Source organism: Burkholderia theae, assembly GCF_048565265.1.
Taxonomy (GTDB): Bacteria; Pseudomonadota; Gammaproteobacteria; order Burkholderiales; family Burkholderiaceae; genus Burkholderia; species Burkholderia theae.
This window is the reverse complement of record NZ_CP183462.1, coordinates 626,289-683,959: the sequence shown is the minus strand read 5'-3', so window position 1 is coordinate 683,959 and position 57,671 is coordinate 626,289. Positions and strand designations below refer to the sequence as shown.

Here is a 57,671-nt window from a genome sequence, read left to right as displayed (position 1 = left end):
ACCAGCGTGAGTTGCAGTCTCGTGATCGCGCCGTGGCGGAACCGGAAGCCGTCGTCGCCGACGCGGAACCCCGACCACGCACCGTCGTTCGACACGAACACGGTCAGCGTGTCGTCCGCCGCCGCAAGCTCGGCCGCCGAAACCATCGCCGCGCTCGAACCGTCGCGGCCTGCGTCGACCTCCACGAACGATTCGATTCCCCGCTTCAACTCGTCGTAGAAACGGCGCGTGACGTCGAGCCGCGTGTCGTCGGCCACCAGCACCAGTTGCTTGAATCGCGCATGCTCGCCGTATCGCAGCCGCACGTCAGGCTCGTCATCCGGCTCGGCCTCAGGGATGCCGGCCGGCACGATCGCCGCAGGCGGCGCGGCGGCCGCGCGCCGCCGTTTCACCCAGGCCGCACCCCACGTCAGCAGCGCGGTCTGCGTCGCCAGCACGGCGGCCAGCGTCGCGAACCCGGCGAGAAACCCGTAATGCGGCCCGACCTTCGATGCCGCGTACGCGGCCGGAAGCACGTAAAGCAGAAAGAAAAACCACACGCGGCAACCCCGTTGTTCCTGTTTGCGACGTCCGGCCCGGCGTAGCGCGGCGCGCCACCCTGCCTCCGGACCTCCCCTGCATCCCGCCGATGACGCGCATCGCGCGGGCTGACGCCTACGCGCCTTCCGCCTTCGTGCGGCGCACCGGATGACGATGCGCGGCGATGCGCAGCAGCTTCTGGAACGACGGGCATTCGAGATGGTTCGACGCCGGGCACACGGCCGCATGGCGCAGCGCATCGCGCACGGCGCCGAGACGGCGGATCGTACGGTCGAGTTCGTCGGCCTTGCCGTCGAGCTTCGCGCGATCGATCGCGGGCCGGCCGTCGGTGCCGACCATCGCAAGGATGTCGTCGAGCGAAAAACCGGCCTCGCGGCCGAGCGCGATCAGCGCCAGACGCTCCAGCACCGACTCGTCGTATTGCCGCCGCAGCCCGTGCCGACCGATCGGGACAATCAGCCCCTTTTCCTCGTAGTAGCGCAGCGTCGATGCGGGCAATCCCGTGCGACGCGCGACCACCGCAATGTCCAGACGGCTCATGCTTGACCTCAAGTGAACTTGAGGTAGCAAGATAGTCGCTCGACTCTGTAAAAACAAGCCTGGACCATCATGAAACCGCTGAACCCAACCCGCCTTCCGCTGTGCCGTGTCGCCGTCACCGTCCACCGCGGAGGTGCGCGATGAGCCCGGCCGATATCCTGTTCGACCTGCTGCTGATCGGCGCGGGCGCCACGCTCGTGATGGATCTGTGGGCGCTGTTCCGGCGGCGTGCGTTCGGCATTCCGTCGCTCGACTACGCGCTGGTCGGCCGCTGGATCGGCCACATGATGCGCGGCCGGTTCCGGCACGTGTCGATCGTCGCCGCGCCGCCCGTGCCGGGCGAGCATGCACTCGGCTGGATCGCGCATTACGCGATCGGCATCGCGTTCGCGGCGCTGCCCGTCGCGATCGCGGGCACGGCGTGGATCGGCACGCCGACGCCGTTGCCCGCGCTCGTCGCCGGCCTCGCCAGCGTGGTCGCGCCGTTCTTCGTGATGCAGCCCGCGTTCGGTTTCGGCATCGCGGCATCGCGCACGCCGCATCCGGGCGTCGCGCGCCGGCGCAGCATCGTCACGCACCTGTCGTACGGTGTGGGTCTCTATCTGGCGGCGTTCACGCTCGCGGCGCTGGGCCGTTGAACATGCGGCTTTGCGGGCGCCATGCCGACATCGCCGAAGCCTGCGATGCGTCGTGCCGGTGCCCTGTCTCCCGCCGTCCTCGTCATTTTCGATCCCGCCACCCGGCGCGCCCGGATGGACATGTGCGTCACTCCCCGCCGCAGTCGATCAGGTTGTGGCGCACGCGCCCGAGCAGCCGTACCAGCGTATCGCGCTCGTCGGGCGTGAAGCCGCGCAGCCCGTCGTCGGTGACGGTATCGCCGACTTCGAGCATCTGCGGAAATATCTCGCGCGCCTTGTCGGTCAGCCGGATCACGAACGCGCGACGGTCGTCGTCGTTCGAGATGCGTTCGATCCAGCCATAGCCTTCCATCCGGTCGAGCAGCCGCGTGAGCGAGATCGGCGTGATCTCGAGCCATTCGGCGAGCCGCGCCTGATTCATCTCGCCCTTCCACGTCAGGTAGGCGAGCACACGGCTTTGCGCGCGCGTCAGCCCGATGCGCTTCGCGCGCCGGTCGAACAGGCGTCCTTGCAGGCGGGCCACGTCTGAAATCAGGTAGCCGATCCGGCTCTCGTAGGTCTTGTCCATCCGCCGATTATAGGGTCAAGCCGTCATCGGCCCGCGGCTCGCGATCCAGCGATAAGCGCATATATGATAAGCATGCTTATAATTTGCGCCATGCCGGATCGCCGCCCACGGCGACCGCCCCACGGAGACACCCGCTTGAACCCCGCCACCGACGCCCCCGCCTCGCCCGCCCTGAACCGGCCGATGCTGACCCTGTCGATCATGCTCGCCACGCTGATCCAGACCCTCGACAGCACGATCGCGAACGTCGCGCTGCCGCACATGCAGGGCACCCTGTCCGCGTCGCAGGACGAGATCACGTGGGTGCTGACCTCCTATATCGTCGCCGCGGCGATCGCGACGCCGCTCACCGGCTGGCTGTCCGACCGGCTCAGCGTCAAGCGGCTGCTGATCGTCTCGATCGCGGGCTTCACGGTCGCATCGGCGCTGTGCGGGCTGGCCGAGTCGCTCGTGCAGATCGTCGGCGCGCGCCTGCTGCAGGGTGTGTTCGGCGCCGCGCTGGTGCCGCTGTCGCAGTCGATCCTGCTCGACATCAACCCGCGCGAGAAACAAGGCCAGGCGATGGCGATCTGGGGAATGGGCGTGATGGTCGGCCCGATCCTCGGCCCGACGCTCGGCGGCTGGCTCACCGACAGCTACAACTGGCGCTGGGTGTTCTTCATCAACGTGCCGATCGGCGCGTTCGCGCTGGCCGGCGTGATGACCTTCCTGCCCGCGCGCGCGCCGCGTCCGCACGTGAAATTCGACGCGTTCGGCTTCGCGACGCTGGCGCTCGCGATCGGCGCATTCCAGGCGATGCTCGACCGTGGCGAACAACTCGACTGGTTCGGTTCGTACGAGATCCGCATCGAGGCGCTCGTCGCGGCACTCAGCTTCGCGTTCTTCCTCGTGCATACGGCGACCGTCGGCAAGGCATCGTTCTTCAAGTCGGAATTGCTGCGCGACCCGAATTTCGCCACGGGCACGCTGTTCATTTTCGTGGTCGGCGCGGTGCTGTATGCGACGCGCGCGCTGCTGCCGCCGATGCTGCAGAACCTGATGGGCTACCCGGTCGCGACGACGGGCCTCGTCACCGCGCCGAGCGGCGCCGGCACGATGATCGCGATGCTGTTCGTCGGGAGACTGCTGAAATACATGGATGCGCGGCTGCTGCTGCTCGCGGGACTGTCGATTTCCGCGCTCGCGCTCTGGCAGATGATGCAGTACACGGTCGTGCTGTCCGAATCGGACATCGTGTGGCCGGGCGTGGTCCAGGGCTTCGGGCTGGGGCTCGTATTCGTGCCGCTGAGCGCGCTGTCGTTCTCGACGCTGGCGCCCGACCTGCGCGCGGACGGCACGGCCACCTACAGCCTGATGCGCAACATCGGCAGCAGCATCGGCATCTCGATCGTGCAGACGCTGATGACGCGCAACACGCAGGTCTCGCATGCCGATCTCGCCGCCCACATCACGCCGTTCAATCCGGCCGTGCAGGCAATGTCCGGCAGCCGCCTCGACCTCGCACTGCTCGACAGCACGATCAACCAGCAGGCGACGATGATCGCGTACCTGAACGACTTCAAGCTGATGTTCGTCGCGACGCTGCTGATGATTCCGCTGTTGCTGCTGATCCGCCCGCCGCAGAAAACGGCGAGCGTCGATGTCGCGCACGCGGCGATGGATTGACGATCACGGCGGGCGCACGTTCGACGCGCGCTCGCCGCGGGGCCGCGTCAGGCCTTCATCGTCCCCGTGCGCACGTAGCGCTCGTGCCACGACAGCGCCTCGGCGAGCAGGTGCGGCGTGTGCTTGCCGAAGCTGTCGTGCGACGCACGCTCGAAGTAGTCCTCGAGCATCGGCCGGTAATCCGGATGCGCGCAGGTCGCGATGACCTTGCGCGCGCGCTGCTTCGGCGACAGGCCGCGCAGGTCCGCGAGGCCCTGCTCGGTGACGACCACCGCGACGTCGTGCTCGGTATGGTCGACGTGGCTCGCCATCGGCACGATCCGCGAGATCGCGCCGCCCTTCGCGGTACTCGCCGACATGAAGCACGACAGGTAGCCGTTGCGCGCGAAGTCGCCCGAGCCGCCGATACCGTTCTGGATCTTCGTGCCCATCACGTGCGTCGAGTTCACGTTGCCGTAGATGTCGGCCTCGATCATCCCGTTCATCGCGATGCAGCCGAGGCGGCGCACGAGTTCCGGATGATTGCTGATCTCCTGCGGGCGCAGCACGATCTTCTCGCGGAACGTCGCGATCTCTTCGGCGAAGCGCTGCACGGCGGCCGGGCTCAGCGACAGCGCAGTGGCCGACGCAAAGCTCAGCGTGCCGTCGTCGAGCAGGTCGAGCATCGCGTCCTGGATCACTTCGGTGTACGCGGTCAGGTTCGAGAAACCGGCCGAGCTGAGTTCCGCGAGCACCGCGTTCGTGATGTTGCCGACGCCCGACTGCAGCGGCAGCAGGTTTTCCGGCAGGCGGCCGCGCTTCACTTCGTGGCGCAGGAAGTCGATCAGTTGCAGCGCGATCTGCTTCGACGTCTCGTCCGGCGCGGAGAACGCGTTGCTGCGATCCGGCGCGTCGGTCTCGACGATCGCGACGATCTTGTCGGCCGGGCAGCGCAGGTACGGCTCGCCGATCCGGTCGTCGCTCTTCGTCAGCGGAATCGGCTTGCGATGCGGCGGCAGCGCGGTGCCGTAATAGACGTCGTGCATCCCGTCGAGGCCGAGCGGCTGGCGCGCGTTGACCTCGAGGATCACGTGCTTCGCGCGTTCGAGCCAGGTCTTGTTGTTGCCGATCGACGCGGACGGAATCAGCAGCCCGTCCTCGCGGATACCCGCGACTTCGACGATCGCGACGTCGAGATCGCCGTACAGTCCGAACCACGCATATTGCGCGACGTGGCTCAGGTGGACGTCCTGGTAGTCGACTTCGCCGCTGTTGATCTTGTCGCGCAGCGTCGGGTCGGACTGGTACGGCAACCGCATCGAGATGCCGTTGGTGCGGGCGAGCGCGCCGTCGAGTTCCGGCGCGGTCGACGCGCCCGTCAGCACGTTGATCCGGAAATCCTCGCCGCGCGTGTGCGCCGCGTCGATGTGGGCGGCAAGCGCGGCCGGCACGGCCTTCGGATAACCGGAACCCGTGAAGCCGCTCATGGCGACGGTCATGCCGGGACGGATCAGCGCGGCGGCTTCGTCGGCGGTGCGGACGAGCGAACGCAGGGCGGGAGCGAGGATGCGTGATGAAGACATGGCTGGTTTCTGACGATTTGGTCTGTCGTTGACGTCGCGGGGGTGTCTCCGGAGCGACATGAAGCCCTTGGGGCCGCTCGGGGCGGCCGGCACCACAGGCACGGTCGGAGTATCGCAGAGGCAATCGCCGCGAAATGTCCGCTGAATGCAAAAGATCCTTACCGAATTTGCCGGGTATCGAACGACCGTTCTGTGACAGGCGATCCGCATGCGCCGAATGCACACGAAAGGTGCACGAAAGCCGCGATCGAATGACCGGCCGACGATCGCCAACCCGTGCGCATTAATCGGCGGATTTCCATTGAAATTTATCGCCTGTCCATCAACAATCGACGACCCGCTGGCGGCGCGGCCAATTGTCGCCCGATGCGGCGTTTCCGGGCCTGACGCGGGTCAAGGTCGCACGCGCTGCGCGCCGCCTGTCGGCATGCGCGAAAATAACGGCCGCGCCGGCCTCGGAGGCCCGTCCGCCCTTGACACCCGCACGATGCGAACCACACTGGAATACGGGTGCGGCCGCCCCGTTTGCCTGCCCTTTCGCATGCGCGGTTTTCGACCGGCCGACACCCGCAGGACGCGGTAACACTCTTGTATGTCAGGACATTGATTGAATAAAAAGCAACAAATTACAATTCCGTATATATTTCGCCGATGGACCAAAGAAAAACCGCCACACGCTCCGAGCCCCCCCTGCCACGCACCTGGGATGCGCGGCTCGCGCGCTCGCTTGTCCGACCGCTCGTCGATACGCCGGTCACCCCGAATCACCTCACTACACTGCGTCTGCTGATCGGCCTCGCCGGCGCCTGGTGCCTCGCGCACGGCGGTTTCGGCTGGAGCAACGCGGGCGCGTTCCTGATCGTGCTGTCGAACTTCGTCGACCACACCGATGGCGAGCTCGCACGTATCAGCGGCAAAACCAGCAAGATCGGCCATTTTTACGACCTCGCGGCGGACGCGCTCGTCACGATCGCGCTGTTCGTCAGCATGGGCCTCGGCATCGTCGCCCAGGGCGGCCAGATGGCCGCGTCGCCGGTGCTGCTCGGCGCGGTGGCCGGTGCGGCCGTCGCACTGATCTTCTTCCTGCGCATGCGGATCGAATCGATCGCCGGCAAGGCCGGCACCAAGCAGGCATTCGCCGGCGGCTTCGAGACCGAAGACGTGCTGTACCTGCTGCCGCTCGTGACGCTCGTCGACGGCGTCGAGCCGTTCCTGCTCGCGGCGTCGATCGGCGCGCCGCTGTTCGCAGCCTGGGTCGTGATCGACTGGTGGCGCATCGTCCGGCGCGGCAACCTCCCGCAGAACCCTACTGAAATCCAGGCTTCCAAATGACTCCTAGCACGCGCGACGACTCCGTGCTGAGCCCGGCACGCCCCGCGCCTGCACGCGCGGCCGCGTCCGACCCCGATCGCACCGTGGCCGACCGCGTCGGCCATCTCGACCTCGACCGCCTGCGCGGCGACTACACGCGCCAGGGGTCGTTCCTGTATCTCGACACGTTCCTGCCGGCCGACGCGCACGCGAAGCTGGCGGCGGCCGCCCGCGCGATGCAGGCCGGCCTGAACCGCAATTACCTGCCCGGCCACAAGCAGGGCGGCAGCGTGAGCCGCCATACGATCGACGAGCAGGCGCCGTACATCGCCGAACTGTATCGATCGAAGGCGCTGATCAGCTTCCTCGAGAAGGTCACGGGCGACAAGCTGATGCTGTCGCCGGACGACGATCCGCACGCGTACGCGCTGTATTACTACACGAAGCCCGGCGACCACATCGGCTGGCACTACGACACGTCGTACTACGACGGCCGCCGCTACACGCTGCTGATCGGCGTGATCGACGAATCGTCATGCCGGCTCGACTACGAGCTGCACACGCGCAATCCGGACGTGGCCGACGAACCGGGTTCGGTGCAGATCGCCGACGGCGGCATCGTGCTGTTCGACGGCGACAAGCTGCGCCACCGCATCACGCCGCTCGGCCAGAACGAGATGCGCGTGTCGCTCACGTTCGAATACGTGACGAACCCCGGCATGCGGCCGTGGAAGCGCTTCATCTCGAACATGAAGGACGCGATCGCGTATTTCGGTTTCCGCCAGGTGTTCAAGCAACTGGCCACGCGACGCACGACCGGGTCATGACACGCGCCGGCCTGATCCTGCTGTCCCTCGGGACGGCACTCTTCATCGCACTCCTCGCATGGCAAGGCGTCGGCGCGGTCGCGTCCACGTTTCTCGCGGCCGGCTGGGGCCTCGCGCTCGTCGCGGCGTTCCACGTCGTGCCGCTCGTAATCGACGCGATCGCGATCTCCGTGATGTTCCGTCGCGGCCAGCCGGGCGCCGAGCTCGGCAACGCGCTGCGCGCGCGCTGGGTCGGCGAATCGGTCAACAGCCTGCTGCCTGCCGGGCAGATCGGCGGCCCCGTGCTGATGGTGCGCCACCTCGCGCAGCGCGGCACGCGGATGGCCGATGCGGCGGCGGCGGTCACCGTCAGCACGACGATGCAAGCACTCGCGCAAATGGCGTTCGCGCTGATCGGCATCTGCGCGTTCAGCCTGTATGCCACGCACGAGTCGGTCGCGCACCTGCGCACGCCCGCGCTGATCGCCACCGGCGTGCTCGGCACCCTCGCCGCGCTGTTCTATGTCGCGCAGCGGCGCGGGCTGTTCGGCCGCGGCATGCGTCTCGCGTCGAAGCTGCTCGGCCCGCGCGACTGGTCGTCGCTCGCGACCCGGGCCGATGCGATCGACGATGCGGTCGGCGCGCTGTACCGCGATCGTGCGAAGGTCGCGAAGACGTTCGCACTGAGCCTCGTCGGCTGGATCGTCGGCACCGCGGAAGTGTGGCTCGCGCTGCACTTCCTCGGGCACCCGGTCAGCTGGCTCGACGCGCTGCTGCTCGAGAGTGTCGGCCAGGCGATCCGCGGTGCGGCCTTCGCGATCCCGGGCTCGCTCGGCGCGCAGGAAGGCGGCTACCTGCTGCTCGCGCCGCTGGTCGGCCTGCCGCCCGACGCGGCGCTCGCGCTGTCGCTCGCGAAGCGCGCGCGCGAACTCGCGCTCGGCCTGCCCGGCCTGCTCTATCTGCATTTCAGTGAAAGAAACTGGCAGCGGCGCCGTGCGCCGCAGCCGCTCGCCGACTGATCGTTCAGATCCGCCGGCTTTTTGGTTGGAGAACCCATGCGAGCCATCATTCTTGCGGCAGGCCTCGGCTTGCGCCTGCAACAACCGCCCGAAGCGCAGTTCCCGAAGTGCCTGCTGCGCTTTGACGACGTTTCGCTGCTCGAGCGCCATTTGCGCGTGCTCGACGCCGCGGGCGTCGACGAGATCGTGCTCGGGCTCGGCTTTCAGTCCGAGAAGGTCGAGCAGGAATTGAAGCGCCTCGGCCGCCAGGCCGAAATCGTGCTGAACGAGCGCTACGACCTCGGCAGCGTGCTGACCGTGCATACCGTCGCCGATGCGATGACGCGCGGCGGCGACGTGCTGCTGATGGACGCGGACGTGCTGTACGACGAAAACATCCTGCATGCGCTGATGGCCGATCCCGACAAGGCGGTCGACCGCCTGCTGATCGACCGCGACTTCGAGGCCGGCGACGAGCCCGTCAAGCTGTGCGTGAAGAACGGCGTGCCGGTCGAGCTGCGCAAGCAGCTCGCGGTCGACCTCGACTACGACACGATCGGCGAATCGGTCGGCTTCTTCCGCTTCACCGAAGGCACCGCGCGCCGCCTCGCGACGATCGTCGCGGGCTACGTCGACAGCGGCCGCGCGAACATGCCGCACGAAGAAGCCGTGCGCGACCTGCTGCTCGAAGGCGGCCATTCGTTCGACATCGCTGACGTGACGGGCTCGCCGTGGATCGAGATCGACTTCCCGAACGACGTCGCACGCGCCACGCAAGAAATCCTCCCCCTGATTCAACGCACTACCGCTGGAGCCGCACGATGAACGCACGCGAACCCAATTTCACCGAATCGCGCAGCGCACGCCTGCGCCGCATGCTCGTCAGCAGCGACCTCGAATTCCTGATGGAAGCGCACAACGGCCTGTCCGCGCGGATCGTCCGCGAAGCCGGCTTCAAGGGGATCTGGGCGTCGGGCCTCGCGATCTCCGCGCAGTTCGGCGTGCGCGACAACAACGAGGCCAGCTGGACGCAGGTCGTCGACGTGCTCGAATTCATGGCCGACGCGAGCGACCTGCCGATCCTGCTCGACGGCGACACCGGCTATGGCAACTTCAACAACGTGCGCCGCCTCGTGAAGAAGCTCGAACAGCGCGGCATTGCCGGCGTCTGTATCGAGGACAAGCAGTTCCCGAAGACCAACAGCTTCATCGGCGGCGAGCGCCAGCCGCTCGCGGAAATCGACGAGTTCTGCGGCAAGATCAAGGCCGGCAAGGATTCGCAGACCGATCCCGACTTCTCGATCGTCGCGCGTGTCGAAGCGCTGATCGCAGGCTGGGGGATGGACGAGGCACTGCGCCGCGCGAACGCGTATGCGGAAGCCGGCGCCGACGCGATCCTGATCCACAGCAAGCTGTCGCGCCCGGACGAGATCCTGCAGTTCGCGCGCGAATGGAGCGGCAAGGCGCCGCTCGTGATCGTGCCGACCAAGTACTACAGCACGCCGACCGACGTGTTCCGCCAGGCCGGCATCAGCACCGTGATCTGGGCGAACCACCTGATCCGCGCGTCGGCATCCGCGATGCAGGCGACCGCGCGCGAGATCCACGAAAGCGAAACGCTGATCAACGTCGAGGACCGCGTGGCATCGGTCAACGAGATCTTCCGCCTGCAGGACGCCGACGAGTACTCGGCCGCCGAGCGCATCTACCTGTCGTCGTCGTCACGCGCGTCGAACGCCGCGATCGTGCTCGCCGCGAGCCGCGGCAAGGGCCTCGAAGCCGTGACCGAGGACAAGCCCAAGGTCATGCTGCCGGTCGCCGGCAAGCCGCTGCTGCGCTGGCTCGTCGACGGCTTCAAGACGCACGGCGTGAACGACATCACCGTGGTCGGCGGCTATCGCGCCGACGCGATCGATACGTCGGGCATCAAGCTCGTGGTCAACGAACGCCATGCGCAGACGGGCGAACTCGCGTCGCTCGCATGTGCGGCCGAACGCCTGACCGGCGACACCGTGATCTCGTACGGCGACCTGCTGTTCCGCAGCTACATCGTGCGCGACCTCGCGGAGAGCGAGGCCGAGTTCAGCGTGGTGGTCGATTCGTCGTTGACCGAGCCGACCAACCAGAGCGTGCGCGATTTCGCGCTGTGCTCGGCGGCGGACGATCGCGGCCTGTTCGGCCAGAAGACCTATCTGCAACGCGTATCGAGCGACGTCGCCGCAGGCACGCCGCACGGCCGCTGGATCGGCCTGTTGAACGTACGCGGCGCGGGCGTCGATCGCCTGAAGGTGATGCTCGCGACGCTGCAGGCGCGCGACGATTTCGACACGCTCGACATCCCGTCGCTGCTCAACGAACTGATCGCCGCCGGCGAGAAGATCGAGGTGCAGTACGTGCACGGCCACTGGCGCGGCGTCAACGATCTGGAAGACTTCCGCCGCGCGGGCGACTTCGCGCACGGCCAGACGCCGCTGTCCGAACCGGGTGCCGGCAACGGGGGCGCGCAATGATCGAAGCGGCCCAGTTCGTCGAGGCCGCACGCGAACGCGGCTTCGACTGGTACGCGGGCGTGCCCTGCTCGTACCTGACGCCGTTCATCAACTATGTGCTGCAGGACCCGACGCTGCACTACCTGTCGGCCGCGAACGAAGGCGACGCGGTCGCGCTGATCGCCGGCGCGACGCTCGGCGGCAAGCGCGGGATCGCGATGATGCAGAACTCGGGGCTCGGCAACGCGGTGAGCCCGCTGACGTCGCTGACCTGGACGTTCCGCCTGCCGCAACTGCTGATCGTCACGTGGCGCGGCCAGCCGGGCGTCGCCGACGAGCCGCAGCACGCGCTGATGGGCCCGATCACGCCCGCGATGCTCGACACGATGGAGATCCCGTGGGAGACGTTCCCGACCGACCCCGAACAGGTCGGCCCGGCACTCGACCGCGCGATCGCGCACATGGACGCGACGGGCCGCCCGTACGCGCTCGTGATGCAGAAAGGCAGCGTCGCGCCGTATGAACTGAACGCGAACCCGGCGGCACAGCCGCGCGCGCATGTCGCCGCGCAATCGTCGTCGCGCGCCGCGTCGGCCGATGCGTGGCCGACCCGCCAGGACGCGCTGCAGCGCGTGATCGCGCACACGCCGGTCGACTCGACCGTCGTGCTCGCATCGACCGGCTTCTGCGGCCGCGAACTCTACGCGATCGACGATCGCCCGAACCAGCTGTACATGGTCGGCTCGATGGGCTGCGTGACGCCGCTCGCGCTCGGCCTCGCGCTCGCGCGCCCCGACCTGCGCGTGGTCGCGGTCGACGGCGACGGCGCCGCGCTGATGCGGATGGGCGTGTTCGCCACGCTCGGCACCTACGGCCCGGCCAACCTCACGCACGTGCTGCTCGACAACGGCGCGCACGAATCGACGGGCGGCCAGGCAACGGTGTCGCGGCACGTATCGTTCGCGGGCGTCGCGGCCGCATGCGGCTATGCGTCGGCGGTCGAAGGCGACACACTCGACGTGCTCGATACGGCGCTGGCCGCGTCGCACGACGGTGCCCAGTTCGTGCGTCTCGCGATCCGCACGGGCGTGCCTGACGGCCTGCCCCGCCCGACCGTCACGCCGGTCGAGGTCAAGACCCGTCTGATGCGGCACATCGGCGCCGCGCAGACCGAAGCCCACGCTGAAGGAGCCCTTTGATGCTGCTGCTGAACCCCGGCCCGGTAACGCTGACCGAACGCGTGCGCCGCAGCCTGCTGCAACCCGACCTGTGCCATCGCGAAAGCGAATTCTTCGACCTGCAGGATGAAGCGCGCGCTCGCCTCGTCGCCGCGTACGAACTCGATCCGGCCGAATGGGCCGCCGTGCTGATGACGGGCTCGGGCACCGCCGCCGTCGAGAGCATGATCGCGGCGCTCGTGCCGCAGGACGGCAAGCTGCTCGTGATCGAGAACGGCGTGTATGGTGAGCGGATCACGCAGATCGCGACGCAGTACGGGATCGCGCATGATGTGCTGAAGCATGAATGGATGCAGGCACCCGATCTCGCGCAGATCGCGGCGCGCCTCGATGCGGGCGGGTACTCGCATGTCGCCGTGATTCATCATGAAACGACGACGGGCCGGTTGAACGATCTCGGTGCGATTGCCGAGGTGTGTCGTTCGCGCGGCGTGAAAATGCTGGTCGATGGCGTCAGCAGTTTCGGCGCGGAAGCGATCGGCTTCGCCGGCGGCGACATCGACGCCGTTGCCGCGACCGCGAACAAGTGCCTGCACGGCGTGCCGGGCGCGGCGTTCGTGATCGTGCGCCGCAGCGCGCTCGCGAAGGCCGCAAGCCGCACGTACTACCTCGATCTTGGCCGTCTCGCAAAACTGCAGGACCAGCGGAATACGCCGTTTACGCCGTCGGTGCACGCGTACTACGCGCTCGTCGAGGCGCTGCGCGAGTTTGATGAGGCTGGTGGATGGCGCGCGCGTCATGCGCATTACAAGGCGCTCGCCGATCAGGCGCAAGCCGGGCTTGCCGCGCGCGGGATGCCGCTGGTGCTGCCGGAAGGTGCGTCGTCGGTCGTGCTGCGCGCATACCGGTTGCCGCAGGGCGTTACGTACGAGACGCTGCACGACGGGTTGAAGGCGCGTGGCTTCGTGATCTATGCAGGGCAAGGCGGGTTGTCGAAGGAACTGTTCCGGATTTCGACGATGGGGGCGATCGAAGCGGCTGATGTCGATCGGTTGCTGGAGGGTTTCACGGCGCTGACGCGGTAAGCGTTGCTCGTACCTTCGTCCATGAATGGCCCGCAAGGGCCATTTTTATTTTTTGCAGATTTCTCGGAAACGCTGGGCGAGGTGTCGGCATTCGGCCAGGAGCTGACGTCCGAGCCTTAAGTTCCTGCTCCTGCCGGAGACAGCAGATGCTGGAGGACAGTTCCAATAGACCTCCTGTCTCAGACCTTCCTCTTATAATTCGGTAATTTTCTTTGCATTGGAATTTTGCAAAAAATCATACTCTTTCCTTGATGGAGCGTTTGGGCAGCCGTAAGAACGGTTTGGCGAACATGACCCAAAAGGACGCCACTGATTTTCCCTTTCCTTCTTTCCATTTCCTCTCCCAGCTCACGCGCCACTTGTATCAGCCAGCGGTATTCCATCCGCAGCTTCGTCTGCGCATGTCGGGAGGAGTATCGTTCCTTTAATGTCCCGGGAATGTATTGGAGCTGTCTTGGATGCAGTGCCGCCACATGCCTTACAAACAAATCCGGGGCAATATATGAAAGGATTGGTACGTCGTAGTACCGGCTCGGTCCGTTGTGAATCGTCAAGTCCTGCGAGAAGCTCCATGTGTCTTTGTCCATGACATTAAGAAGTTCTAGCGCATCGTCAGGATATTTATTTTCAGCTGCCGTCGTAATCCTGTCTTTCGCATATGAAAGCAGCTGCCCGAATTGTGTGTTGTCCGGCGCCCTCCACCCCAGACCACTCCAACCCGTCAAAGTCCGAAGCGTAAGAAAACTCCGAGACTCTAAAATTTCACTCGATTTATCAAGGGAGTCAATATTTTTCTTGGCAATATCAATGACAGTGTCGAATGACTCCGCAATCACACCGATACTTGATAGTTCTAGGAGAATTCCGCAGACATGCAGCAATATCCCAACATTCTTATACCGCCCATTGATGAATTTATCTTGGACAATTTTCGCGAGACTGGCAACCTCTTCGTCCGTCAGCGAATAAGGATCCCATAGCAGGCGCCACTCTTCCGCATTATCACGTGCGAAATATTTGCTATGCAGTATGGCTTCCGAGAATTGATCTTCACCCACGAGACCAGTATCTAACAACTCCTGCCAAAGCTCTGTGGAAAGCACCGCATCACTAGGTGAAAAGTGTGGATACTTTGACAAGACTTTCCTAAATATGTCGTCTTCGCTGGAAGTTTTGCCTATTGCTTGCTGAAATTGAAACCCCGCAAGTTTACCAATGTCTGAAACAGTAATAGATCCACTTTTTATTTCGATTGAAAAGACGACAAACGCCTTCAGAAGGTCCGTGCATAGATCGTCATGCCCCCTTGCCTTCTCAGGCAACATCTGGCCAATTCGAGTGAAGTCATGAAAAATCTGTCGAAGGTGTCGCAAATTGGAGTACCCAGAAGCCGAATGAAGATTCGCCACAAGCTCCTTCTTGCTTTGCAAGAAGCTGGCGAAGAAACTTGGTTCAAGCTCACCTAGGAATGCATCAATTGCGTCGTTGACATTTGATTCAATTTCAAATGTTTTTCCGATAAGCTTTTCTTTTATTCTTCTATATTCGGCACCCTGCCGGCTTTCCTCTGTATCGCGACGCAGCAGCTCCTCCTCATTTGCCACAAGAATGGCTTTGTAACCATCATGCTCTACATAGTAGTTTATGTATCCCATTAGATCACCGATGGGAATCGAGCATCTTTCAATATCATCGAAAACCAGCACAAGGCCTTCTGTATTCCGCAAGTATTTAGGCAGTTCGATGTCCGGCACATTGGCGCTAATACTGCCATCCGCCTTACCGTCTCCGTCCAAATCGATCTTCAGCGTCCCTTTGAGCATGCCCTTCGCTACTTTTCCGGCAATGGCCATCCCTTTGGAGCCCAGGATTGGGTGCAACTGACGAAAAAATTCACTCTCTATATCTTTCGTCGAGCTCATTCCATACAAGCTAACATACAGTGCGCGACGCCCTTTTTTCTCCGTCTCACCAAATCCTGCGGAGTGTTCTAATTTCTGTATAGAATCCTTCATAAACCAAGTTTTACCCGCACCCCAATTTGCCCGAATTAATACCGCATAACCCGGGGGCGACGAGAGATTGTAGTAATATGAGAGGAATTCGCCAATCTGCTTGTTTTTGTTTTTCATGACTACGATTAGGTAGGTTTATGGTTGGCCGAAGGTCAAGCAAGAATTTTACTCTATTAGAGTATTTATCAGCCATAGAATAATGGCTGGGTGAGAATGCTGCGGCTTCCGCTGCGGGAGGGGCGGGCGGAACACAGTTGGCAACCATTTTTAGACGACGATCAAGAAGGGGGCTGAGCTAGCCGATCGACAAAGCGGCCCGGCTACTGGAAAGTGTAATAGAAGTCAGCCGCGGCCACCCTACTGGAGTAGCCACGCGAGGCGACGCAACCGTGTTCTTACAGGACACACTGGCATATGTGAAATTAGTTGCGCGCCAACCCAGCAAGGGAGACTGGCTGCTATGGGCCGGTAAGCGACATCCACAGCATCAATGAAGAACCTTTTGACTATGAGAATTTTTTGTTTCGTCCCGCTGCTGGCGCTCGTCGCACCCCCCGCCGTTCAGGCTGCAGACAACCAGCCTTGCGGCGACGATATCGTGACTGCCGTCGCCCGCTGGGCCGGCATCGTGAGCGCACGGATCGCCACGCGCGACGCGGACCGGCTCGTCGTCGCGTCGGCGTGCAAGGTCATGCCGAACGCGCCGGACACGACGATCGCGGCCGTCGCGTTCGATTCGCTTCCGAAAAGCAAGAACCCGGACGACAGCAACAAGTTGCAGATCGTCGCGCTCGTCGAGGGCGGCAAGGTCGTTGCGGCCGAGCGATCGGTGGTCGAAGAGGATGCGGCGACAGAGATCGGCCCGAACAGCTACCGCATCGATACCGCGCCGTACCGGCTGTCGCCCGAGGTACGCGCATTCGGCATCGTGTTCTCAAGCAGCGCGCGCGGGCCGAGTTGCCCCGATGCCAACGCCAGCGATGAACTGACGCTGTGGGTACGCGAAGGGAATCGTCTGCGTCCGGTGTTCGGCACCAACCTCGCCGGCTGGGTCAACACCGACGTCAGCCATCCGGTCTGCAGCCCCGGCGGAAGCGACGACGCGATCGTCTCGGCAAACATGACGATCGGCGTCGAAAAGACGTCGACCCACGGGTTCGCCGACCTGTCGATCACCGCGCGTGTCGATCCGCCGCAGCGCAAGGACAAGCGCCCGATCCGCACGATCGTCAGGTATGACGGCAAGACGTACGGAATCGATATGTTCCGGAACTTCTGGTATCCGCCATCGGCGATGAAGTGAGGCGGCCTACTCTTGCAGTTGCTTCCTGAAGTACACGCGGTTGTAACCGTCAACGGTTCTGCGGGCCGTTTCCACGAATCCGATCTTCGTATAAAGCGCGATGTTCTCGTGCATCATCTCGTTGGTATACAACGTCAGCGCCGGCAACGTCAGTGAGCGAGCCATGTCCTCCGCAAAGCCGATGAGCAATCGACCGAGGCCATGCCCTTGCCACTCAGGGGCCACGACAAGATTGCCGATCGAGAGCGAATCGTCCGCCCGGGCAACATGGATAGCGCCCACGGTGGTTCCGTCGACGCGAAGCACATAAAGATCGCCGGACTTTACGAACGCTTCGTAGTCGGCGTTCATCGGCGCGGGTCGCTTGCCGATACGTTCAATATATTTTGTGTACGCGGCAACGACCATCGCCTTGATCGCCTCGACATCCGACACAGCGGCTTGCTCGATTGCGGTACTTTCCCGGCCTGCAAATGTCATGTGTCGCCACTCCCCGGCGGTCGGTTCGAAAACGCCCTGCTGTCCGTCCGGCTTTGCCCGATCTTCGGCAACAACTTCCGCCAGCTCTCAAGCATGAAACGGGTTTTCCGAATCGAATCGATCCGCTCGATCGCCGGCGTCACGATGCGTCCAGGGTCATCCGGTGGTATCAAAAAAGCGGAATCCGGATGATAGCCGATGCGCACGGCGATGTTGATCCGCTCGACCGGGTCGCAGGTTCGCCCTACTTGACGGCCGCGTTCGTCTCGACACACTCCGATGCCACCGATCCGAGCAACACGTCATCCCGCACGCGTCGCGCCTCGCGCGCCGTATAACGATCCTTCAACCGCAGGAACGGCTTTTCAACGAGGAGGTAACTGGCCGTCGCCGCCATCAGCGCCCACACGATCCCGAGCGGAAACGCGTGCGCAACCGGCAGGTCCGGATTCGCGAACGGCTGCTGCCACAGATAGAGACTGAACGAGATCGTGCCGATGAACACGACCGGCCCGGCGCGCAACCAGCGCGCGCACCAGAACTCGTTACGGAAATTCAGCACGACGATCACGATCGCGATCAGCGCGGCTTCGAGCGTCACGCCGTACGTCGCATTCCAGAAGCCGCCGAGCCGGTGTTCGGCGAGCGGCATCCCGAGCAGCACGACAAAGATGATCGCCGTCACGATGTGCGTCTCGCCGCGCCACGAACGGATCCACGCTTCGAGCCGTTCGCGGTTGAGCGACGCATAACAACCGATCAGGATCGGATCGACGCCGGTGTGCAGCATCATCCCGAGTTGCCCGCGCAGCGCCGGCGCAACGAAATACGTGACGGCGCGCACCAGCGGCACGATCAGGATCAGCGCGGCCAGCCAGCGCGTGCCGCGGCGGCGGATGCCGTACACGAACAGCAACGGCCAGAACCAGTAGAACTGTTCCTCGAGCGCGAGCGACCAGAAATGGCCGAGATACCACGCGCCGTCGCGATGCAACAGGTTGTCGGCGGTCAGCCCGAACCACGCCGAGTAATTCCACAGGTGCAGCGCGGCATACAGCCACTGTCGGCGATCGACGTCGAACCAGCCGGCGAAAGCCACGATCGCGACGGCCGCGAGATAGACGTAGCAGGCCGGCCAGATCCGCAGCGCGCGGCGCACGTAGAACGACGTCAGCGCGATATCGCCGGTGCGCGAGAACTCGGCGCGCAGCACGTTGGTGATCAGGAAACCGCTGAGGACGAAGAAGATCAGCACGCCGAGCTTGCCGTCGGCGATCAGGCGCAACGGCGCGTACCAGCCCGTGTAGCCGCCGGGCAGCACGTGCTCGGCATGACCGACGACGACCATCGACACCGCGACGGCGCGCAACCCGGTCAACTGCGTGACGCGATGGTTCATCGACTGATTCCCGTTGGCACGGTAAAGAAGCAGGAGATAGGCAGGCGCACACAATCCGGTGCACCGATATGCCGCCGGGATTTTGTATGAAAAATATCGGAATGAAATTGCTTCAAAAATCCCGGCGCGAACCCTGGCAACGGCACACACGAAAGCGGGCCAACGTCCGGCGCGGCGAATGGGCATAATGACAAGCCTTGTCCGGCGGCGGCCGGCCGATGCCTGCGCAACGAGTTTTTTGCGGCGCCGCAATATTCAAAATACCGTGCCCGCCCGCACACCGGCCCGCTCGTCCGCCTCCTGTCGACCCTCACCCGGAGCCTGTCTGTGTACCCACCGATCGAACCCTACGCCCACGGCCACCTCGACACCGGCGACGGCCATCGCATCTATTGGGAGCGCTGCGGCAACCCGGCCGGCAAGCCCGCCGTGTTCCTGCATGGCGGCCCCGGCGCGGGCTGCAGCCCCGATCATCGCCGCCTGTTCGACCCGGAGCGCTACGACATCCTGCTGTTCGACCAGCGCGGCTGCGGACGCTCGACGCCGCATGCAAGCCTCGAGAACAACACGACGTGGCATCTGGTCGCCGATATCGAACGCCTGCGCGAGATGGTCGGCGCCGAGCAATGGCTCGTATTCGGCGGCTCGTGGGGCAGCGCGCTGTCGATCGCGTACGCGGAAACGCACCCGGAACGCGTCAGCGCGCTGATCGTGCGCGGCATCTTCACGATGCGCCGCGCGGAATTGCTGTGGTACTACCAGGAAGGCGCGTCGTGGCTGTTCCCCGACCTGTGGGAAGCCTTCGTCGCGCCGATTCCGGAAGCCGAGCGCGGCGACCTGATGGCCGCCTACCATCGCCGGCTGACGGGCGACGACGAAGCCGCGAAGCTCGAAGCCGCGCGCGCGTGGAGCATCTGGGAAGGCCGCACGATCACGCTGCTGCCCGATCCCGCGCTCGCCGCGCACTTCGCGGACGGCCACTATGCGCTCGCGTTCGCGCGGATCGAAAACCACTACTTCGTCAACCACGGTTTCGTCGAGGAAGGCCAGTTGCTGCGCGACGCACATCGCCTCGCCGGCATTCCCGGCGTGATCGTGCAAGGCCGCTACGACATCGCGACGCCCGCCCGCACCGCATGGGATCTGTCGAAGGCTTGGCCGGAAGCGACGTTCGAGATCGTCCCAGGCGCCGGGCACGCGTATAACGAACCGGGGATCCTGGAAGCGCTGATCGCGGCGACGGACCGGTTCGCGGATTAGCCACGCAGCGTCAGGAGGTCGTTTCCCGGCGCGCAGCGCCCGCCCCGGTGGAAGCGTCGGGATTCGACCACTGCTCCCAGTCGCTCTGCTTCGGTGGCTTCGTCGCACGTATCAGCACCAGCGCAATGCAGAACGTGACGATCGCGTAAACCGTGATCGGTTGCCACGGGATGGCGATGCGCCGGTATTCGTGCGGCAGGTAGCGCACCAGCGGCGTCGCGACCGACACGTAGCTCAACAGCATCGCCAGCATCGCGACGGCGGACGTCATCAGCGACATCCCGCAGCACCACATGCGTTGCCCGCGTGGCGCGACAGCGGTGCCGACGACCAGCGCGATCGCAGCGGCGATCAGCAGGTCCATCGGCCGGCCATTCGGCAGCAGGTAGCCGAACGTGCCGGTACGCATCGTCGCGAACGAGATCGCCCAGTAATGCAGCGCGGACGAAGCGGCCAGCAGGCCGACGGATGCGAAGCGCCGTACCGTCGGTTCGATCACCGTATGCGGCAGGTTCAGATAGTCATTGCTCAGCCGGTTGTACATCAGCGCGAGGCCGGCGATACCCAACGGCAGCCCGATGAGCACCGTGATCCACGACGACAGCATGAGCGACGCGGCGCTCAACACCACCCAGGTCGCCACATCCAGCGTCCGTCCCCATCGGCGACGAAATACCAGCGCAATGTGACCGACGAGACCTGCGATCGCCGCCGCGAACGAAACACCCTGCAGCGCCCACATCTGCCCGGACCATGACGAGAATGCGGCCAGCGACCGTTCGTGCAGGAACAGCATGAACGGCACGAACGCCAGCAAGGCCGTGATGTTTTGCAGGATGCCGTGATACGCGATCACGCGAATCGTCGTATAGCGGCGGGAAACGGGAATGGCAGCGCCAGTTGCGGGCATCGGGCATGCGTGAGTGAGCCGGTCGGACCGGCAGCATACTCCTTGATCCGCGCCGCCGCGCCGTGCTTATGCCGTCACAGTGCGGTTTCGACGATCGTCCTGCCGCTGATCGCCCGTTCGACGAGCTGTTCGTCGCCGACCTTGCGGATCGCGTCGTCGAGGAGCCCTTCCGGTTCTTCGGTTGCGACCTTCAAGAGACCCGACAGGCCGCGCGCGTCGAGCACCACCAGCGTCTCCATCGAATCCGCGCGGCTCACGAGCACACGGCGCAACGCCGGCCCCGCGCCGAAGCTCGCGCAGAGCGCAATCGTCTCGCTGCCGAGCGTGTAGTCGAAGTGCTTGATCATGGTCTGCCGTCGTTGCAAGGGAATGGCGACGCGCGACGGCGCGGCGCCGTGACGTCGACGCACCCGCGTGTGCCGCCGGCGCCGGACCGGGGTCCGATCCGTTCGCCGGCATCACCATGCTAGACGTGCAGTATTAACGAAGACTTAAAGCGGCTCCGGGCATCATGCGGCTTCTCGTTCCAGCCCGAAAAGCATGATGGCGGGCCGAACAGGCCGACTCCACGCGCTATCGAAACTCACCACGAAAAGCCCTGTATCCCGTAATTGGTGTCGTGTCGACGGCCCCACCACGGTAGATAGGCATTGTTTTCGCCGCGTGCACGAAACCAATCCGTGTCCGGATCTATCCGAGTGAGTTTCGACGGCGGCGTCACCACGACGGCGACAGGATGACGTGGGTCGGTCGTACCGGCAACGAGCGCGTTTCCGCCGAAGTGGTTGATACGACCGATTGCCAACGCGACGTCGGTAAGCGCACTGCCCGTGCCCATATCGCCGAGCAAGGCTGCCGTGTTGAATGCCTGTTTACCGTGGTCGTATTCCGGCAGGGTTTCGGTCAGGGTCTGCGACAGCGCAACAAGGCGCATCGACGCCGCATCGCTGCCGTTACCCGCGTCGTGGACGATGTACTTGATGTCCGGAACGGCGATGCCGGCGTTGCGTGCAGCCTGATCGATGGTTACCTTCCAGGCTTGCACGGCGCGCGTCGTGCCGACTTTCGGCGAAAAATCCTCCGTGTCGCCAGTCGCCGCGTTGCCGATCCAGGCGAGCGGCTCGCGCTCCGTGTTGAAGGTCGGGCCGGCGAGGAACAGCACGACGAGGTTCTCGTTGATCTGTGCATCCGTCGGCGGAAAGTTCGGCGCATCCCAGTTCATTACCCACACGGTCTTGTCGGGGTTCGCCTGCAAGTAGTCGAGTGCCTTGTTCAGCGACGTAAATCCGGCGTTCGCGTCACCCTGGGTGATCTGCACGTCGGGAAGCGTGCTGCGGCTCCAGAGTGTCTTCGGGAACGGTTCGCCAATTCCGTAGAAAGTCTTCATGCGCTTGCGCAACCGGTCGTGGGCTACCTGTGGATCAAGTCGATTCGGAATCGCAAGTTCGATACGCTGGCCGGCAAGCTCACGCCAATCCTTCGAATTTTCGGGCGCCACCGTATAGAAGTATTTCGCGTTTGTTGCATAACGCGTGTTCATCAGCAAGAGAAACTTATCGACATACTTGGCATAGAAGCCGTTGAAAGTTTCTGTTCCACGATTGCCGTATACCAAAGCCCCGATTGACCGAAGCGACGAGTATTTCTCCGCATTCGTTCGCACCATGTCATCGTTCTTGTTCGGTTTAACAAGTCCTTGCGTCCACAACAATTGCCACTCCGTCGGGTAGTCCCGACGCTGCAACGGATTCAACCAGATCAGGCCGACTACCTGTGCCACGAATGGCTTTGGGGATTCGTCCGCCGGTGCAGTGGCAATAGGTACTGATTCCGGGTTCGGTCCGGCTTGAGTGGGGCGCACCATTGCAGTAGTCAACAAGAGCACCATCAGAGCCATCAGGCCGGGAGCAATCACGAGTCGCTTCATCCAATCTCCTGTTTCGAGTAATGACGGGTGTGGGTGATCCAGATGTTCCATCAGGGCGAGCATCAGCAGGGTCGAGACAATCCACGTCACTACCGCCAACGCGATGCGTCGTGGCCATGTAGCAATCACTGCCTTCATACGACGCCTCCGACGCTCAGATAAAACTGCCCTTCGCGTTCGTCGACGATCTTGCCCGGCGTGTTGCCCTCGCTACCTTCCGCGTGCGCCCATTCGTGTACCGCCAAGTCGTCGATACATCCGGATAAAAAATAGTCAGCGTACTTTTTGTTTGGGTGATCATCCCCCAGTCCCTCGCCCATTCTCCAATCCGCCTCAATCCGCAAGCCAACCATCTGAGCGGGCGTCAGGTAACACAAACCAATAGCCACGTCATACGCAAGCGCCTTTTCTGCGTGCTCGGGGTTGGTCATCGTCGTCGAATGGTTCGTCGGGCTATTGGTCATACCGCGATCGAGCAAGTCGGTAATTTTCTTGTCGCGCCATTCCTTGTAGCCTTCTGGCGCCACGCTATTGGCGTTCTCGCCGATTGCGCGGCCGGCTTCGTCGAGCCATGCGGCATTCCGCTCGCGGCGTGCCTCCATGCGCATCACGGCCCGATCCTCGTAACGCTGTCCGGACTCGGTCATCGCGGTTCCCTGGGCATTGCCGTCCTTGTTCCTCGCCCTGTACCGGTCGTACGGATCGTCTGCCTGTTTGTCCGCATCGGTCTTGCCTGCATCTCGCCACGCAGCAGGCGGATCGTAGTCTTCGTTGAAATCGCTGACCGCGTCGCCGTCCCGCGTCTCGATCGGTTTGCCGAAGCGCAACGCCTTCGGCGTGAACGGCTCGTCCAGCGCAGGGGCATCGGCGGCCACCGCCCAATCCTCGGGCGGATCGGCGTTCACGCGAAACATGTCCAATGTCGAACTCACCCTGGTCAACGCGAACATGACCGGCGCGGTCACCAGCGTGACCATCATTCCCAGCACGCTTTCGTTGCCATTGAGTGCACCGATCAGATTGAATCTGGCGGACGGCGAAGGCGGATACCAGAAGCCCGGTTTTGTCTCTCGCTTGCGATATCGCCAGTCGTCTTGCCAATACCGATAGGATTGCTGAACGCCGACCTGAAAGCCTGACGCGAATACGCGTTGAGTCAGGATGCCGGACGCGCCGATGTCGGTCAGTTCGTCTTCGCTGATGCCCCGCCAGCCAATACCCTGGACCGTCAACGCCGAAATGACCTGGTCATGCGGGCAGCAATACACCGTGACGCGCCCGTACGTCGATGCGTTCAGGCCGAATCGCTCACGATCCGCCTGCGCCGCGTAGGATTTCTGGCTGGTCGGGGACACACGGCTGTTCGCCATGTCTTCGTCGACCTTGTCGGGCGCAGGCTCGCAAGCGGCACGCGTACCGACGATCGACAGGAATTTGCCGAAGGTCTGCGCGCGCGCTGCATATGTCTGACGCCCCCGGTTTCCCTTCGCATCCTTCACCCCGCGCTGCGACCATGTATCCATGAACGTATCGGATTTTTTCGAGCCGCTACCGTTCGCGAGGCTGTATGGCGCATTTGCCAGCACGTAGGCGTCCGCCACGCAGCGCCCCTTGCGTCCCCACGGATCCATCACGTCCGGCAGCGCATCGCCAAAGAATGCCGCCGTGAGGCCGACGATGTTGCCTTGACTGTGACACACGACGGTGATCGGCACGTCGGCCTGCATGCGACGGATCGATTCGATCAGTTTCGCGAGTCGCAATGCAGCGAGCACGCCATACGCGCGCGGCGGCGCGCGATAGAGCGGCCGATTGATCGGATTGATGCCCTGCACGGTCGTCCATCCGAATGCGCGGTCGTCGAGACCGGCCTGCCAAAGATCGGGCAGGCTCGAGCAACCGTTGACGAACGGGCCACCGCCCCAATAGTCTTTCTCGTTCAAGAAAATCTTGTCGCCGTACTCTTTGAGCTCCTTGATGGTCGCCTTATAGCCCCAGCGAAAGTGAATGACGGGCGAAAACGACGGATCGGGCCTGACGTAATTGTCCGGCAGCAGATCCGGATTCAGAAACCCATCCGGCGTCACGCTTTCGGTGTACGTTGCCGGTAACATCTGCCCCGCGTTGATACCGAGATACATCATCTGATCGTTCAGGCGCCCGAGCCGGCGATTCAAGCCATCGCACAAGCCCTGTTCAGCCGCTTCGAACCACTCCCCCTCCGAATTCACGCCGTGCACGAAGATAACGACACCCGGCAATGGCAGTTGCTTCACGCAGATCAACCGTGTGTCCGCGGCAAACATCGTTACCCCTTCAACGCGACCGACGACGATCTTCGGCGGTTCAACCGATGATGCAGGGCCAGCTGACGCGGCTGCATTGACTGACGATGCGCCGAACTCGTCTGTAGTCGATTGAAGAGCGGGGTAAGGCTGAGTCATCCTGGCTCCTGCGCGTGGTTGGGCATCCGGATCATCGGAAATCAGCCCATCAGCGCGCAAGCGCTGTTTCTCGCTCTGGATAAAAATCGAACCCGTCTGATCAAATCACGTGAAATGACGCGTCTGTCTGCCGCTATGTCTCACGGTCAAGTACGAAGCCACGCACTCACCATGAACGGCCGACCGGCAACTTCATGCCGCACGTCACGGGCGTGCATTTCTACGATCGTGTGGAAGTCAACAGACGAGAGACAGGGTCGGCCGACACGGAAGTGCCGCCAACCGAGAGAAGACGGGAGCACTGCAAACGCGCGGGATCAACGCATCATCGAAGGGTGAACACGTGCCGCCGCTCGTCATCAAGCCGCATCGAGCGGCTCGACCGTCACACCGACCTTCAGCTCCTGATCCGCGCCGCCGCCGCGGATCACGCCGCGCAGCGGCGTCACGTCCGCGTAATCGCGGCCGATCGACAGCATCACGTAGTCGTCGCCCGGCGCGCGGTCGTTGGTCGGATCGAGCTGCAGCCAGCCGCCGTCCTCGGGCCACGCCGGGTCGTACACCTCGACCCACGCATGCGACGCGTCGGCGCCGATCAGCCGCGGCTGCCCGGGCGGCGGCTGCGTGAGCAGATAGCCGCTCACGTAACGCGCGGCCAGCCCGAGCGAGCGCAATGCGCCGATCATCACGTGCGCGAAATCCTGGCAGACACCCTTGCGCAGCCGCAGCGCGTCGAGTGCCGACGTCGTGATGTCGGTGCTGTTCGGCGTATACGCAAAGTCGGCGTGCACGCGCCGCATCAGGTCCCAGGCGGCCTGCACGAGCGCCCGGTGCGGCGTGAAGCTCGCGGCCGCGTACGCGGCGAGTTCGGGATCGCACGCGACATGCGGCGACGCGAACACGAATTCGCTCGCCGCGTCGTAAGGCTGCCCCGCGCGAAACCGCAAGCGGTCGCGCACGGCTTCCCATTCGGTCGCCTGCTTTGCATCGGGACGCGCGATCGCGGGCGGCGGCGCGCCGCGCGCACCGAGCGACCACACGGGCGGCGTCACGCGCACCGTGCTGCAACTGCGCACGAGCAGCGCGTCATGCGGCTGGTTCAGCGCGAACGACGCGCGCGCGTTGCCGAATGCGTCGATCTCCGTGCACACCGATTCCGGCGCGGGCTCGATGTCGAGCGCGAACGACAACACCTGCTGCCGCGGCGTCGCGAGCGGTTGCAGGCGGGCCTGGTGCTGGGCCGATTCGACGCGTGCCGCGTAACGGTATTCGGTATCGTGCGTGACGCGCAGCAAGCGGCCGGGCGCAACGGCGGCCGGCGTGGCCGATGCGGGTGGTACAGCGGGTGCCGCGGACTGCCGCGCGTGGCCGGAACCGGACGGCGTTTTCGCCGCGCCTTTCGTCGTCACCATAGCGTCCTGCCCGCCTCGCGCACGTGGCTGAAATAGCGTTCGCCGATCCGGTTCGACAGCTCCCAGACCGCCCTCACCGTCGCGTCGAGCGCATCGAGCAGCTTGTCGTGCCGGCCGCCGTCGGCGGTTTCGCACAGTTCGTGCAGCGACCACGCGGGTACGTCCGGAATCGTCTCGGCCAACTCCGACAACGCATAACCCTCGCTGCGCTCGACCTTCGTCAAGCGGCCGCGCAGCGCCTGCACGACCCAGCCGAGCGAGCGCGGGTTGTCGGTATCGAGCACGACGAGCGACAGCAGCGGCGCGACGTCGAAGCCGCGCTGGAAACGCGAGCGGAACGTGATCGTGCTGTCGAACAGCTCCAGCACGAGCTCGAAGCCGTCCTGCCGATGCACGGCGCCCTCGTCGAACGCGAACTTCAACACGGCGCACAGGAAGTCCAGGCGTTCGATCTGGCGGCCGATCGACAGCAACCGCCAGCCGTCGTCGCGCGTCATGTTGTCGGTCTGCGCGCCCGTGATCGCACCGAGCAGCAGGCCGAGACGCTCCAGCAACTGCAGCGCGTCGTTGCCGATCTGCTCCTCGGCTTCCGGCAGGCCGGCGCTGTCCGCGAACAATTGCGTCGCGTCGTCGATCAGCCGCCATTGATCGCTCGACAGCCGTTCGCGGATCGCGGCGGCGGCGCCGCGCATCCCGAACAGGCACGACGCGATTCCCGACGTGCGATCGGCGCCGCGCGTCAGCGACGTCGCGAGCGTGTGCTGGAACGCACGCGGCGCATCGACGGCGTTCGGCGCGTCGGCCGCGATCAGGCCGGTGTCGCGGCACAGCGTGTCGATCAGTTCCAGATGCGCGGGACTGTCGACGTCGTCCTCGCCGCGCAGCCGTTCGAGCGCGGCGCGCGCGAGGCGCATCAGGTTGGTCGCGCGCTCGGTATAGCGGCCGAGCCAGAACAGGTTCTCGGCCGCGCGGCTCGCGATCGCGCGCGGCCGCTCGACGAGATCGTCGGGGCCGAGGTGCGTCTGCAGCAGCGTCGTCGAATCGACGATGCCTTCGGTCATCACCCATGTATCGACGGTGCTGCCGCCGCGCGGCATCGGCGCGTTGAACAGCGTGTCGCGCGTGCCGACCCGCGACAGCCCGCCCGGCAGGAGCCGCCAGCGCTGCGCGCCGTCGGCGAGCGCGAACACGCGCAGCAGCACCGGCTTCGGCACGATGCGCGCGCTGTCGTTGCCGTCGGGCGCGTCGTGACGCGGCCAGGTCGGCGCCTGCGACAGCGGCAGGTCGGCCTGCACCGTGTAGTGTTCGGGCTGTGCCAGGATCCGCGCGCGCCAGTCGGCGAGCTGCGCCTGCGTGAGCCGCGCGCCGATCACCGGGTCGAACGGGCCGCCGGCCTGCACGTCGGGCGGATACGACGCCTTCACGATGCCGCGCGCGAGCTGCGGCAACGCATCGTCACAGGCGGCCGCCTCGCCGCACCACCATGAATGCACGGCGGGCAGCGTCAGCGTTTCGCCCAGCAGCCCCTCCGCGAGACGCGGCATGAAACCGAGCATGGCCGGCGATTCGAGAAAGCCCGAGCCCGGCGCGTTCGCGAGCAGCACGTTGCCCGCGCGCACGGCCTGCAGCAGCCCCGGCACGCCGAGCATCGAATCGGGCCGCAGTTCGAGCGGATCGAGCCACGCGTCGTCGACGCGCCGCAGGATGCCGTGCACGGGTTCGAGCCCGCGCAGCGTTTTCAGGAAAACACGGCTGTCGCGCGCGGTCAGGTCGCCGCCCTCGACGAGCGTGAGGCCGAGGTAACGCGCGAGATACGCATGCTCGAAATAGGTCGCGCTGTGCGGCCCTGGCGTGAGCAGCACGATCCGCGAATTCTTCGCGGTCGGGCTGAGTGCCTGCATGCTCTGCAGCAGCGCGCGGTACGCGGACGCGAGCCGCTGCACGCGCAGCCCGCGAAACCCGCGCGGAAACAGCCGCGACACGATCAGCCGGTTTTCGAGCAGATAACCGAGCCCGGCCGCGCCCTGCGTGTGCTGCGCGACGATCCGCCATTGCCCGTCCGGGCCGCGTGCGAGATCGAACGCGACGACGTGCAGCCACGTGTCGCCCGGCACGCGCGCGCCGCGCATCGCACGCAGGTAGCCGGAATGTCCGGTCACGAGCGCGGGCGGCAGCAGCCCGCGCTGCAGGATCGTCTGCGGCCCGTACAGGTCGGCCATCGTCGCGTTGAGCAGCCGCACGCGCTGCAGCACGCCGCGCTCGATCGCGACCCAGTCCTCGGGCGTGACGATCAGCGGCAGCAGGTCGAGCGACCACGGGCCGACCGCGCCGGCGCCGGCGCGCTGCTCGTGCAACTGATAGAACAGGCCGTTCTCGCGCATGCGCCGCTGCAGCGCGTCGGCGCGGCGATCGAGGTCGGCCACGCCGTCGCTGCCGATCGACGTGAAAAAGCTGCGCCATGCAGGCGCGAGCGCAGGCGCGTTCAGGCCGGCCGCGCTGCCGCGCAGTTCGTCGTAACGGCCGGCGGCGGCCGGCGCCGCGAGCGCGGCGGCCAGTTCCGCGGCGTCCGGCTGCGCACCGGTATCGAAAAGCGTGGGCATCGCGTCGAGGGCGGCGAGATGATCGGTTTGAATGGGCGACACAGTATCGTTTCGTCTTCAGGGTGCGGCCGCGCACGGGCGCCGCCGCACGAGCGGCGGGCCGTTGCGCGCGGCCGCAATCTGCCCGCATCCTAGCACTCCGGCGGAGCCGCTATCGACCGGTGCGCCGGGAGAACGCGAGCCGCGCATCGTCGTGATGCCTGTCATCGGCCGGTCACGGCCGCCGCAGGTCGAGCGTGAACGGGAATTCGCGGCTCGGCGCGGCGGCCGCGACGTCCATCCGCCCCGGCGTGTGCCCCATCTCGACGAAGCGCGCGAGCCGGCGGCTCTCGGCCTCGTACGCATTGACGGGGAACGTCGCGTAGTTGCGCCCGCCCGGATGCGCGACGTGATAACGGCAGCCGCCGAGCGAGCGCTGCAGCCACGTATCGACGATGTCGAACGTGAGCGGCGCGTGCACGCCGATGGTCGGATGCAGCGCGGACGGCGGCGCCCACGCCTTGTAGCGCACGCCCGCGACGTATTCGCCGACGGTGCCGGTCGGCTGCAGCGGCAGCGCGCGGCCGTTGACGGTCACGACGTGCCGGTTGTCGTTCAGACCCGTCACGCGCACTTCGAGCCTTTCGACCGACGAATCGACGTAGCGCACCGTGCCGCCGGGCGCGCCCTCTTCGCCCATCACGTGCCACGGCTCCAGCGCGCCGCGCAGCGACAGCTGCATCCCGTTCACCGCGATCTCGCCGAACAGCGGGAAGCGGAATTCGAAGTGCGGCGCGAACCAGGCCGGATCGAACGCGAAACCCGCGTCGCGCAGTTCGGCCAGCACGTCGTCGAAATCCATCTGAAGAAACGCCGGCAGCATGAAGCGGTCGTGCAGCGCGGTGCCCCAGCGCGTCAGCGGCGTCGTGTACGGCGCTGCCCAGAAACGCGCGACCAGCGCGCGCAGCAACAGTTGCTGCACGACGCTCATCCGCGCATGCGGCGGCATCTCGAACGCGCGCAGTTCGAGCAGGCCGAGCCGGCCGGTCGACGAATCGGGCGAATACAGCTTGTCGATGCAGAATTCGCTGCGATGCGTATTGCCCGTCACGTCGATCAGCAGGTTGCGCAGCACGCGGTCGACGAGCCACGGCGGCATGTCCTGCCCGTACAGCAGCTTGTTGCGCTGGATCTCCGCGAACGCGATGTCGAGTTCGTAGAGCTGGTCGTTGCGCGCCTCGTCGACGCGCGGCGCCTGGCTCGTCGGCCCGATGAAGAGCCCGGAGAACAGGTACGACAGCGACGGATGGTTGTGCCAGTACGCGACCAGGCTCGCGAGCAGGTCCGGGCGGCGCAGGAACGGGCTGTCGGCCGGCGTCGCGCCGCCGAGCACGAAGTGGTTGCCGCCGCCCGTGCCGACGTGGCGGCCGTCGACCATGAACTTCTCGCTGCACATCCGCGACTGCCATGCGGCGTCGTACAGGAATTCGGTGTGGTCGACGAGCTCGTCGAAGCTCGCGGCCGGATGGATGTTCACTTCGATCACACCGGGATCGGGCGTCACCTGCAGCATCTTCAGCCGCGCATCGCGCGGCGGCGGGTAGCCTTCGAGCACGAGCTTCACGCCGAGCGCGTGCGCGGTCAGCTCGATCGCGCCGAGCAGTTCGAGATAATCCTCGAGCGCGGCGAGCGGCGGCATGAACAGGTACAGGATGCCGTTGCGCACTTCGACGCACAGCGCGGTGCGCGTGATCCACGCGGCCGATTCGAAGCGCTCGGGCCGGCGCTGCGGATCGTGCGCGGCGGGCCGCCCGTCCGCGGCCGTGCCACCGTTGCGCCACTGCATCACGGTCTGCGCGGACGCTTCGCGATGCACGCCGGACAGGTAGCGCGGCGCGTCGGCCGGCCCCGCATAACGCGCGCGGATGGCGGCAGCTTCCGGCAGCGCGGTGCGCGGCGCGAACGGATCGCGCTCGACCAGGTGCGGATGGTCGGCACGCGTGGCCCACGGCAGCGAATCGAGCGGCAGCCGATAGCCCATCGGCGAATCGCCGGGCACGAGGTACATCCGCTCGTCGCGGAAGAACCACGGGCCCGTCTGCCAGCGCGGCCCGTCGAGGCCCGGCCCATCTTCCGTGCGCTGGACCGGCAGCACGTAGCCGACCACACTGTCGAGCTGCTGCTCGAACACCTTGCGCAGCCGCGCGCGTTCGAGCTCGTCGTCGAGGCGCGAGTCGAACGGGTCGACGTTGACCGGCAGCCGGCGTTCGCGCCACAGGTAGTACCAGACGTCCTCGTAGCCGGGCAGGATGAAGTCGCCGGTCAGGTTCAGCCGCGCGGCCAGCGCGTTGATGAAGCGCTTCGCGTCATCGGTCGTACAGGCGGACGGCTCGCGCTCGTCGGCGAACAGCGACGGGTCGTGCCACACGGGCTGGCCGTCCGCGCGCCAGAAGATCGACAGCGCCCAGCGCGGCAGCTGCTCGCCCGGATACCACTTGCCCTGCCCGAAATGCAGGAAACCGCCGTCGCCGTATTCGGCGCGCAGCCGCTGCACGAGCTCGGTCGCGTAGCCGCGCTTGGTCGGGCCGAGCGCATCGGTGTTCCACTCGGCGCCGTCGCGATCGTCGATCGACACGAAGGTCGGCTCGCCGCCCTGCGTGAGCCGCACGTCGCCGGCCGCCAGCGCGCCGTCGACCTGGGTGCCGAGCGTGCGCACCGCGTCCCATTGCGACTCCGTATACGGCTTCGTCACGCGCGGCGATTCGTACACGCGCGTCACCGCCATCTCGTGCTCGAACGACACCTCGCACTCGTCGATCAGCCCTTCGACCGGCGCGGCGCTGGTCGGCTGCGGCGTGCACGCGAGCGGGATATGCCCTTCGCCGGCGAGCAGGCCCGAGGTCGGATCGAAGCCGATCCATCCGGCGCCCGGCAGATAGACCTCGCACCACGCATGCAGGTCGGTGAAGTCGACCGACGTGCCGCTCGGGCCGTCGAGCGACTTCACGTCGGGCGTGAGCTGGATCAGGTAGCCCGACACGAAACGCGCGGCGATGCCGAGATGCCGGCACAGCTGCACGAGCAGCCACGCGCTGTCGCGGCACGAGCCGGACGCGAGTTCGAGCGTCTGTTCGGGCGTCTGCACGCCGGGCTCCAGCCGCACGAGATAACCGATGTCGCGCTGCAGCTGCTGGTTCAGCGCGACGATGAAGTTCACGGTGCCGGCCGGCGTGAGGTCGACGCCGTCGAGATACGCGCGGAACAGCGGCGACGTGCTCGTCTTCGGATCACAGGCGAGATACGGCGCGAGTTCGGTCTTCAGCGCATCGTCATAGCTGAACGGGTATTGCTCCGCGCTGGCTTCCAGGAAGAAGTCGAACGGGTTGTACACCGACATTTCGGCGACGAGATCGATCGTGATCTCGAAGGACTCCGTACGCTCCGGAAACACGAGCCGCGCGAGATAGTTCGAGAACGGGTCCTGCTGCCAGTTGATGAAGTGCTCCGCGGGCTCGACCGTCATCGAGTACGCGACGATCGGCGTCCGGCAGTGCGGCGCGGGCCGCAGCCGCACGACCTGAGGGCCGAGATTGACGAGCCGGTCGTAACGGTAGCGGGTGGTGTGATGCAGCGCGACGTGGATGGACATGGGAGCTCGGTTCGGGTTGGGCCGGCCGCACACGCCGCGTCGCCCTCGACGCGGCGGCCCGGCATGGCGGATTCGGCGAAAGCGCGCGTCAGGTCAGACGAATTCCGGCGACTGCACGACGCTGATCTCGACGCCGACGGCCGTCGCGCCGAGGCCCGTCACCGGCTGCGCGTCGCGATAGTCGAGGCCGACCGCGATACGCACGTAGCGCTCGTCCGGGCAGCGGTTCATGAACGGATCGAACCCGACCCAGCCGAGCCCTTCGACATAGGCCTCGGCCCACGCATGACCGGCCGGCTGCTGCGTCAGCGCGGCGGCTTGCGGCTGCGCGCCGAGCGCCTGCTGCGGCAGCCCCTGCGACTGCGATTGGGATTGCGATTGGGATTGCCCCGCATGCGACGCGCCGAGCACCTGCTGCATGCCGTCGCCGCTCTGCAGCGCGAGCGCTTCCTCCTCGTCGTCGGCCACGTTCTGCTTCGCGTCGGCGATGCGCTGCATCGCGCTGTCGGCAAGCACGTAACCCGAGATATAGCGCGCGGGAATCTTCAGCACGCGCGCGGCCGCGATGAACGCATGCGCATGGTCGCGGCTCGTGCCCTCGCCGCTTTGTAGCGCGGTTTCCGCATCGACGGGCGCGTCGGCGGCCAGGTTCGGCGCGTATGCGATGCGGCCGTGCACTTCCGTCATCAGCCAGTGCAATGCGTCGAGGCCGTGCGGTTCGATCGGCAGCGCCTCCGCGAGCGCACGCACGGTGTCGCCGGCCTTCGTCAGCGCGGTCTCGCGCTCGAAGATCCACGGCGGCGCATAACCTTCCGGATTGCCGAGAATGCCCGCGCGGTCCTGCGTCTCGACGACGCCGGCCGCGATGACGACGATCTCGGCCTTCGCGCCGCGGTCGTGACGCACGAGGTCGATCCGGTTGCCGAGCCCGTCGGCGTACGACAGCGTCGGCTCGACGCCGTCGATCGTGACCTGCCACGCGCGCACCGTCTGCCCGGGGCCCGATTGCGGACGCAGCCGCAGCCGTTGCAGCGCATGGGTGGCTTGATCGTCGAACTGATAACGCGAGATGTGTCGAATGGCGAGTCGCATGGCAAGTCTCAGTCGAAGTTGTAGGCCTGGGCGATTTCGAGCCCGAGGCTGTTGTTGCGGCCGATGAAGTCGGTCAGGAATTCGTGCAGGCCGCTCTTGAAGATCCGCTCGACCGAGGTATCGGACAGCATTTGCAGGATCTTCGTGGCCGTGTCGTGACACGGATGTGTCACGCCGTAATCCTTCGCGAGCAGGTTCAGGCTCGACACGACGCGCCCGTAGCAATAGCGCAGCGAACGCGGCATGCGGCCGTTCAGGATCAGGTAGTCGGCGATGTTCAGCGGCTTGTACTGCACGTCGTACACCCAGCGGTACGAACGGTGCGCGGCCACGCAGCGCAGGATCGTCTCCCACTGGTAGTTGTCGAGGATCGTGCCGACGTGCGACACCGACGGCAGCAGCAGGTGGTATTTGACGTCGATGATCCGCGCGGTGTTGTCCGCGCGCTCGATGTACGCGCCGATCTGCGCGAAATCGAAGATCTCGTTGCGCAGCATGGTGCTGTAGAAGCTGCCGAGGATCAGCGCGGTTTCGCGCTTCACCTCGTCGAGCACGGCCGGCAGCCCGCTCTCCGGCACCGGTTCCGCAAGCGCGCGGCGCAACGCGAGCCATGCGCCGTTCACGCTCTCCCACGCTTCGCGCGTCAGCGCCGTGCGCACCATCCGCGCGTTCGAGCGCGCGGCCTCGATGCACGCCAGCACGCTCGACGGGTTGTCGCGGTCGCGCAGCAGGTAGTCGGTCACGGTATCGGCCGCATACGCGTCGTATTTCTGCCGGTAACCGTCGTCGGTGCCCGAGCTGACGAGCACCGACGACCATTCGGCCGGCGCGTCGGACGTGCGCGTGAGCGCCATCCGCAGCCCGGCATCGACGATGCGCGCGATGTTCTCCGCGCGCTCGATATAGCGGTACATCCAGTAGAGACCGCTTGCAGTACGTCCCAGAAGCATCTCGTGTCCACTCCGTCTTCGTTCGGTTCGCGCGCCGGCTCCGGCGCGCGCGGTCGTGTCCGGCTCAGTCGGCCAGCACCCAGGTGTCCTTGGTGCCGCCGCCCTGGCTCGAGTTGACGACGAGCGATCCCTCCTTCAGCGCGACGCGGGTGAGCCCGCCCGGCGTGATGCGGATCCGGTCCGACACCAGCACGAACGGCCGCAGGTCGACGTGGCGCGGCGCGAGGCCGGCTTCGGTCAGGATCGGCGTCGTGGACAGCGCCAGCGTCGGTTGCGCGATGTAGTTCGCCGGCCGCGCACGCAGCTTCGCGGAGAACGCCTCGAGCTCGGCCTTCGATGCGCACGGCCCGACCAGCATCCCGTAGCCGCCCGAGCCGTGCACTTCCTTCACGACCAGTTCGTCGAGATGCTCAAGCACATACTTCAGGCTGTCGGCCTCGCCGCAGCGCCAGGTCGGCACGTTCTCCAGCAGCGCCTTGCGGCCCGTGTAGAACTCGACGATCTCCGGCATGTACGAATAGATCGCCTTGTCGTCGGCGATGCCCGTGCCGGGCGCGTTCGTGATCGTGATGTTGCCCGCGCGGTAGACGTCCATGATGCCGGCGACGCCGAGCACCGAATCGGGGCGGAACGTGAGCGGGTCGAGGAACGCGTCGTCAACGCGCCGGTACAGCACGTCGATCGGGCGGAAACCCTCGGTCGTGCGCATCGCGACGCGGCCGTCGATCACCTGCAGGTCGCTGCCCTCGACGAGGTGCACGCCCATCTGGTCGGCGAGGAACGAATGTTCGTAGTACGCGGAATTGTGGATGCCGGGCGTCAGCACGGCGATGGTCGGGTTGTCGGCGTTGCCGCCCGGCGGGCACACGGCCGCGAGCGACTGGCGCAGCATCTGCGGGTAGGTCTCGACCGGGCGCACCTTCACCTGCTGGAACAGCTCCGGGAAGAGCTGCATCATCGTCTCGCGGTTTTCCAGCATGTACGACACGCCGGACGGCGTGCGCGCGTTGTCCTCGAGCACGTAGAACTCGTTCTCGCCGGTGCGCACGATGTCGACACCGATGATGTGCGTGTAAACGTTGCCCGGCGGCCGGAAATCGATCATCTCCGGCACGAATGCCTCGTTGTGCGCGATCAGGTGCTTCGGCACGATGCCCGCGCGCACGATCTCCTGCCGGTGATAGATGTCGTCGAGGAACGCGTTGAGCGCCATCACGCGCTGCTCGATGCCGAGCGACAGCCGGCTCCATTCCGCGCCCGAGATGATGCGCGGGACGATATCGAACGGGATCAGCCGCTCGGCGGCCTCCGCGTCGCCGTAAACGGCAAACGTGATGCCCGTCTTGCGGAACACACCTTCCGCGTCGTGGGCTTTCTGGGCGAGGCTCGCGGGATTCTGCGTGTCGAGCCAACGCTTCAGGCGCGCGTAAGGCGCCCTTACCATGTCGCCGGATTGCAGCATTTCATCGAATGGCTTCATCGATCTTTTCTCCATCGATCGTTTTCCCCGGCATTGCGCATGCCGGACCGGCGTAATGAATGCCTCGCAAGGAACGTGCCTTGCGATATCCCGTCGATATCCTCCCCCCTTTTTGCGCCGCGCCGGACACGCCCGCGCGGCATTCCGCACCACAACGGTGCAGCACCCGGCGCGACACTCGGCAACGGTGCGTCGCGAGCGCGCACGGCCGATGCTGCGCCGCGTCTTTCGAACATAGTTCCCCCGCGTGTCACGACTGTGCAATCTGCACTGCACAAAAAACGGCCCGCCTGGGGCGCCCTGGCACACCTGGAGCGCCGGCTCGGCGGCCGCCGGAACGTCGGGACGAAAAGGCGGGCCGGCACGCGTACAGCGCAGCCGGCCCTGGGGAAGTACCGTCTGCGGCAGCGCGGACAGCTCGACGCGATGAACTGTCCGGTTAGCCGGGTCCGGCACCTCAAACCTATGCAGCCGTAATCCCGCCGACAATGCCCATGCATATTTCGACTGACACCCATCGAAAAAAAACATCGGGCCGACCCACGCGAGGCGCGGTACGCTAGAAAGTTCGTGCAGCGAAGCGGCGCCGCGCCTTCTGACGCCCGACTATAAAAAGCGAAGATCGAAATGGAAGCAAAGTGGCTGGAAGATTTCCTGAGCCTTGCGGATACCAAGAGCTTTTCCCGGGCCGCGCGTAACCGGCACCTCACGCAGTCGGCATTCAGCAGACGAATCGCGTCGCTCGAAACCTGGATGGACGCGAAGCTGGTCGACCGGAGCATCAACCCGATCACGCTGACGCCGGCCGGACAAATGTTCCGCGGGCTCGCCGCGGACATCCTGCGCAGCATGTATGCGGCGCGCAATCTCGTGAACGGCTACGACCAGTTCGCGGCCAGCGATCAGGTCGTGCGGTTCGCCGTCGCCCATACGCTCGTCTTCACGCTGTTTCCCGAATGGCTCAAGCAGCTCAACGGCGAGGTCGGCCACGTGACCGCGCGCGTGAACGCGGTGAACGTGCCGGAAGGCGTGCAGCAGCTCGTCGAGGGCGAATGCGACCTGCTGCTCGGTTATCACCATCCGCAGTTGCCGATCGTGCTCGACCCGAACCACTTCCCGTTCGTGAACCTCGGCGTCGAGCGGATCCTGCCCGTGTCGACGCCGGACGCGCGCGGCAAGCCCGTGTTCCAGCTGCCGGGCACGCCCGACGCGCCGCTGCCCCTGCTCGCGTATTCGTCGGGCGCGTTTCTCGGCAACATCGTCGAGATGCTGCTGCTGAATGCGACCGAGCCGTATGTGCTGCACCGGTGCTTCGAAACGCACATGTCCGAGGCCTTGAAGGGCATGGTCGTGGCCGGGCACGGGATCGGCTGGCTGCCGGAAAGCTGTGTCGCGAAGGAGCTCGCGGAAGGCACGCTCGTGTGTGCGGGTTCCGGCGACTGGATCACCGAACTCGAAATCCGCCTGTACCGGTCGGCACGCAAGCGCGGGCTCGCGGCCGAGCAGCTGTGGACCTACATCATGAACCGGCCGCGCAAGGCGCTTGAAGGCGTGGTCGATGCCGCCGAGCAAACGGCCGCGCCGGCGATACGCATCGCGCGGCGAAGCGCGGACGGCAGCCGCTGAGATTCGCGTTCGGGTTTGCGTTCGCGTCCGGTCTGTTCACGGCGCGAACGCGGATGCGGTCTCGGGCAATCCAGCGTTGCCATACATTCGCGTCGCACTGCTTCATATCGAACGCGATCGACTTTCCGGCCGCAATCGATCCTCTCGCCGCAGCCCGTGAAATCACCGTACCCGACCCGTAATCGACAGCGGAGAAATCGCAAACGTTTGCTTTCGAAAGTCGCATTTCTTACTCATCAATTGTAATGTCCGAATATTCGGCCTGATTTTCCGGGTAGAAATACCTCGTTACACAACAAATAGAAAGTTTCGATTTACCTGTAACAACCCGAATATCAAAAACGTCGCACCCTCATTTCAAATCACGCGACCTGTATCCGGGCCTTCATCAATACGCATCGAACACAGACGCAAAAAATTCTTTTATCAGTCGTTATGTTTCGGCACGAATGTCGATACCTCCGACGTGATTCAATGCGTTCTCGATCATCGCTACCGAACAGCAATGATCATATCCGGCAATATCGACTTTCTTCAGCACCAAGCGAGTCAGACAAATTGGTCGTTATCCTATTTAAATAAGATTATTCACCCTCGTCCCATTCCAGCCACACGCGGTTGTTGGTTCAAAAACCATCGTGTATCAATAGCGTGTCGCAAAAAGAACGCTGGAAATTTGACTCGGAGTAAATGCGTTGCCATTGATTCCGGACGGGAGGTTGCAATGTCTACCTCGTTTCGACAGCATGCTCGCCCTCTCCTGAGCGTCGTCCTCTCCACGCTCTGCATCAACGCCATGGCCCAGACCCCCGCGTCCGGTCCAGGCACGGGCCGCTACGTGATTTCCTATATCTGCGGCGACGCACGGATCGACGGTACGGCGCCGCTTCCCCCCGACGGCCGCCCGTACAACCTGGGCGTGTCGTTCGAGTCGGCCCGGACCGGGCAACCGCTCGCCAACGTGCAGGTGCGGCTGAGGCGGCATGGCCGCGTGCTCGTCGAATTCAACGCATCGGGATCGCGCTGCCTGTTCAGCGTGCCCGAGGCGAGCTACCGGGTCGAAGGCACCTATCAGGGGGCCATGCAGTTCGCGATCGTCGAAACGGGCACCCTCACCACGCAGTTGCGATGGTGAGCGCCAGCTGACCCGCCCCGATCGCGTCACTCACCGCAGCGTATCGAATCGAGGAGCATTGAATGACTCGTGCAGAACGACCGGACAACCCGCCCGCCAGCCGGCCGAAACCCTCCTGGGGCCCCGGCAAGAACGCGGCACTCAGCTTCGTCACGTTCGCCGCGATCTTCGGCATCTTCGCGTATGCCGAGCGCGACACGGCGACCGGCCATGCCAGCGTGACGCACGACATCTCCGGCGTGATCCGTACCGCCGCCGGGAAATACCGCAACGCGATCGTGGCCGCGACTTCCCGCTCGACCGGTGGGTCCGGAACCTCGGTCGCCCAAGGGCCGGAGCCGGAGCCGGCGATCGCACCGGCCGCACCGGCCGCACCGCCCGTCACGCTCGCGGCCGAACCGGAAGCCGCGCCGCGGGCAGCGACCCGCGCCGTCGCGAAACACCGGCAACCGGTGCATGCGCCGCCCATGGCGCTCGCCGCCATCCCGCACGCCACGCCGGCTCACGGCCACCTCAGCGCGCGCTTCGGCGATGCGCATCGCGCGCCGCGAACCGAGACGCTGGCGGGCACGAGAAAGCGCATGGACTTCGCACCGATGCCACGGTCGTACGCCCCCGACACGGCGCGCATGCAGACGGCAAGCGTCACGCGCGCGGACCTGGCAGGTGCGCGTGCGCTGGCCAAGGCGCGCTCGTGCGCGCAGATCGACGAATGGAACTGTGTGGAGCAAAACGCGAGCCGGGCGCTCGCGATCGACCCGAAGAACAGCGAATCGCGTGCATTGCTTGGGCAGGCGATCCGCAATCGCCTGTGAACCGGCGCCGCATGGCCGGGCCCGCTGCCCGGCCGCGCGACGAACGGTGGCGTGGATCGTCGGGTGTGCAACCGTTGTGATCGTTTCGAAGCGAGGACACACCGTGGCCAACAATCGCAAACAACACCGCACTGCCGTCGCTCCGTCCAACCGGCGGATCTTCCTGCATGCGCCGCTGATGGTGCTGCTCGTCGCGTCCGGCCCCTGCTTCTCCGCCGAAAGCGATACGGAATCGGGCGGCGTCAGCGAAATCGCCGGCACCCATGGTGTGCCGGATCCGAAACCGCCGGACGCGCCGACACCGGGTTCGCTCGCACCGGACGCCCCCCCGCCGAATGCGCCGACACTGATCGCGCAGGCCTCAGGTGCCCAGATGCCGAATACCGCGGCGCCCGCGGCACAGACCCCGCCCCCGCAGACATCGGACACGCCGATGCCGAATGCCCAGTCGCCGGCCGCGCAGACCCCCGAAGCGGAAACCCCGAATGCGCAGGCGCCCGACCTCCGTACCGCCGACCCGGCCACCGTCCGCAACGACGTGTTCGGCCTCGCGTCGAGCGGCGGCGCGATCAAGGCGCTGGAAGAAGCGAAAGCGCGCCCCGACGTGTTCTCCGCCGTCGATCTCGCGCGGCTCGAGGAACTGTCGATTCGCCAGCAAGTGCGCGGCGGGCGCGACAAGTCGCGCTCGATGACGAGCGCCGACCGCTTCGACGGGCTCGACACCGCATTGCGCGCCGCCGACGACCTCGACAAGCGGATGCCGCCCACGCCCGAGTATTCGCCGGTCAGGACGGCGCTCGCCGGCGACCGGACGATCGCGTACGCGGCACGCGGCGACATGACGAAGGCCGTCGCGACGTTCGAGACGATTCCGCCGGACGCGGAGATCTCGATCGACGCGCTGGCGGCCGTCGGCGACGCGTACCTGTACCTGAGCGAACCGGGCAAGGCCAACGCCGTGTACCAGCGCGCGCTGAAGCAGGCGACCGCCTCGCCGACGGACAGCGCGACGCGCGGCTTCCAGTACGGCGCGCGCACGCGTCCGATCGAATTGCGCGAAGGGCTGTTCTGGTCGTACGTCGACCAGGGGCGCGCGGCCGATGCGAACCAGGTGCTCGACGACATGGGCAAGTCGCTGCCGCCCGCCAAGGAGGTACGCGTGTGGGGGCCGGAAAACGACGACTACCTGCGTTACTACCGGCTGCGCGCGCAGTACCTGATCTACACGGGCCGCGTGGATGAAGGGATCGCCGCGCTGGAAAAGCTCGAGAAGGAAGTGCCGTTCAACGCGGAGGTCCGTTCCGCGCATGCCGACGCCGTATCGGGCCAGTCGCATCCGCGCCAGGCGATCGCGATGTATCACGCGTCGCTGACCGACCACCCGGACAACGTGGAAATGCTCGCGGGGCTCGGCCGCGCGGCGCTGTCGGCCGACGACTACGCGACCGCGAAGAGCGTCGACCAGACCTTCGACAACACGTTCCCCGACAGCGGCTCCGTGCGCGCATTCAAGCGCGACTACAACGCGTACCGCAGCCCCGTGTTCACGACCGACCTGAGCTACGAGCACGGCAACAGCGCGCTGGCCGACAACAGCTTCACGTCGGACAGCTATGTGTATTCGCAACCGTTCGGCGACAACTGGCGCGTGTTTTCGCACACGTTCTTCGGTTATGCGCAAACCGACAGCGGCAACATCAGCCGCACGCGCACGGGCGTCGGCGGCGACTACCGGCACGGGCCGCTCACGGTCCAGGGCGAAGTCACGCGCTCGCTCGGCACCGACGGGCGAACCGGCGGCCGCGGTTCCGTCACGTACAACCTGAACGATTACTGGACGGTCAGCGGCGCGCTCGACTCCAACGACAACACGCTGCCGTGGAAGGCCTATGTCGCGCACATCTGGGGCCGCTCCGCGAACGTCGAGGTCGTGTATCGCCAGAACGACCGCCGCGAAGTCAAGCTGAGCTACGGCGTGAGCCGCTACAGCGACACGAACCTTCACCAGGAAATTTCCGCGACGGGCACGCAGCGCGTGTACACGTCCGCGAACCAGCTCGTCAACGTCTCGCTGGATCTCGGCACCGACAGCAACACGCGGCAGGACGCGCCCTACTTCAACCCGGGCCGCGACTATGCGGCGGCAGCAACCGTCATGCACCAGCTGACGCTGTGGAAGAAGGGCGACATGTCGTTGCAGCAGCGCCTGTCGGCGTCCGGCGGCGTGTACAACGAGCGCGGCTTCGGCACCAGCGCGTTATGGACCGCCCGCCTCCAGCACGTGTGGACGTTCAAGCACGACATCACGCTGAGCTACGGTGTCGAAGTCAGCAGCCATGCGTACGACGGCCAGCGCGAGCGCTCCGAAACCGGCTTCCTGTCGGTCAACCTGCCGTTCTAGCAAGGAGATCGGACAATGCAATCCAGACGGACCTTCATGTGCGGATGCCTCGGCGCGTTTACGGCCTGCTCGTTGTTTCCGGGCGTGGCGAACGCGCGGATGATCGACCTGCTGCCGCCGTCCGATCCGGTCGACGGCAAGACGTTCCGCGTGATCTGCATGCACGACGTGCGCGACAACCTGCTGTCGACCTTCTCGACGTCGACGATGGTCGATCCGTACGCGGTCGACACCGGCACGCTGACGGCCATCTTCTCGTGGCTGCAGACCAACAACTACCACACGGTCACGGTCAAGCAGATCGAGGCGTCGCGGCACGGCGGCAAGCCGCTGCCGCCCCGCGCGGTGCTGATCACGTTCGACGACGGCTACCGCAGCCACTACACGAAAGTGCTGCCGCTCCTCGAGCGCTTCAAGTATCCGGCCGTGATGGGCATCGTCACCGCGTGGATCGACGCGCCGCCGGATGTGCCGATCAAGATCAGCGACAAGATTCAGATGCCGCGCGACTACTTCATGTCGTGGGACGAGGTGCAGAAGGTCGGCCAGTCGAATCTCGTCGAGCTTGCGTGCCACACACACAACCTCCATCACGGCGCGGTCGCGAATCCGCAGGGCAACGAGTTGCCGGCCACCACGTCGCACCTGTACTTCGACAACGAGAAGCGCTATGAAACCGATGCGGAGTTCGAAGCCCGCGTGCATGACGACCTGCAGACATGCGTGCGGCAGATTCGCGACCGCACCGGCATCGTCGCACGCTCGATGGTCTGGCCATACGGCGCGGAAAACCAGCCGGTGCGCAAGATCTCGACGTCGCTCGGCATGGACATCCAGTTCAGCCTCGACGCCGGCCCGAATACGCCGGACGTGCCGCTCGACCGGCTGAGGCGGATCCTGATGATGTACGACGTCGACATCGGCGGGTTCGAGCGGTCGATGCGCGAGCCGGCGACCAACCGCGGCGACGTCGACGTGCCCGAGCGCGTCGTGCAGGTCGATCTCGACCAGGTCTACGATCCCGATCCGGCGCGGCAGGAAACCAATCTCGGCAAGCTCGTCGAGCGCATCTACCGGATGCAGCCGAAATCGGTGTACCTGCAGGCGTTCGCCGATCCGAAGGGCACCGGCGTCGCGGAATCGCTGTACTTCCCGAACCGGCACCTGCCGATGCGCGCCGACCTGTTTTCGCGCGCCGCATGGCAGCTCAACACGCGCTCGAACGTGCAGGTGTATGCGTGGATGCCGGTGCTGGCGTTCCGGCCGCCGGCCGACAAGCATCGCGGCCTCGAAGCCGTCAGCGCGTACGGCGGCGCACCCGCGCGCGAAAACGGCTCGCGCATGTACCGGCTGAGCCCGTTCGATCCCGAAGCGCGGCTGTTCATCGAGCAGATCTACGAGGATCTCGGCAAGTACGCGTCGTTCAGCGGCATCCTGTTCAGCGACGACGCCGTGCTCGACGATTACGAGGATGCAGGCCGGCACGCGTTGAGCATTTACGCGCAGTGGGGGCTGCCGGCCGACATCGGCAAGATCCGCGCGACCCCCGATCTGATGAGCCGCTGGACGCGGCAGAAGACGCGCTACCTGATCGACCTGACACGCCAGCTCGAACAGATCGTGCTCGCGAACCAGAACGCGGGCGACGTGCTGACCGCGCGCAACATCTTCGCGCTGCCGGTGCTGAAGCCGGAATCCGAAGCGTGGTACGCGCAGAACTACGACGATTTCCTCGCCACCTACGACTTCGTCGCGCTGATGGCGATGCCGTACATGGAACAGGCGCAGGACCCCGTGCGCTGGATGGACCAGCTCGTCGACGCGGTCCGCGCGAAACAGCGCGGCTTCGCGCGCACCGTGTTCGAACTGCAGTCGTACGACTGGCATGCGCGCAAGGACATCGGCGGCGGCGCGCTGCTCGCGCAGATGCGGCGGCTGCGCAGCAAGGGCGCGGTGAACTTCGGCTACTACCCGGACAACTTCCTGAACAACCAGCCGGATCTCGACACGATGCGCGACGTGATGTCGCTGAAGTCGCGCCTCGATCCGACGTCGATCAACGCGCTGATGCAGACGCAGCATCAGCAGGGGACGAAAACGCCATGACGACCCACGGCATCATCCAGCGCCTGCAGGATTTCGTTTTCTACTACCCGTTCTTCATGTCGTATCTGTGGATGATCGGCGGCGTCGTGCACTACTTCCTGCTCGAGGAAGGCCGCGTGCTGTCGACGCGGACGATCGCGTCGAGCGGCATCCCGAAGATCTCGATCGTCGTGCCCTGCTTCAACGAAGCCGCGAACGCGCGCAGCGTGATCGGCCACCTGAACGGGATGCAGTATCCGAACTACGACATCATCGCGGTCAACGACGGCAGCAAGGATCGCACCGGCGATATCCTCAACGAACTCGCCGTCGAGATCCCGCGGCTGCTCGTGATCCATCACGCGCACAACGAAGGCAAGGCAGTCGGGCTCACGACCGCGGCGGCCGTGTCGAACGCGGAATACCTGCTGTGCATCGACGGCGATTCGCTGCTCGCGCACGACGCGATCGGCTGGATGCTCGAACACTTCCTGACCGACCCGGGCGTCGGCGCCGTGACCGGCAACCCGCGCATCCGCACGCGCACGTCGCTGCTCGGTCGCATGCAGGTCGGCGAATTCTCGTCGATCGTCGGGCTGATCAAGCGCACGCAGCAGGTGTACGGCCGCATCTTCACGGTGTCGGGCGTCGTCACGATGTTCCGCAAGACCGCGCTCGCCGACGTCGGCTACTGGAGCTCGGACATGCTGACCGAGGACATCGACATCAGCTGGAAGCTGCAGTGCCGCGACTGGCGCGTCGTGTACGAGCCGCATGCGCTGAGCTGGATCCTGATGCCCGAGACGCTCAAGGGGCTCTACCGGCAGCGGCTGCGCTGGGCGAAAGGCGGCATCCAGGTACTGATGAAGTATGCGGGTACGCTCGCGCGGCCGACGCAGATGATGATGTGGCCGCTGTTCATCGAATACCTGATCGGCATCGCGTGGGCCTACTCGATGTCGTTCATCCTGCTGCTCGCGCTCGTCGACGTCGTCCATCCGCTGCCGTTGAACTGGCACGTATCGGTCGTGCCGCACTGGCACGGGATGCTGCTGGTCGCAACCTGCATCCTGCAACTGATCGTCGGCAGCATGATCGATCGTCGTTACGACGAAAAACTCCTGATGTACTTCCTGGACACCGTCTGGTACCCCGTCGCCTTCTGGCTGATCAGCATGATCACCACCGTCGTCGCCCTGCCCGCCGTCGTGCTGCGGGGCCGCGGCAAGCGGGCCGTATGGGTCAGCCCCGACCGAGGCATTCAACATGAAGAACGCGCCGATTATTGACCTTTCCCTGCGCGCACCGCGCGAAATGATCGCCGAGCGCGGTCGCATCGTCGGGCTCGGGCTCGTCGTCTGGTTCCGCCTCGTGCGGCCCGCGCTGGTGGGCGCCGTGTGGGCATCGATCTGCATCTACACGTACCGCTACCTGCTGCCGTTCAACCAGGCGGAGATGCCGATCGAGCAGATGGTGTTCTACGCGACGTGTATCGCGATCATCGGCGGCACGATCGTCACGTGGCTGATCGCGGGGCGCGTCGTGCATCCGCTCGCGTACCGGCTGCGCATATCGAAGATGCTGCGACGCTCGGCCAGCGCGAAGGTGCGCTCGGTACCCGCGACCGCGCTGGCCGGCGCTCGCCGGCGCGGCGCGCGACGCACGACGCGCATTCTGGTCGCGTCGCACGATGCGAACGGCTCGATCTCGGGCATCGAATGGGTAGCCCACGCGGGGCCGCCGCCCCGCGAGTAGAACAGCGGAGACGCGCCGCCGCGCACGAGACCGCATTCGTGCGGCGCGGCGTAGCTCCTGACGCCGCGCTGCCGTGTTTCGCCGGCAGGCCGGCAACTTCTTGTGGACGAGGTGAATCATGTGCGGAATCGTCGGAGCAAGCGGCCTGAACAATCAGGTGCCGCAACTGGTCAATGCACTGAGCCGGCTCGAGTATCGCGGCTACGATTCATGCGGCATCGCCGTACAGGATGCCGGACGCCTGCGCAGCGAACGCACGCTGCGGCGCGTGACGGACCTGCAGGATCGCGTGATGACGCTCGGTCTAGAAGCGCAGACCTGCATCGCGCATACGCGCTGGGCAACGCACGGCGCGCCGTCGGAGATGAACGCGCACCCGATCATGTCGGGCGACACGATCGCGGTCGTGCACAACGGGATCATCGAGAACCACGACGCGCTGCGCACCGAGCTGCGGCAGCGCGGCTACGCGTTTCGCGGCGAAACCGACACCGAGGTGATCGCGCACCTGATCCACAGCGTCTATCGCGACGACCTGTTCGACGCGGTCGTGCACGCCGTCAAGCGGCTGCACGGCGCGTACGCGATCGCGGTGCTGAGCGCGCGCGAGCCGCAGCGTCTCGTCGCCGCGCGCGCCGGCTCGCCGCTCGTGATCGGTATCGGCGCCGAACAGAATTACCTGGCGTCGGACTGCGCGGCGCTCGGCGACCTGACCGACCGTTTCATCTATCTGGAAGACGGCGACGTCGCGCTGATCACGCCGGAACGTATCGCCGTGGTCGACGCGGGCGGACAGGAAGCACAGCGCCCGTTGTGCCAGGTGAAGGCGCGCGACGGCGACGTTGCGCTCGGCCCTTATCAGCACTTCATGCAGAAGGAGATCTTCGAGCAGCCGACGGCGATCGACAACACGCTCGACGGCATCGACACGATCTCGCCGGCACTGTTCGATGCGACCGACAGCACGCGCGCGCTGCTGTCGCGAGTGCGGAGCGTGCTGCTGCTCGGCTGCGGCACCAGCTACTACGCGGGCCTGACCGCGAAGTACTGGCTCGAGAGCATCGCGGGCGTGCCGGCACAGGTCGAGGTCGCCAGCGAGTTCCGCTACCGCGATACCGTGGCCGATCCGCGCACGCTCGTGGTCGGCATCTCGCAGTCGGGCGAAACGGCCGACACGATCGGCGCGATCGAGCGCGCGCGCGAGATGGGCCAGGAACTGTCGATGGCGATCTGCAACGTCGCGACCAGCACGATCGCGCGCAACGCGCCGCTCCGGTTCCTCACGCGGGCCGGCATCGAGCTCGGTGTCGCGTCGACCAAGGCGTTCACGACGCAGCTCGTCGCGCTGTTCGTGCTGACGCTGACGCTCGCGCAGCTGCGCGGCCGGCTCGATGCGGCGCAGGTCGCGATGCACCTGAAGCAGTTGCGCGCGCTGTCCGGCCGCATCAGCCACGCGCTCGCGCTGGAAACGCAGATCATGGGCTGGGCCGCGAAGTTCGCGCGCACCGAGAACGCGCTGTTCCTCGGGCGCGGCATCCATTTCCCGATCGCGATGGAAGGTGCGCTGAAGCTCAAGGAGGTGTCGTACATCCACGCGGAAGGTTATGCGGCCGGCGAGTTGAAGCACGGCCCGCTCGCGCTCGTCACGAGCGCGATGCCGGTCGTCACGATCGCACCGGACGACCGCCTGTTCCAGAAGCTGAAGTCCAACATGGCCGAGGTGCGGGCGCGCGGCGGGCGGCTCTACGTGCTGGCCGGCAATCAGCTCGAAATCGACGCCGACCGCGACACGCACCTGATCCGCGTGCGCGAATCGGGCGACCTGCTGTCGCCGATCGTCAACGTGATTCCGCTGCAGTTGCTCGCATATCACGTCGGCTGCGCGCGCGGCGCCGACGTCGACAAGCCGCGCAACCTCGCGAAATCGGTGACCGTCGAATGACGCGGCGCACGCGCCCGGCGCAGGCGGTCGCGCGGCGCGTCGCGGCTGCGCTGTGTGGCGCGTGCTGCGTCGTCGCGGCACCGCCGCCGGCCTTCGCCGGCGCACCGACCGTGCATACGGTCGCCGTGCAGAACTCCCCGCCATCGCAGGAGACTGGCGACCCGCGGCGTTTCATGCACGGCATCGGCGTGGCCGACGCGGGCAACGGCAACCGCTGGGTGTTCTTCAGCAGCTCGGGCATCGTGCCGCGCGGCGCGATGCGCAACGGCAACTGGCCGCATGACGTGTACGTCGGCGAATGGCTGCCCGGCAAGCCGCACCTGCTGCACGTCCATACGTTCATCAGCCGCCCCGAGGCGCAGGAGCCCGTATCGATCGCGCAGAACGCGCGCGGCGACATCTTCGTCACGTTCGAGGACGGCTGGAACGCGCCGCAGGAAGTCAGCCAGCGTTACGGCGTCTATCGCCGCGACCTGAAGCCGATCAAGCCCTACCCGAACGACGTCGAGTCGGGCGGTCACTCGGGACATGTCGCCACGGTCGGCGAACGCTTCGTCGTGTTCTATTCCGCCGACTGGGTCGATGGCGACGGCGTCGACAACCTCGGCACCGGCAACGGCGTCTATCTGAAGACCTACGACGCGGCCGGGCGCGTGCTGAACCACGTCGCGGTCGCGCCGCACCGCCGCGAGTGGTGGCCGGTGATCGCGGGCTCGCCGCGCAACGCGCTGCTCGTCTGGCAAAAATTCATCGACGGCAGCACGGACGCGACGCTCGAATACGCGCTGTTCGATCCGGTCACGGCGAAGCTGGACATGCTGGGGCCGTTGAACGAGGCCATCCGGTACTACGTGTACGCGTCGGCCTACGTGCCGGCGATCGACCGCTTCATCGTCGTCACGACGGCGGCGGCGGACGATCGCGGCGTCGCGATGCTGATCGACCCGGACGGGCGCCGCACGGCAACGCTCGGCTGCCTGCCGGCGTCGGTGCGCGAATCCGGCATCGGCGTCTCCGGCACGCATGCGTATGTGCCGACTCGCGACGGACGGCTGCTGACGCTGGCGCTTGCGCCGGCGGACATTTCGGTGAGCGGCGTGCAGCGTTCGCCGATTCCGTGGGGCACGACGGGCATCGCCGGTTTCCCGGCGCGCGGCGCGACGATGCATTTCGTGTCGCTGACGCCGTCGGGTACGCGCGAAGTCGATTTCGAACCGGAGCAGGAAACGCCGTTGCCGAAGCGCGAAGCGCCGTGTTCGAGTCATTGACGGCACGGCGAGCGCGGCGTCGCGTGGCCCGCGCGGACTGAACGCGTTCAGTCCGCGATCGCGTTACCCTGCCCGAACCGCGCCACGCAATGCCACACCCATTTGGCCGTCTGATAGTCGAGGATGCCGCCTCGCACGCGGCCAATCACGGCGGGCGTCACGATGCGATCGACAGCGATGCGCGCGATCGCATCGGCCGCCACCTGCCCACGAAACTGCACGCACTCGGCAAGCCTGTCCAGCGAAAGCCGGAAACCGCCATGCCACTCGACCCGGCAGCCCGACCGCGCAGCCGCTTCCTCGACCGACGTATCGCGGTAACTCGGATCGAGCACGATCGCGTCGACATCGTCGTCCAGGCTGACCACGCCGTGCACCTGCGCTTCGATGTAGTTGTCGAGCAGCGGATCGAGGTCGTCGCGGTTTTCGGCCGCGAGCGCGATCAGCGCCGTGCAGTCGTGAACCGCGAAATGCTCGGGCCGGTAATGGCTGTCGGGGTAGCAGAAGGTCGTTCGCCGATGCGCATCGCTTCGCAGGCGCAAATGACACGATCCGAAGCGGCGTGACCCGCCGACAGGATCGAGAAGATGGTTCAGTGCGCCGTACTTCGGCCGCAGCGCGGGATCGGCGGCGTCATACGCCTGCCCGAACATCCTGCTTTCCCAGAGCCAGCGATCGCCGCCGGGATATGCGGTCAGGCCGCCATTGCTCGTCGCCGTCTCGAACTGCGACCGGTAGAGGCCGTCGCGGACGATCCGCTCGAGCGTACCGATGCCGTCGGCCAGTGTGTCCGGATGGAAATTGAGCGTGACGGGAAATGCCGGGCCTTGCCGCGCCGGCGGCCAGGATCGTCGGATATGGGCGATCGCCCGCTCTGCAGGAGTGTCCATGTGTGTTGTCCGGTCGCGTCGAACGTCACCGGGCCGCGCATCGCCGACAGTGTCGTGGCGCTCGCGGCCCGGCGCCGGGTGTTGCTGGCCGTGTCGGAGCACGATCTTACATCGCGTGTGCGCCGATCGCACACCCCGCGCCGCAGTCGCCAGCGCCGCGCGTACCGGATAGACTGTCGCCCGATTCCTTCCATCGGCCGCGGTTTCCGCCTCCTGCCGCCGCCGGAACGCCCTTTTCCGGAGAACGAATGCTGAAGCGCCAGTGGTTTTTGCTTGTGCTGCTGACGGTTTGCCTGATCGGACAACGCGCGTCGGCCCAGTCCACGCTCGAACTCGAAACCAACGGCACGGCCCGCACCCTCACCCGCCAGACGCTGCTCGCGCGCCCCGATGCGACGGACATCCGCGTGCCGCGCGACATCGCCTACGGCCGCCCGATGACGTTCCGCGCCGTGCCGTTCGCCGCGCTGCTCGGCGACACGCCGCTGCCGACCAACGGCGTGCTCGAAACCCGAGCGGCCGACGGCTTTGCCGCGCAGTTGCCGATGGATCTCGTGCGCCACCGCGCGCCGGCCGGCGCCGTTGCATGGCTCGCGATCGAGGATCCGGCCCATCCGTGGCCGAAACTGCCCGGCAAGCAGGTCAGCGCCGGGCCGTTCTATCTCGTCTGGCTCGGGCCGGATGCGTCGTCTGTACGCGGCGAGCAGTGGCCGTACCAGATCGTGCGCGTCACGATCGAATCGTCGCCGGTCACACGCTGGCCATCGCTCGCCGTCGATTCCGCGCTGCCCGAAAACGATCCGGCCCGTGCCGGCCAGCACCTGTTCGTCACGCAGTGCCTCGCGTGCCACCGTCTCGACGGCGCGGGCAGCAGCCATGCCGGCCCCGACCTGAACACGCCGATGAATCCGGTCGACTACTTCCAGCCGGCCGCGCTGCGCCGCTATATCCGCAACCCGGCGTCGGTGCGCGACTGGCCGGGCCGGAGCATGCCGGCGTTTCCGCCCGATCAGCTGAGCGACCGGGAACTCGACCAGATCGTCGCGTATCTCGCGTATGTGGCGCGGCGCAAGGCCGCTCAGTAACGCGCGGTCGGATCACGCAAGGAACGTTGATGACGCCAGGCGACACGCTGTTCACCATCGCATCGATCGAAGCCGCGCAGACCCACCCGCTCCGGGCAGCGATCCTGCTGAACGGCGATCTGAACGCGTGCGAACTGGCGGGCGACCATGCACCGACGACGCTGCACGTCGGTGTACGCGACGATCGGTCGGGCATCGTGGCGGTCGCGTCGGTTTGCGAGGAGTCGCGCGACGACGATCGTGCGCGGCCGGCGTGGCGGCTTCGCGGAATGGCCGTCGACCCTGCCGTTCGCGGCATGGGCTTCGGGCGCGTGCTGGTGCAGGTGTGCGTGCGGCACGCGGAAGAACGCGGGGCCGCGCTCGTGTGGTGCACGGCGCGCGAATCGGCATACCGGTTCTATGAAAAGCTCGGCTTTGTGTCCGATGGTGCGCCGGTGACGATGCCGGGGCGCACCGATACGGCGTTCCATGTGATGCGACGGTACATCGATCGTCACGCGCCGCCTGCGTGAGGCGGACCGCGCGTCGGCATCATCGGGAGAGAATCTGCGCGGCCCGGCGTACCACCTTGTGCCGGACCGCACGCGTCACGCTCAGGCTTCCTGCGCACTCAGCACCACCGCGCGCAACAGCACACCTGCACCCGCCGCCGCCCACTCGGGCGTAATCGCTTCCGCTTCGTTGTGGCTCAGCCCGTCGACGCACGGCACGAAGATCATCCCGGTCGGCGCGACGCGCGCGATATAACACGCGTCATGGCCGGCGCCGGACACGATATCCATGTGCGACAGCCCGAGTGCCTCGGCCGCGTCACGCACCGTGTCGATGCAGCGCGGCGCGAACGGTATCGGCGGATACGTGAAGATCTGCTCGATCTGCGCACCGAGACCGGTTTCGTCGGCCACGCGTGCGAGTTCCGTCCGCAGCGCCGCGTCCAGTTCGTCGAGCACCGCATCGTCGGGGTGACGGAATTCGACCGTGAAAAAGCAGCCGCCCGGCACCGTGTTGCGCGAATTCGGCCGCGCTTCGATCATGCCGACCGTTGCGCGCGCATACGGCGCGTAACGGCGGCCGAGCACTTCGACGAACGAGATCATCCGTGCGGCGCCGACCAGCGCATCGCGACGAAACTCCATCGGCGTCGTGCCCGCATGCGCATCGACACCGGTGAGCGTCACCTCGTACCAGCGCTGCCCCTGCCCGGCTGTCACGACGCCGATCGTCTTGCCGGCCCGTTCGAGAATCGCGCCCTGTTCGATATGCAGCTCGTACGCCGCGTGCACCGGATAACCGCCGACGGGCTCGGCGCCCGCGTAGCCGATCCGTTCCAGTTCCTCGCCGATCGTCTTGCCCGCGGTGTCCGTGCGCGACAGCCCGTATTCGAGCGTATAGACACCCGCGAACACGCCGGCCGAAATCATCGCCGGCGCAAAGCGCGAACCTTCCTCGTTGGTCCAGATCACGACATCAACCGGACGCTCGGTCTCGATGCCCGCGTCATTCAGCGCACGTACGACTTCAAGCCCGCCGAGCACGCCGTAGATGCCGTCGTAGCGGCCGCCCGTCGGCTGCGAATCGGCGTGCGAGCCCGTCATCACCGGCGCGGCGTCGGGGTTGCGGCCCGCGCGGCGCGCGAACACGTTGCCCATCCTGTCCACGCGCACCGTGCAGCCGGCCTCCTGCGCCCACTGCACGAACAGGTCGCGCGATGCGCGATCGAGATCGGTCAGCGCGAGACGGCAGACGCCGCCTTTCGGCGTCGCGCCGATCTGCGCCATCCGCTCGAGCGATGCCCACAGGCGGTCGCCGTCGACGCGCGGCGCGCTCACGTTGCCGTCACGCATCGCCCTGCTCCGACGCGGGTTGCCGTGCGTAACGGAAATCGCAGCGCTTGCCGCCCTGCATGATCGTGCTCGTGCGCGTGAGTGTGATGTCCGGCGCATAACCCTGGATGAAATGGCTGTCGCGCGCGCAGCTCAGCAGGTGGCCGATCTCGCCGAGCCCCATCGCGTGATACATCTCCGCGTAGCTGCAGCGATGCACGTCGTAGTCGTAGTGCGCGTCGTCCACGCGCCGCACCTCGACGTCGAGCGCATCGTCCTTCTCCCACAGCACCTGCAGCGCGATGAACGACTTCACGCTCGTGCCGTCCGGCTCCTGCGCGGCGAACGTGCGGCCCGCGTCGACGGCCGCGCCGCGCACGGCTTCCGCGATCACGGCCTGCGCGCGCTCGGCGCCGAACTCGCGCTTCATGATCTCGTAGATCGGCTTGATGATTTCCGCTTCGATGCGGCGCCGCGCGAGGATCCCGAGGCGCGTGTCCTCGGGTGCAGCGGCGGATGTCTGGGTCGGTTCGGTCATGGGGATTGTGTTTGTCGTTGATTTACTTGGCCACGGTGCGCGAGCCGCCGAGCACGTCGACGACGGTCCACTTGCCGCCGCGCACCTGATAGATCGTGAACGCCGGGTCCTTCAGGTTGCCTTCGCCATCGAACGCGATCCGCCCCGTCACGCCGGGCCGATCGATCGCGCGGACCGCCGCGACGAGCTTCGCCGGCTGCGTCGTACCGGCCTTCTGCGCGGCCGCGATCAGCGTGGCGGCCGCGTCGTACGCGAACGGCGCATGCAGTTCGATCGGTGCACGATAGCGTGCCTGGTACTGCGTGTCGAACGTCTTGCCGCCCGGCATCCGGTCGAGCGGCAGGCCCGGTTCGAGCGCCGTCACGCCGTCGCCGTCCTTGCCCGCGAGCGACAGGAAGGTCTGGCTCACGAAGCCGCCCGCACCGAGCAGCGGCGCGTTCACGCCGAGCTGGCGCATCCGGCGCGCGATCGGCGCGGCCTGTGCATCGAGGCCGCCGAAGAACACGAGATCCGCGCGCTTGCCCTTGATTGCGGTCAGCACGCCGCTGAAGTCGGTCGTCTTGTCGTTCACGTACTGGCGATCGACGATCGCGCCGCCGTTCGCCTGCACGCCCTTGATGAACTGGTCGGCCAGCCCCGCGCCGAACGACGTGCGATCGTCGATCACCGCGATGCGCTTCGCCTTCAGCGTCTTCACCGCATACGCGCCGGTGAAGTTGCCGCCCGCATCGTCGTGACCCATGATGCGGAAGGCCGTCGCGTAACCCTGCTGCGTGTATTGGTGGCCGGTGGACGCCGGCGCGATCTGCGGGATGCCCGCATCGCGGTAGACACGCGACGCCGGCACGCTGCAGCCCGTGTTCCAGTGACCGACGACGCCGATCACGTGCTGGTCGACGAGCTGCTGCGCGACCGCGACGGCCGTGCGCGGATCGGACTGATCGTCGGCCGCGACGAGCTTGTAGACGACCGGCTTGCCGCCGATGGTCGGATGCTTCGCGTTCGCGTCGTCGATCGCGAGTTGCGCGCCGTTCTGCAGGTCCTTGCCGATACGCGCGGACGGGCCGGTAAGCGGCGCGGCGAGTCCAATCAGGACCGTCTGCGGCGCGGACTGCGCGAACGCAGGAACGGATGCGGCCAGGGCGGCCGCCGAGAAAACGAGGCTGACGGGTAGGAAAGCGATTTTCATGTATGGGGATCGGTGATTCGGATCAAAACATGAAAAATATTAAATATTCAGCACCCAAACCCCAAATACCCAATTGTTGGATGCTTATGCCGTTCCCTGCACATTAAACCAAGTATCTGTAAACACAAAATATTTTCAGATTGTCGCTCACCCCGACTTTTCGATAAAATTCGATACATGAAAAATATCGAACAATTGCCGCACGATCCGCCACTGCGCGCGGTGCGTGCGTTCGAAGCATTCGCCCGCCTCGGGTCGGTCACCGCGGCGGCGGGCGAACTCGACATCACGCCGTCGGCGGTCAGCCATCAGCTGCAACTGCTCGAAGCGTTCATCCAGACGCCGCTGACGGTGCGCGAGGGCCGGCTGCTCGCGCTCACCGACGAAGGGCGCGACTACTACCGCTCGATCAGCGCCGCGTTCTCGGTGCTGCGCAGTGCGACGCGCTTCGTGCGTGACCGCTCGTCGCTGCGGCAGATCACCGTCAGCCTGATTCCGCTGCTCGGCATCGGCTGGTTCATTCCGCGGCTGCACGCGTTCCTGGCCGACAACACGGACGTCGACGTGACCGTGCTGTACGCGCATCACCGCAACTACCGAAGCGATGCGTCGGACCTGTCGATCCGCTTCGGCACCGGCGACTGGCCCGGCTACCGCTGCGAGCGGCTGCTCCCGGGCGCGATGGTGCCGATGTGCAGCCCGTCGTTCCTGAAGCGCCACGGGCCGTTCCGCACGCCGGCCGATCTCGCGCGCGCGCCGCTCGTGCACGACGAGGATCGCAGCACGTGGGTCAACTGGCTGCAGGGCGCCGGCGTGCGGCACGTGTCACACGCGGTGGGACCGATGTTCGAGGACGGCCAGCTCACGCTGAGCGCCGCGCGCGCGGATCTGGGCGCCGCGCTGCTGCGCGCGCCGCTGGTCGAACGCGAACTGGCGAACGGCGAGCTCGTGAAGCTGTTCGATCATGCGCTGGATGATGGGCGCGACTACTACCTGTGCACGCGCGAGGACGCGGACATGCCGGACGGGGCACGGCGGCTGGCTGAGTGGTTGAGGAAGATGGCGGGGATTTGAGCGGCGTGCCTTCTCGTGTTGCCGAACATCGGTTGACGCGGACGCAGCACCCACCGCACCCGCCTGAGTCTTGCATGCGCCGGCTCAAGTATATATGATATGCATATCATATATCGGAGGCTGTCATGAGCCGGATTCTGGTGGATCTGTCGGACGGCCAGCTCGACGAGTTGGCCGCTATCGTCGAGACTGAACATCGTCCCCGCGCCGCGATCATTCGCGACGCGATTGATGCCTACATTGCCCTGCACAAACGTCCGCTCGCCGACGACGCATTCGGTCTCTGGAAAGATCGCACGGTCGACGGGCTCGCGTATCAGGAGGAAATGCGCTCGGAATGGTAAAAGCTCTGTTCGACACCAACATCCTGATCGACTATCTGGGCGGCGTGGAATCCGCCCGCGTCGAACTGGCCCGCTACCACTATCGTGCGATCAGCATCATCTCGTGGATGGAGGTCCTGGTCGGCACGTCCGCACATAACGAAGCCACGACTCGCGCATGGCTCTCGTCGTTCGATGTCATCGCGCTCGACAGCACGGTCGCGAATCGCGCCGTGACCATTCGCCAGGAGCGCCGCATCCGCCTGCCCGACGCGATCGTCTGGGCATCGGCGCAAGTGAACGGGCTGCTGCTTGTGTCGCGCAACACGAAGGACTTCCCCGCCACCGAACCCGGCGTTCGCGTGCCCTATCAGGTCTGAGTCGATCTGCGCGGCAGCATTGCAAATGCGTCAACTCGACGCAACCGAATCGCTCGTAGCGCTACCCTGCATCCGGATTGAAGGCGTCGATTCACGCGACGCCCCCCCTCTCCCCCTCACATTCCCATCGAATCGCCTCCCGGCCCGCATACGCGCAACATCTCAAACGTCGTCCGCCCCACCCAATCAAGGGCCGGAAGCAGATAGAAATTCCCGATGCCCCGGATTGAAACAAGCAATTTCACAAGATCAGGGTGAACCCGGATACTGGCAACACTCCACTCACCACTGAAGCAAAGGAACTCACCAGATGCCGATCATCAACACCCAAATCAAGCCGTTCAAGGCAACCGCATACCACAACGGCGATTTCGTGCCCGTGTCGGAAGAGAACTTCAAGGGCAAGTGGTCCGTCGTCGTGTTCTACCCGGCCGACTTCACGTTCGTTTGCCCGACCGAGCTGGGCGACCTCGCCGACCGTTACGCGGAATTCCAGAAGCTGGGTGTCGAAATCTACGGCGTGTCGACCGACACGCACTTCACGCACAAGGCATGGCACGACACGTCGGACACGATCGGCAAGATCAAGTACCCGATGATCGGCGACCCGACGCTCACGCTGTCGCGCAACTTCGACGTGCTGATCGAGGAAGAAGGGATGGCGCTGCGCGGCACGTTCGTGATCAACCCGGAAGGCGAGATCAAGCTGTGCGAAATCCACGACAACGGCATCGGCCGTGACGCGGGCGAACTGCTGCGCAAGGTGCAGGCTGCGCAATACATCGCGGCGCACCCGGGTGAAGTGTGCCCGGCCAAGTGGACGCCGGGCGCGGAAACGCTGACCCCGTCGCTCGACCTGATCGGCAAGATCTGACGATCGCTCCGCGCGCCTCGCACGAGGCGCGCGAGACACGCGAATACGGGCCGCCGCATCACACGGCCCGCGCCCCCTCCGGCACGACGTGCCCGACCATAATCATTAATACGGAATCCGAAACGCCATGCTCGACGCCAATCTCAAGAATCAACTGAAAGCGTACCTCGAAAAGATCACGCGCCCGA

The 57,671-nt window shown here is 65.7% G+C and carries 48 protein-coding genes (2 of these 48 cut by a window edge); 27 read left to right on the top strand and 21 right to left on the bottom strand.

Annotated features, from left to right (window positions below; all coding sequences use genetic code 11):
• Both ACN22W_RS20610 and ACN22W_RS20605 read right to left on the bottom strand, forming a co-directional pair.
• Positions 1 to 539, bottom strand: partial view of a hypothetical protein gene (locus tag ACN22W_RS20610; RefSeq protein WP_419689206.1) — the 5' portion only. 214 nt of this gene lie to the left of the window's left edge; the window shows 539 of its 753 coding nt (coding positions 1–539); its start codon is at positions 537 to 539; its stop codon lies beyond the left edge, outside the window.
• 115 nt (positions 540 to 654) lie between these two features.
• Positions 655 to 1,080, bottom strand: coding sequence for a helix-turn-helix domain-containing protein (locus ACN22W_RS20605; protein ID WP_419689205.1), 426 nt, complete (start codon positions 1,078 to 1,080; stop codon positions 655 to 657).
• 140 nt (positions 1,081 to 1,220) lie between these two features.
• Between ACN22W_RS20605 and ACN22W_RS20600 the strand changes: the two genes are divergently transcribed.
• Positions 1,221 to 1,718, top strand: coding sequence for a DUF2938 domain-containing protein (locus ACN22W_RS20600; protein WP_419689204.1), 498 nt, complete (start codon positions 1,221 to 1,223; stop codon positions 1,716 to 1,718).
• A 127-nt stretch (positions 1,719 to 1,845) separates the two neighbouring features.
• Here ACN22W_RS20600 and ACN22W_RS20595 read toward each other — a convergent pair whose 3' ends face one another.
• On the bottom strand, positions 1,846 to 2,286 hold the full coding sequence (locus ACN22W_RS20595; protein WP_419689203.1) for a MarR family winged helix-turn-helix transcriptional regulator: 441 nt from the start codon (positions 2,284 to 2,286) through the stop codon (positions 1,846 to 1,848).
• Positions 2,287 to 2,469: 183 nt separating this feature from the next.
• On the opposite strand from ACN22W_RS20595, the gene ACN22W_RS20590 reads away from it, so the two are divergent.
• Positions 2,470 to 3,951 carry a DHA2 family efflux MFS transporter permease subunit gene (locus ACN22W_RS20590; protein WP_419689875.1) on the top strand — a complete coding sequence of 494 codons (1,482 nt, stop codon included), beginning with the start codon at positions 2,470 to 2,472 and terminating at the stop codon, positions 3,949 to 3,951.
• Positions 3,952 to 3,998: 47 nt separating this feature from the next.
• Here ACN22W_RS20590 and ACN22W_RS20585 read toward each other — a convergent pair whose 3' ends face one another.
• Positions 3,999 to 5,513, bottom strand: coding sequence for an acetyl-CoA hydrolase/transferase family protein (locus ACN22W_RS20585; RefSeq protein ID WP_419689202.1), 1,515 nt, complete (start codon positions 5,511 to 5,513; stop codon positions 3,999 to 4,001).
• Between the two features lie 651 nt (positions 5,514 to 6,164).
• On the opposite strand from ACN22W_RS20585, the gene ACN22W_RS20580 reads away from it, so the two are divergent.
• Genes ACN22W_RS20580 through ACN22W_RS20550 form a run of 7 tightly spaced genes read left to right on the top strand, consistent with a single transcriptional unit; the run spans position 6,165 to position 13,380 of the window.
• Positions 6,165 to 6,845: a CDP-alcohol phosphatidyltransferase family protein gene (locus ACN22W_RS20580; RefSeq protein ID WP_129517139.1), complete on the top strand. Its 681-nt coding sequence runs from the start codon at positions 6,165 to 6,167 to the stop codon at positions 6,843 to 6,845.
• Positions 6,842 to 7,651 carry a 2OG-Fe(II) oxygenase gene (locus ACN22W_RS20575; RefSeq protein ID WP_343495304.1) on the top strand — a complete coding sequence of 270 codons (810 nt, stop codon included), beginning with the start codon at positions 6,842 to 6,844 and terminating at the stop codon, positions 7,649 to 7,651. The genes ACN22W_RS20580 and ACN22W_RS20575 overlap by 4 nt, the downstream gene beginning before the upstream one ends.
• The gene (locus ACN22W_RS20570) at positions 7,648 to 8,649 is read left to right on the top strand and encodes an HpnL family protein (RefSeq protein ID WP_193100780.1); all 1,002 of its coding nucleotides are present in this window, start codon (positions 7,648 to 7,650) and stop codon (positions 8,647 to 8,649) included. Before ACN22W_RS20575 ends, ACN22W_RS20570 begins: the two co-directional genes overlap by 4 nt.
• Before the next feature lie 36 nt (positions 8,650 to 8,685).
• Complete coding sequence (locus ACN22W_RS20565) at positions 8,686 to 9,453, top strand: NTP transferase domain-containing protein (protein ID WP_129517136.1); 768 nt, start codon at positions 8,686 to 8,688, stop codon at positions 9,451 to 9,453.
• The gene (gene aepX / locus ACN22W_RS20560; RefSeq protein WP_419689201.1) at positions 9,450 to 11,138 is read left to right on the top strand and encodes a phosphoenolpyruvate mutase; all 1,689 of its coding nucleotides are present in this window, start codon (positions 9,450 to 9,452) and stop codon (positions 11,136 to 11,138) included. The genes ACN22W_RS20565 and aepX overlap by 4 nt, the downstream gene beginning before the upstream one ends.
• Positions 11,135 to 12,316 (top strand): phosphonopyruvate decarboxylase, encoded by a 1,182-nt coding sequence (gene aepY / locus ACN22W_RS20555; protein ID WP_419689200.1) that lies wholly within the window; start codon positions 11,135 to 11,137, stop codon positions 12,314 to 12,316. Before aepX ends, aepY begins: the two co-directional genes overlap by 4 nt.
• Positions 12,316 to 13,380 (top strand): 2-aminoethylphosphonate aminotransferase, encoded by a 1,065-nt coding sequence (locus tag ACN22W_RS20550; RefSeq protein ID WP_419689199.1) that lies wholly within the window; start codon positions 12,316 to 12,318, stop codon positions 13,378 to 13,380. The genes aepY and ACN22W_RS20550 overlap by 1 nt, the downstream gene beginning before the upstream one ends.
• A 179-nt stretch (positions 13,381 to 13,559) precedes the next feature.
• On the opposite strand, the gene ACN22W_RS20545 is transcribed toward ACN22W_RS20550, so the two are convergent.
• Positions 13,560 to 15,512, bottom strand: a complete 1,953-nt coding sequence (locus ACN22W_RS20545; RefSeq protein WP_419689198.1) for a P-loop NTPase fold protein — start codon at positions 15,510 to 15,512, stop codon at positions 13,560 to 13,562.
• Between the two features lie 391 nt (positions 15,513 to 15,903).
• On the opposite strand from ACN22W_RS20545, the gene ACN22W_RS20540 reads away from it, so the two are divergent.
• Positions 15,904 to 16,698 carry a multidrug ABC transporter ATPase gene (locus ACN22W_RS20540; protein ID WP_419689197.1) on the top strand — a complete coding sequence of 265 codons (795 nt, stop codon included), beginning with the start codon at positions 15,904 to 15,906 and terminating at the stop codon, positions 16,696 to 16,698.
• Positions 16,699 to 16,704: 6 nt separating this feature from the next.
• Here the strand turns inward: ACN22W_RS20540 and ACN22W_RS20535 are convergent, their stop codons facing one another.
• The gene (locus ACN22W_RS20535; protein ID WP_419689196.1) at positions 16,705 to 17,178 is read right to left on the bottom strand and encodes a GNAT family N-acetyltransferase; all 474 of its coding nucleotides are present in this window, start codon (positions 17,176 to 17,178) and stop codon (positions 16,705 to 16,707) included.
• A 244-nt stretch (positions 17,179 to 17,422) separates the two neighbouring features.
• A complete protein-coding gene (locus ACN22W_RS20530; RefSeq protein ID WP_419689195.1) occupies positions 17,423 to 18,577 on the bottom strand; it encodes an acyltransferase family protein in 1,155 nt (384 codons plus the stop codon).
• 327 nt (positions 18,578 to 18,904) lie between these two features.
• Between ACN22W_RS20530 and pip the strand changes: the two genes are divergently transcribed.
• On the top strand, positions 18,905 to 19,837 hold the full coding sequence (gene pip / locus ACN22W_RS20525) for a prolyl aminopeptidase (RefSeq protein ID WP_419689194.1): 933 nt from the start codon (positions 18,905 to 18,907) through the stop codon (positions 19,835 to 19,837).
• A gap of 10 nt (positions 19,838 to 19,847) precedes the next feature.
• Here pip and ACN22W_RS20520 read toward each other — a convergent pair whose 3' ends face one another.
• The 10 genes from ACN22W_RS20520 to ACN22W_RS20475 all read right to left on the bottom strand — a co-directional run bounded on the left by ACN22W_RS20520 (position 19,848) and on the right by ACN22W_RS20475 (position 36,280).
• On the bottom strand, positions 19,848 to 20,747 hold the full coding sequence (locus ACN22W_RS20520) for a hypothetical protein (RefSeq protein WP_419689193.1): 900 nt from the start codon (positions 20,745 to 20,747) through the stop codon (positions 19,848 to 19,850).
• 74 nt (positions 20,748 to 20,821) lie between these two features.
• Positions 20,822 to 21,094, bottom strand: coding sequence for a hypothetical protein (locus ACN22W_RS20515; RefSeq protein WP_048251347.1), 273 nt, complete (start codon positions 21,092 to 21,094; stop codon positions 20,822 to 20,824).
• Between the two features lie 236 nt (positions 21,095 to 21,330).
• Positions 21,331 to 22,812, bottom strand: a complete 1,482-nt coding sequence (locus ACN22W_RS20510) for a virulence factor (protein WP_419689192.1) — start codon at positions 22,810 to 22,812, stop codon at positions 21,331 to 21,333.
• On the bottom strand, positions 22,809 to 24,980 hold the full coding sequence (locus ACN22W_RS20505; protein WP_419689874.1) for a hypothetical protein: 2,172 nt from the start codon (positions 24,978 to 24,980) through the stop codon (positions 22,809 to 22,811). Before ACN22W_RS20505 ends, ACN22W_RS20510 begins: the two co-directional genes overlap by 4 nt.
• A 497-nt stretch (positions 24,981 to 25,477) precedes the next feature.
• Complete coding sequence (locus ACN22W_RS20500) at positions 25,478 to 26,530, bottom strand: transglutaminase family protein (protein WP_419689191.1); 1,053 nt, start codon at positions 26,528 to 26,530, stop codon at positions 25,478 to 25,480.
• Positions 26,524 to 29,130, bottom strand: a complete 2,607-nt coding sequence (locus ACN22W_RS20495) for a circularly permuted type 2 ATP-grasp protein (RefSeq protein WP_419689873.1) — start codon at positions 29,128 to 29,130, stop codon at positions 26,524 to 26,526. Before ACN22W_RS20495 ends, ACN22W_RS20500 begins: the two co-directional genes overlap by 7 nt.
• A 214-nt stretch (positions 29,131 to 29,344) precedes the next feature.
• Positions 29,345 to 32,758 carry a DUF2126 domain-containing protein gene (locus ACN22W_RS20490; RefSeq protein WP_419689190.1) on the bottom strand — a complete coding sequence of 1,138 codons (3,414 nt, stop codon included), beginning with the start codon at positions 32,756 to 32,758 and terminating at the stop codon, positions 29,345 to 29,347.
• Positions 32,759 to 32,851: 93 nt separating this feature from the next.
• The gene (locus ACN22W_RS20485) at positions 32,852 to 33,850 is read right to left on the bottom strand and encodes a transglutaminase family protein (RefSeq protein WP_419689189.1); all 999 of its coding nucleotides are present in this window, start codon (positions 33,848 to 33,850) and stop codon (positions 32,852 to 32,854) included.
• Positions 33,851 to 33,858: 8 nt separating this feature from the next.
• On the bottom strand, positions 33,859 to 34,800 hold the full coding sequence (locus ACN22W_RS20480; protein WP_129517122.1) for an alpha-E domain-containing protein: 942 nt from the start codon (positions 34,798 to 34,800) through the stop codon (positions 33,859 to 33,861).
• 64 nt (positions 34,801 to 34,864) lie between these two features.
• On the bottom strand, positions 34,865 to 36,280 hold the full coding sequence (locus ACN22W_RS20475) for a circularly permuted type 2 ATP-grasp protein (protein WP_164992104.1): 1,416 nt from the start codon (positions 36,278 to 36,280) through the stop codon (positions 34,865 to 34,867).
• Between the two features lie 627 nt (positions 36,281 to 36,907).
• Between ACN22W_RS20475 and ACN22W_RS20470 the strand changes: the two genes are divergently transcribed.
• From ACN22W_RS20470 to ACN22W_RS20430, 9 genes are all read left to right on the top strand, one after another.
• On the top strand, positions 36,908 to 37,906 hold the full coding sequence (locus tag ACN22W_RS20470; protein ID WP_129517120.1) for a LysR substrate-binding domain-containing protein: 999 nt from the start codon (positions 36,908 to 36,910) through the stop codon (positions 37,904 to 37,906).
• A gap of 724 nt (positions 37,907 to 38,630) precedes the next feature.
• Positions 38,631 to 39,041, top strand: a complete 411-nt coding sequence (locus tag ACN22W_RS20465) for a hypothetical protein (RefSeq protein ID WP_412024782.1) — start codon at positions 38,631 to 38,633, stop codon at positions 39,039 to 39,041.
• Positions 39,042 to 39,103: 62 nt separating this feature from the next.
• Entirely contained in the window at positions 39,104 to 39,856 is a 753-nt protein-coding gene (locus tag ACN22W_RS20460) for a hypothetical protein (protein WP_419689188.1), read from the top strand.
• Positions 39,857 to 39,959: 103 nt separating this feature from the next.
• The gene (gene pgaA / locus ACN22W_RS20455) at positions 39,960 to 42,257 is read left to right on the top strand and encodes a poly-beta-1,6 N-acetyl-D-glucosamine export porin PgaA (RefSeq protein WP_419689187.1); all 2,298 of its coding nucleotides are present in this window, start codon (positions 39,960 to 39,962) and stop codon (positions 42,255 to 42,257) included.
• Positions 42,258 to 42,272: 15 nt separating this feature from the next.
• Complete coding sequence (pgaB, locus tag ACN22W_RS20450; protein WP_419689186.1) at positions 42,273 to 44,363, top strand: poly-beta-1,6-N-acetyl-D-glucosamine N-deacetylase PgaB; 2,091 nt, start codon at positions 42,273 to 42,275, stop codon at positions 44,361 to 44,363.
• Positions 44,360 to 45,631, top strand: coding sequence for a poly-beta-1,6-N-acetyl-D-glucosamine synthase (pgaC, locus tag ACN22W_RS20445; RefSeq protein WP_048251336.1), 1,272 nt, complete (start codon positions 44,360 to 44,362; stop codon positions 45,629 to 45,631). The genes pgaB and pgaC overlap by 4 nt, the downstream gene beginning before the upstream one ends.
• Positions 45,609 to 46,097 (top strand): Biofilm PGA synthesis auxiliary protein PgaD, encoded by a 489-nt coding sequence (locus ACN22W_RS20440; RefSeq protein WP_419689185.1) that lies wholly within the window; start codon positions 45,609 to 45,611, stop codon positions 46,095 to 46,097. The genes pgaC and ACN22W_RS20440 overlap by 23 nt, the downstream gene beginning before the upstream one ends.
• A 118-nt stretch (positions 46,098 to 46,215) precedes the next feature.
• Positions 46,216 to 48,039: a glutamine--fructose-6-phosphate transaminase (isomerizing) gene (gene glmS, locus ACN22W_RS20435; protein ID WP_419689184.1), complete on the top strand. Its 1,824-nt coding sequence runs from the start codon at positions 46,216 to 46,218 to the stop codon at positions 48,037 to 48,039.
• Complete coding sequence (locus ACN22W_RS20430) at positions 48,036 to 49,307, top strand: hypothetical protein (RefSeq protein WP_419689183.1); 1,272 nt, start codon at positions 48,036 to 48,038, stop codon at positions 49,305 to 49,307. Before glmS ends, ACN22W_RS20430 begins: the two co-directional genes overlap by 4 nt.
• Positions 49,308 to 49,354: 47 nt before the next feature.
• Here the strand turns inward: ACN22W_RS20430 and ACN22W_RS20425 are convergent, their stop codons facing one another.
• A complete protein-coding gene (locus ACN22W_RS20425) occupies positions 49,355 to 50,197 on the bottom strand; it encodes a DUF3626 domain-containing protein (RefSeq protein ID WP_419689182.1) in 843 nt (280 codons plus the stop codon).
• Between the two features lie 248 nt (positions 50,198 to 50,445).
• Here ACN22W_RS20425 and ACN22W_RS20420 point away from each other — a divergent pair, with 248 nt between their 5' ends.
• Together ACN22W_RS20420 and ACN22W_RS20415 are read left to right on the top strand one after the other, a co-directional pair.
• On the top strand, positions 50,446 to 51,282 hold the full coding sequence (locus tag ACN22W_RS20420; RefSeq protein ID WP_419689181.1) for a c-type cytochrome: 837 nt from the start codon (positions 50,446 to 50,448) through the stop codon (positions 51,280 to 51,282).
• Positions 51,283 to 51,311: 29 nt separating this feature from the next.
• Entirely contained in the window at positions 51,312 to 51,794 is a 483-nt protein-coding gene (locus ACN22W_RS20415) for a GNAT family N-acetyltransferase (protein ID WP_419689180.1), read from the top strand.
• An 81-nt stretch (positions 51,795 to 51,875) separates the two neighbouring features.
• Here the strand turns inward: ACN22W_RS20415 and ACN22W_RS20410 are convergent, their stop codons facing one another.
• From ACN22W_RS20410 to ACN22W_RS20400, 3 genes are read right to left on the bottom strand one after another with little or no spacing between them, the layout of a single operon-like run.
• Positions 51,876 to 53,126 carry a Zn-dependent hydrolase gene (locus ACN22W_RS20410; protein ID WP_419689179.1) on the bottom strand — a complete coding sequence of 417 codons (1,251 nt, stop codon included), beginning with the start codon at positions 53,124 to 53,126 and terminating at the stop codon, positions 51,876 to 51,878.
• Complete coding sequence (locus ACN22W_RS20405) at positions 53,119 to 53,643, bottom strand: L-2-amino-thiazoline-4-carboxylic acid hydrolase (protein WP_419689178.1); 525 nt, start codon at positions 53,641 to 53,643, stop codon at positions 53,119 to 53,121. The genes ACN22W_RS20410 and ACN22W_RS20405 overlap by 8 nt, the downstream gene beginning before the upstream one ends.
• 22 nt (positions 53,644 to 53,665) lie before the next feature.
• Positions 53,666 to 54,832 (bottom strand): branched-chain amino acid ABC transporter substrate-binding protein, encoded by a 1,167-nt coding sequence (locus ACN22W_RS20400; protein ID WP_419689177.1) that lies wholly within the window; start codon positions 54,830 to 54,832, stop codon positions 53,666 to 53,668.
• Between the two features lie 177 nt (positions 54,833 to 55,009).
• Here ACN22W_RS20400 and ACN22W_RS20395 point away from each other — a divergent pair, with 177 nt between their 5' ends.
• From ACN22W_RS20395 to ahpF, 5 genes are all read left to right on the top strand, one after another.
• On the top strand, positions 55,010 to 55,906 hold the full coding sequence (locus ACN22W_RS20395) for a LysR substrate-binding domain-containing protein (protein WP_021160899.1): 897 nt from the start codon (positions 55,010 to 55,012) through the stop codon (positions 55,904 to 55,906).
• Positions 55,907 to 56,031: 125 nt separating this feature from the next.
• Positions 56,032 to 56,250 carry a ribbon-helix-helix protein, CopG family gene (locus ACN22W_RS20390; protein ID WP_048251327.1) on the top strand — a complete coding sequence of 73 codons (219 nt, stop codon included), beginning with the start codon at positions 56,032 to 56,034 and terminating at the stop codon, positions 56,248 to 56,250.
• Positions 56,244 to 56,609, top strand: coding sequence for a type II toxin-antitoxin system VapC family toxin (locus tag ACN22W_RS20385; RefSeq protein WP_129517107.1), 366 nt, complete (start codon positions 56,244 to 56,246; stop codon positions 56,607 to 56,609). The genes ACN22W_RS20390 and ACN22W_RS20385 overlap by 7 nt, the downstream gene beginning before the upstream one ends.
• A 310-nt stretch (positions 56,610 to 56,919) precedes the next feature.
• Positions 56,920 to 57,483, top strand: coding sequence for an alkyl hydroperoxide reductase subunit C (gene ahpC, locus ACN22W_RS20380; protein WP_006488685.1), 564 nt, complete (start codon positions 56,920 to 56,922; stop codon positions 57,481 to 57,483).
• A gap of 127 nt (positions 57,484 to 57,610) precedes the next feature.
• Positions 57,611 to 57,671, top strand: the start of a protein-coding gene (gene ahpF / locus ACN22W_RS20375) for an alkyl hydroperoxide reductase subunit F (RefSeq protein WP_419689176.1). 1,538 nt of this gene lie beyond the right edge of the window; only the first 61 of its 1,599 coding nucleotides appear in the window; it begins with the start codon at positions 57,611 to 57,613; its stop codon lies off the right edge, out of view.

Bases quoted from the DNA above. Each gene is read 5' to 3' on its own strand.
- ACN22W_RS20605 (WP_419689205.1), bottom strand. From the start codon at position 1,080: ATGAGCCGTCTGGACATTGCGGTGGTCGCGCGTCGCACGGGATTGCCC.
- ACN22W_RS20600 (WP_419689204.1), top strand. From the start codon at position 1,221: ATGAGCCCGGCCGATATCCTGTTCGACCTGCTGCTGATCGGCGCGGGC.
- ACN22W_RS20595 (WP_419689203.1), bottom strand. From the start codon at position 2,286: ATGGACAAGACCTACGAGAGCCGGATCGGCTACCTGATTTCAGACGTG.
- ACN22W_RS20590 (WP_419689875.1), top strand. From the start codon at position 2,470: ATGCTGACCCTGTCGATCATGCTCGCCACGCTGATCCAGACCCTCGAC.
- ACN22W_RS20585 (WP_419689202.1), bottom strand. From the start codon at position 5,513: ATGTCTTCATCACGCATCCTCGCTCCCGCCCTGCGTTCGCTCGTCCGC.
- ACN22W_RS20580 (WP_129517139.1), top strand. From the start codon at position 6,165: ATGGACCAAAGAAAAACCGCCACACGCTCCGAGCCCCCCCTGCCACGC.
- ACN22W_RS20575 (WP_343495304.1), top strand. From the start codon at position 6,842: ATGACTCCTAGCACGCGCGACGACTCCGTGCTGAGCCCGGCACGCCCC.
- ACN22W_RS20570 (WP_193100780.1), top strand. From the start codon at position 7,648: ATGACACGCGCCGGCCTGATCCTGCTGTCCCTCGGGACGGCACTCTTC.
- ACN22W_RS20565 (WP_129517136.1), top strand. From the start codon at position 8,686: ATGCGAGCCATCATTCTTGCGGCAGGCCTCGGCTTGCGCCTGCAACAA.
- aepX (WP_419689201.1), top strand. From the start codon at position 9,450: ATGAACGCACGCGAACCCAATTTCACCGAATCGCGCAGCGCACGCCTG.
- aepY (WP_419689200.1), top strand. From the start codon at position 11,135: ATGATCGAAGCGGCCCAGTTCGTCGAGGCCGCACGCGAACGCGGCTTC.
- ACN22W_RS20550 (WP_419689199.1), top strand. From the start codon at position 12,316: ATGCTGCTGCTGAACCCCGGCCCGGTAACGCTGACCGAACGCGTGCGC.
- ACN22W_RS20545 (WP_419689198.1), bottom strand. From the start codon at position 15,512: ATGAAAAACAAAAACAAGCAGATTGGCGAATTCCTCTCATATTACTAC.
- ACN22W_RS20540 (WP_419689197.1), top strand. From the start codon at position 15,904: ATGAGAATTTTTTGTTTCGTCCCGCTGCTGGCGCTCGTCGCACCCCCC.
- ACN22W_RS20535 (WP_419689196.1), bottom strand. From the start codon at position 17,178: ATGACATTTGCAGGCCGGGAAAGTACCGCAATCGAGCAAGCCGCTGTG.
- ACN22W_RS20530 (WP_419689195.1), bottom strand. From the start codon at position 18,577: ATGAACCATCGCGTCACGCAGTTGACCGGGTTGCGCGCCGTCGCGGTG.
- ACN22W_RS20520 (WP_419689193.1), bottom strand. From the start codon at position 20,747: ATGCCCGCAACTGGCGCTGCCATTCCCGTTTCCCGCCGCTATACGACG.
- ACN22W_RS20515 (WP_048251347.1), bottom strand. From the start codon at position 21,094: ATGATCAAGCACTTCGACTACACGCTCGGCAGCGAGACGATTGCGCTC.
- ACN22W_RS20510 (WP_419689192.1), bottom strand. From the start codon at position 22,812: ATGAAGGCAGTGATTGCTACATGGCCACGACGCATCGCGTTGGCGGTA.
- ACN22W_RS20505 (WP_419689874.1), bottom strand. From the start codon at position 24,980: ATGTTTGCCGCGGACACACGGTTGATCTGCGTGAAGCAACTGCCATTG.
- ACN22W_RS20500 (WP_419689191.1), bottom strand. From the start codon at position 26,530: ATGGTGACGACGAAAGGCGCGGCGAAAACGCCGTCCGGTTCCGGCCAC.
- ACN22W_RS20495 (WP_419689873.1), bottom strand. From the start codon at position 29,130: ATGCCCACGCTTTTCGATACCGGTGCGCAGCCGGACGCCGCGGAACTG.
- ACN22W_RS20490 (WP_419689190.1), bottom strand. From the start codon at position 32,758: ATGTCCATCCACGTCGCGCTGCATCACACCACCCGCTACCGTTACGAC.
- ACN22W_RS20485 (WP_419689189.1), bottom strand. From the start codon at position 33,850: ATGCGACTCGCCATTCGACACATCTCGCGTTATCAGTTCGACGATCAA.
- ACN22W_RS20480 (WP_129517122.1), bottom strand. From the start codon at position 34,800: ATGCTTCTGGGACGTACTGCAAGCGGTCTCTACTGGATGTACCGCTAT.
- ACN22W_RS20475 (WP_164992104.1), bottom strand. From the start codon at position 36,280: ATGAAGCCATTCGATGAAATGCTGCAATCCGGCGACATGGTAAGGGCG.
- ACN22W_RS20470 (WP_129517120.1), top strand. From the start codon at position 36,908: ATGGAAGCAAAGTGGCTGGAAGATTTCCTGAGCCTTGCGGATACCAAG.
- ACN22W_RS20465 (WP_412024782.1), top strand. From the start codon at position 38,631: ATGTCTACCTCGTTTCGACAGCATGCTCGCCCTCTCCTGAGCGTCGTC.
- ACN22W_RS20460 (WP_419689188.1), top strand. From the start codon at position 39,104: ATGACTCGTGCAGAACGACCGGACAACCCGCCCGCCAGCCGGCCGAAA.
- pgaB (WP_419689186.1), top strand. From the start codon at position 42,273: ATGCAATCCAGACGGACCTTCATGTGCGGATGCCTCGGCGCGTTTACG.
- pgaC (WP_048251336.1), top strand. From the start codon at position 44,360: ATGACGACCCACGGCATCATCCAGCGCCTGCAGGATTTCGTTTTCTAC.
- ACN22W_RS20440 (WP_419689185.1), top strand. From the start codon at position 45,609: ATGAAGAACGCGCCGATTATTGACCTTTCCCTGCGCGCACCGCGCGAA.
- glmS (WP_419689184.1), top strand. From the start codon at position 46,216: ATGTGCGGAATCGTCGGAGCAAGCGGCCTGAACAATCAGGTGCCGCAA.
- ACN22W_RS20430 (WP_419689183.1), top strand. From the start codon at position 48,036: ATGACGCGGCGCACGCGCCCGGCGCAGGCGGTCGCGCGGCGCGTCGCG.
- ACN22W_RS20425 (WP_419689182.1), bottom strand. From the start codon at position 50,197: ATGGACACTCCTGCAGAGCGGGCGATCGCCCATATCCGACGATCCTGG.
- ACN22W_RS20420 (WP_419689181.1), top strand. From the start codon at position 50,446: ATGCTGAAGCGCCAGTGGTTTTTGCTTGTGCTGCTGACGGTTTGCCTG.
- ACN22W_RS20415 (WP_419689180.1), top strand. From the start codon at position 51,312: ATGACGCCAGGCGACACGCTGTTCACCATCGCATCGATCGAAGCCGCG.
- ACN22W_RS20410 (WP_419689179.1), bottom strand. From the start codon at position 53,126: ATGCGTGACGGCAACGTGAGCGCGCCGCGCGTCGACGGCGACCGCCTG.
- ACN22W_RS20405 (WP_419689178.1), bottom strand. From the start codon at position 53,643: ATGACCGAACCGACCCAGACATCCGCCGCTGCACCCGAGGACACGCGC.
- ACN22W_RS20400 (WP_419689177.1), bottom strand. From the start codon at position 54,832: ATGAAAATCGCTTTCCTACCCGTCAGCCTCGTTTTCTCGGCGGCCGCC.
- ACN22W_RS20395 (WP_021160899.1), top strand. From the start codon at position 55,010: ATGAAAAATATCGAACAATTGCCGCACGATCCGCCACTGCGCGCGGTG.
- ACN22W_RS20390 (WP_048251327.1), top strand. From the start codon at position 56,032: ATGAGCCGGATTCTGGTGGATCTGTCGGACGGCCAGCTCGACGAGTTG.
- ACN22W_RS20385 (WP_129517107.1), top strand. From the start codon at position 56,244: ATGGTAAAAGCTCTGTTCGACACCAACATCCTGATCGACTATCTGGGC.
- ahpC (WP_006488685.1), top strand. From the start codon at position 56,920: ATGCCGATCATCAACACCCAAATCAAGCCGTTCAAGGCAACCGCATAC.